The organism is Streptomyces sp. IBSNAI002, assembly GCF_052244475.1.
GTDB lineage: Bacteria > Actinomycetota > Actinomycetes > Streptomycetales > Streptomycetaceae > Streptomyces.
Genome location: NZ_JBQPXG010000002.1, coordinates 1686752 through 1742599, shown reverse-complemented (window position 1 = coordinate 1742599; position 55848 = coordinate 1686752). Strand labels below are relative to the sequence as shown.

54 protein-coding genes, 1 pseudogene and 1 riboswitch (2 of these 56 only partly in view) are annotated in these 55848 nt (G+C 73.0%); of the genes and pseudogenes, 34 read left to right on the top strand and 21 right to left on the bottom strand.

Going from position 1 to position 55848, the window contains the following annotated elements; genetic code table 11:
- A protein-coding gene (locus tag ACTVZO_RS08520) for an Lrp/AsnC family transcriptional regulator (protein ID WP_007262967.1) crosses the window boundary here: on the top strand, nt 1-318 show its 3' portion. Its footprint begins 138 nt before the window's first position; only the last 318 of its 456 coding nucleotides appear in the window; its start codon lies off the left edge, out of view; the stop codon is at nt 316-318.
- Here ACTVZO_RS08520 and ACTVZO_RS08515 read toward each other — a convergent pair.
- Nucleotides 296-607, bottom strand: a complete 312-nt coding sequence (locus ACTVZO_RS08515; protein WP_443297805.1) for a WhiB family transcriptional regulator — start codon at nt 605-607, stop codon at nt 296-298. The genes ACTVZO_RS08520 and ACTVZO_RS08515 overlap by 23 nt on opposite strands.
- 277 nt (nt 608-884) lie before the next feature.
- Between ACTVZO_RS08515 and ACTVZO_RS08510 the strand changes: the two genes are divergently transcribed.
- The 3 genes from ACTVZO_RS08510 to ACTVZO_RS08500 all read left to right on the top strand — a co-directional run bounded on the left by ACTVZO_RS08510 (nt 885) and on the right by ACTVZO_RS08500 (nt 4830).
- Nucleotides 885-1685, top strand: a complete 801-nt coding sequence (locus ACTVZO_RS08510; protein ID WP_443297804.1) for a carbon-nitrogen hydrolase family protein — start codon at nt 885-887, stop codon at nt 1683-1685.
- Nucleotides 1686-1735: 50 nt separating this feature from the next.
- On the top strand, nt 1736-3448 hold the full coding sequence (locus ACTVZO_RS08505; RefSeq protein ID WP_443297803.1) for a flavin monoamine oxidase family protein: 1713 nt from the start codon (nt 1736-1738) through the stop codon (nt 3446-3448).
- A gap of 188 nt (nt 3449-3636) precedes the next feature.
- Nucleotides 3637-4830 carry a GDSL-type esterase/lipase family protein gene (locus tag ACTVZO_RS08500; protein WP_443297802.1) on the top strand — a complete coding sequence of 398 codons (1194 nt, stop codon included), beginning with the start codon at nt 3637-3639 and terminating at the stop codon, nt 4828-4830.
- Here the strand turns inward: ACTVZO_RS08500 and ACTVZO_RS08495 are convergent.
- The 3 genes and pseudogenes from ACTVZO_RS08495 to ACTVZO_RS08485 form a co-directional block, all read right to left on the bottom strand.
- On the bottom strand, nt 4817-5470 hold the full coding sequence (locus ACTVZO_RS08495) for a DUF5995 family protein (RefSeq protein ID WP_443297801.1): 654 nt from the start codon (nt 5468-5470) through the stop codon (nt 4817-4819). The genes ACTVZO_RS08500 and ACTVZO_RS08495 overlap by 14 nt on opposite strands.
- A gap of 76 nt (nt 5471-5546) precedes the next feature.
- Nucleotides 5547-6942: pseudogene (locus ACTVZO_RS08490) on the bottom strand (uracil-xanthine permease family protein).
- An 84-nt stretch (nt 6943-7026) separates the two neighbouring features.
- Nucleotides 7027-8241, bottom strand: a complete 1215-nt coding sequence (locus tag ACTVZO_RS08485; RefSeq protein WP_443297800.1) for an MFS transporter — start codon at nt 8239-8241, stop codon at nt 7027-7029.
- 55 nt (nt 8242-8296) lie between these two features.
- Between ACTVZO_RS08485 and ACTVZO_RS08480 the strand changes: the two genes are divergently transcribed.
- Nucleotides 8297-9454 (top strand): ROK family transcriptional regulator, encoded by a 1158-nt coding sequence (locus tag ACTVZO_RS08480; protein ID WP_443297799.1) that lies wholly within the window; start codon nt 8297-8299, stop codon nt 9452-9454.
- A 101-nt stretch (nt 9455-9555) separates the two neighbouring features.
- Here ACTVZO_RS08480 and ACTVZO_RS08475 read toward each other — a convergent pair whose 3' ends face one another.
- Entirely contained in the window at nt 9556-11925 is a 2370-nt protein-coding gene (locus ACTVZO_RS08475; RefSeq protein ID WP_443297798.1) for a chitinase C-terminal domain-containing protein, read from the bottom strand.
- 313 nt (nt 11926-12238) lie between these two features.
- Nucleotides 12239-12369: riboswitch (FMN riboswitch) on the top strand.
- Between the two features lie 149 nt (nt 12370-12518).
- Between ACTVZO_RS08475 and ribD the strand changes: the two genes are divergently transcribed.
- The 10 genes from ribD to ACTVZO_RS08425 all read left to right on the top strand — a co-directional run bounded on the left by ribD (nt 12519) and on the right by ACTVZO_RS08425 (nt 21245).
- Nucleotides 12519-13664: a bifunctional diaminohydroxyphosphoribosylaminopyrimidine deaminase/5-amino-6-(5-phosphoribosylamino)uracil reductase RibD gene (ribD, locus tag ACTVZO_RS08470; protein ID WP_443297797.1), complete on the top strand. Its 1146-nt coding sequence runs from the start codon at nt 12519-12521 to the stop codon at nt 13662-13664.
- Between the two features lies 1 nt (nt 13665).
- Nucleotides 13666-14289: a riboflavin synthase gene (locus ACTVZO_RS08465; protein ID WP_443297796.1), complete on the top strand. Its 624-nt coding sequence runs from the start codon at nt 13666-13668 to the stop codon at nt 14287-14289.
- Nucleotides 14286-14939, top strand: coding sequence for a nicotinamide mononucleotide transporter family protein (locus tag ACTVZO_RS08460; protein WP_443297795.1), 654 nt, complete (start codon nt 14286-14288; stop codon nt 14937-14939). Before ACTVZO_RS08465 ends, ACTVZO_RS08460 begins: the two co-directional genes overlap by 4 nt.
- Entirely contained in the window at nt 14936-16237 is a 1302-nt protein-coding gene (locus ACTVZO_RS08455; protein WP_443297794.1) for a bifunctional 3,4-dihydroxy-2-butanone-4-phosphate synthase/GTP cyclohydrolase II, read from the top strand. The genes ACTVZO_RS08460 and ACTVZO_RS08455 overlap by 4 nt, the downstream gene beginning before the upstream one ends.
- Nucleotides 16238-16310: 73 nt before the next feature.
- Complete coding sequence (gene ribH, locus ACTVZO_RS08450) at nt 16311-16796, top strand: 6,7-dimethyl-8-ribityllumazine synthase (protein WP_443297793.1); 486 nt, start codon at nt 16311-16313, stop codon at nt 16794-16796.
- 35 nt (nt 16797-16831) lie between these two features.
- On the top strand, nt 16832-17110 hold the full coding sequence (locus tag ACTVZO_RS08445; protein WP_443297791.1) for a phosphoribosyl-ATP diphosphatase: 279 nt from the start codon (nt 16832-16834) through the stop codon (nt 17108-17110).
- 75 nt (nt 17111-17185) lie between these two features.
- Entirely contained in the window at nt 17186-18034 is an 849-nt protein-coding gene (gene hisG / locus ACTVZO_RS08440; RefSeq protein WP_443297790.1) for an ATP phosphoribosyltransferase, read from the top strand.
- Nucleotides 18035-18101: 67 nt separating this feature from the next.
- Complete coding sequence (locus ACTVZO_RS08435; RefSeq protein WP_443297789.1) at nt 18102-18566, top strand: PH domain-containing protein; 465 nt, start codon at nt 18102-18104, stop codon at nt 18564-18566.
- A gap of 202 nt (nt 18567-18768) precedes the next feature.
- Nucleotides 18769-20205 (top strand): hemolysin family protein, encoded by a 1437-nt coding sequence (locus tag ACTVZO_RS08430; protein ID WP_443297788.1) that lies wholly within the window; start codon nt 18769-18771, stop codon nt 20203-20205.
- On the top strand, nt 20202-21245 hold the full coding sequence (locus ACTVZO_RS08425; protein WP_443297787.1) for a hemolysin family protein: 1044 nt from the start codon (nt 20202-20204) through the stop codon (nt 21243-21245). Before ACTVZO_RS08430 ends, ACTVZO_RS08425 begins: the two co-directional genes overlap by 4 nt.
- A gap of 51 nt (nt 21246-21296) precedes the next feature.
- Here ACTVZO_RS08425 and ACTVZO_RS08420 read toward each other — a convergent pair whose 3' ends face one another.
- On the bottom strand, nt 21297-23210 hold the full coding sequence (locus ACTVZO_RS08420; RefSeq protein WP_443297786.1) for an AAA family ATPase: 1914 nt from the start codon (nt 23208-23210) through the stop codon (nt 21297-21299).
- 345 nt (nt 23211-23555) lie between these two features.
- Nucleotides 23556-24191, bottom strand: coding sequence for a uridine kinase family protein (locus ACTVZO_RS08415; RefSeq protein ID WP_443297785.1), 636 nt, complete (start codon nt 24189-24191; stop codon nt 23556-23558).
- Between the two features lie 109 nt (nt 24192-24300).
- Here ACTVZO_RS08415 and ACTVZO_RS08410 point away from each other — a divergent pair, with 109 nt between their 5' ends.
- The 7 genes from ACTVZO_RS08410 to ACTVZO_RS08380 all read left to right on the top strand — a co-directional run bounded on the left by ACTVZO_RS08410 (nt 24301) and on the right by ACTVZO_RS08380 (nt 29862).
- Complete coding sequence (locus ACTVZO_RS08410; RefSeq protein WP_443297784.1) at nt 24301-25659, top strand: peptidase C39 family protein; 1359 nt, start codon at nt 24301-24303, stop codon at nt 25657-25659.
- 86 nt (nt 25660-25745) lie between these two features.
- Nucleotides 25746-26177, top strand: a complete 432-nt coding sequence (locus ACTVZO_RS08405; RefSeq protein ID WP_443297783.1) for an SPW repeat protein — start codon at nt 25746-25748, stop codon at nt 26175-26177.
- Nucleotides 26178-26318: 141 nt separating this feature from the next.
- Nucleotides 26319-26471, top strand: coding sequence for an SCO1431 family membrane protein (locus tag ACTVZO_RS08400; RefSeq protein ID WP_443297782.1), 153 nt, complete (start codon nt 26319-26321; stop codon nt 26469-26471).
- Between the two features lie 195 nt (nt 26472-26666).
- A complete protein-coding gene (locus ACTVZO_RS08395; protein ID WP_443297781.1) occupies nt 26667-27056 on the top strand; it encodes a GntR family transcriptional regulator in 390 nt (129 codons plus the stop codon).
- Entirely contained in the window at nt 27053-27967 is a 915-nt protein-coding gene (locus ACTVZO_RS08390; protein ID WP_443297780.1) for an ABC transporter ATP-binding protein, read from the top strand. The genes ACTVZO_RS08395 and ACTVZO_RS08390 overlap by 4 nt, the downstream gene beginning before the upstream one ends.
- The gene (locus ACTVZO_RS08385) at nt 27964-29049 is read left to right on the top strand and encodes a transporter (RefSeq protein WP_443297779.1); all 1086 of its coding nucleotides are present in this window, start codon (nt 27964-27966) and stop codon (nt 29047-29049) included. The genes ACTVZO_RS08390 and ACTVZO_RS08385 overlap by 4 nt, the downstream gene beginning before the upstream one ends.
- Before the next feature lie 36 nt (nt 29050-29085).
- Complete coding sequence (locus tag ACTVZO_RS08380) at nt 29086-29862, top strand: class I SAM-dependent methyltransferase (RefSeq protein ID WP_443297778.1); 777 nt, start codon at nt 29086-29088, stop codon at nt 29860-29862.
- A 54-nt stretch (nt 29863-29916) separates the two neighbouring features.
- On the opposite strand, the gene ACTVZO_RS08375 is transcribed toward ACTVZO_RS08380, so the two are convergent.
- Genes ACTVZO_RS08375 through ACTVZO_RS08365 form a run of 3 tightly spaced genes read right to left on the bottom strand, consistent with a single transcriptional unit; the run spans nt 29917 to nt 31585 of the window.
- The gene (locus tag ACTVZO_RS08375; RefSeq protein WP_443297777.1) at nt 29917-30909 is read right to left on the bottom strand and encodes a DUF6114 domain-containing protein; all 993 of its coding nucleotides are present in this window, start codon (nt 30907-30909) and stop codon (nt 29917-29919) included.
- Nucleotides 30900-31196, bottom strand: a complete 297-nt coding sequence (locus ACTVZO_RS08370) for a DUF6230 family protein (RefSeq protein ID WP_443297776.1) — start codon at nt 31194-31196, stop codon at nt 30900-30902. Before ACTVZO_RS08370 ends, ACTVZO_RS08375 begins: the two co-directional genes overlap by 10 nt.
- The gene (locus ACTVZO_RS08365; protein WP_443297775.1) at nt 31181-31585 is read right to left on the bottom strand and encodes a DUF6230 family protein; all 405 of its coding nucleotides are present in this window, start codon (nt 31583-31585) and stop codon (nt 31181-31183) included. Before ACTVZO_RS08365 ends, ACTVZO_RS08370 begins: the two co-directional genes overlap by 16 nt.
- A gap of 98 nt (nt 31586-31683) precedes the next feature.
- On the opposite strand from ACTVZO_RS08365, the gene ACTVZO_RS08360 reads away from it, so the two are divergent.
- The 4 genes from ACTVZO_RS08360 (at nt 31684) to ACTVZO_RS08345 (ending at nt 37811) form a co-directional block, all read left to right on the top strand.
- Nucleotides 31684-32379, top strand: a complete 696-nt coding sequence (locus tag ACTVZO_RS08360; protein ID WP_443297774.1) for a TetR/AcrR family transcriptional regulator — start codon at nt 31684-31686, stop codon at nt 32377-32379.
- A 148-nt stretch (nt 32380-32527) separates the two neighbouring features.
- Entirely contained in the window at nt 32528-33703 is a 1176-nt protein-coding gene (locus ACTVZO_RS08355) for an acyl-CoA dehydrogenase family protein (RefSeq protein ID WP_443297773.1), read from the top strand.
- A 1738-nt stretch (nt 33704-35441) separates the two neighbouring features.
- On the top strand, nt 35442-36578 hold the full coding sequence (locus tag ACTVZO_RS08350) for a hypothetical protein (protein ID WP_443297772.1): 1137 nt from the start codon (nt 35442-35444) through the stop codon (nt 36576-36578).
- 141 nt (nt 36579-36719) lie between these two features.
- Entirely contained in the window at nt 36720-37811 is a 1092-nt protein-coding gene (locus tag ACTVZO_RS08345) for a phosphotransferase family protein (protein WP_443297771.1), read from the top strand.
- A 32-nt stretch (nt 37812-37843) separates the two neighbouring features.
- On the opposite strand, the gene ACTVZO_RS08340 is transcribed toward ACTVZO_RS08345, so the two are convergent.
- Complete coding sequence (locus ACTVZO_RS08340) at nt 37844-38311, bottom strand: hypothetical protein (RefSeq protein ID WP_443297770.1); 468 nt, start codon at nt 38309-38311, stop codon at nt 37844-37846.
- Nucleotides 38312-38528: 217 nt separating this feature from the next.
- On the opposite strand from ACTVZO_RS08340, the gene ACTVZO_RS08335 reads away from it, so the two are divergent.
- The 4 genes from ACTVZO_RS08335 (at nt 38529) to fxsA (ending at nt 42443) form a co-directional block, all read left to right on the top strand.
- Nucleotides 38529-38969 carry an Lrp/AsnC family transcriptional regulator gene (locus tag ACTVZO_RS08335; RefSeq protein ID WP_030011705.1) on the top strand — a complete coding sequence of 147 codons (441 nt, stop codon included), beginning with the start codon at nt 38529-38531 and terminating at the stop codon, nt 38967-38969.
- Nucleotides 38970-39017: 48 nt separating this feature from the next.
- A complete protein-coding gene (locus tag ACTVZO_RS08330; protein ID WP_443297769.1) occupies nt 39018-40646 on the top strand; it encodes an amidohydrolase in 1629 nt (542 codons plus the stop codon).
- A 330-nt stretch (nt 40647-40976) separates the two neighbouring features.
- Nucleotides 40977-41774: a polyprenol monophosphomannose synthase gene (locus ACTVZO_RS08325; protein ID WP_443297768.1), complete on the top strand. Its 798-nt coding sequence runs from the start codon at nt 40977-40979 to the stop codon at nt 41772-41774.
- 87 nt (nt 41775-41861) lie between these two features.
- Nucleotides 41862-42443 carry an FxsA family membrane protein gene (gene fxsA, locus ACTVZO_RS08320; RefSeq protein WP_443297767.1) on the top strand — a complete coding sequence of 194 codons (582 nt, stop codon included), beginning with the start codon at nt 41862-41864 and terminating at the stop codon, nt 42441-42443.
- Between the two features lie 126 nt (nt 42444-42569).
- Here fxsA and ACTVZO_RS08315 read toward each other — a convergent pair whose 3' ends face one another.
- From ACTVZO_RS08315 to ACTVZO_RS08305, 3 genes are all read right to left on the bottom strand, one after another.
- Nucleotides 42570-42944: an RNA polymerase-binding protein RbpA gene (locus ACTVZO_RS08315; RefSeq protein ID WP_007262928.1), complete on the bottom strand. Its 375-nt coding sequence runs from the start codon at nt 42942-42944 to the stop codon at nt 42570-42572.
- Nucleotides 42945-43257: 313 nt separating this feature from the next.
- A complete protein-coding gene (locus ACTVZO_RS08310) occupies nt 43258-44640 on the bottom strand; it encodes an MFS transporter (RefSeq protein ID WP_443297766.1) in 1383 nt (460 codons plus the stop codon).
- 67 nt (nt 44641-44707) lie between these two features.
- On the bottom strand, nt 44708-45478 hold the full coding sequence (locus ACTVZO_RS08305; protein WP_443297765.1) for a glycerophosphodiester phosphodiesterase: 771 nt from the start codon (nt 45476-45478) through the stop codon (nt 44708-44710).
- Between the two features lie 192 nt (nt 45479-45670).
- Between ACTVZO_RS08305 and ACTVZO_RS08300 the strand changes: the two genes are divergently transcribed.
- Complete coding sequence (locus ACTVZO_RS08300) at nt 45671-47173, top strand: SCO1417 family MocR-like transcription factor (protein ID WP_443297764.1); 1503 nt, start codon at nt 45671-45673, stop codon at nt 47171-47173.
- A gap of 58 nt (nt 47174-47231) precedes the next feature.
- On the opposite strand, the gene ACTVZO_RS08295 is transcribed toward ACTVZO_RS08300, so the two are convergent.
- Nucleotides 47232-48836 carry a hypothetical protein gene (locus ACTVZO_RS08295; protein ID WP_443297763.1) on the bottom strand — a complete coding sequence of 535 codons (1605 nt, stop codon included), beginning with the start codon at nt 48834-48836 and terminating at the stop codon, nt 47232-47234.
- Between the two features lie 70 nt (nt 48837-48906).
- On the bottom strand, nt 48907-49101 hold the full coding sequence (locus tag ACTVZO_RS08290; protein WP_030031218.1) for a hypothetical protein: 195 nt from the start codon (nt 49099-49101) through the stop codon (nt 48907-48909).
- A 317-nt stretch (nt 49102-49418) separates the two neighbouring features.
- On the opposite strand from ACTVZO_RS08290, the gene ACTVZO_RS08285 reads away from it, so the two are divergent.
- On the top strand, nt 49419-49841 hold the full coding sequence (locus ACTVZO_RS08285; RefSeq protein ID WP_443297762.1) for an ankyrin repeat domain-containing protein: 423 nt from the start codon (nt 49419-49421) through the stop codon (nt 49839-49841).
- Nucleotides 49842-50184: 343 nt separating this feature from the next.
- On the top strand, nt 50185-51582 hold the full coding sequence (locus tag ACTVZO_RS08280; protein WP_443297761.1) for a HEAT repeat domain-containing protein: 1398 nt from the start codon (nt 50185-50187) through the stop codon (nt 51580-51582).
- Between the two features lie 94 nt (nt 51583-51676).
- On the opposite strand, the gene ACTVZO_RS08275 is transcribed toward ACTVZO_RS08280, so the two are convergent.
- The 5 genes from ACTVZO_RS08275 to ACTVZO_RS08255 form a co-directional block, all read right to left on the bottom strand.
- Nucleotides 51677-52357 carry a hypothetical protein gene (locus ACTVZO_RS08275; RefSeq protein WP_443297760.1) on the bottom strand — a complete coding sequence of 227 codons (681 nt, stop codon included), beginning with the start codon at nt 52355-52357 and terminating at the stop codon, nt 51677-51679.
- Nucleotides 52354-52926: an RNA polymerase sigma factor gene (locus ACTVZO_RS08270; RefSeq protein ID WP_443297759.1), complete on the bottom strand. Its 573-nt coding sequence runs from the start codon at nt 52924-52926 to the stop codon at nt 52354-52356. The genes ACTVZO_RS08275 and ACTVZO_RS08270 overlap by 4 nt, the downstream gene beginning before the upstream one ends.
- A gap of 73 nt (nt 52927-52999) precedes the next feature.
- Nucleotides 53000-53866 carry a biotin-dependent carboxyltransferase family protein gene (locus ACTVZO_RS08265; protein ID WP_443297758.1) on the bottom strand — a complete coding sequence of 289 codons (867 nt, stop codon included), beginning with the start codon at nt 53864-53866 and terminating at the stop codon, nt 53000-53002.
- Nucleotides 53863-54480 carry a 5-oxoprolinase subunit B family protein gene (locus tag ACTVZO_RS08260; protein ID WP_443297757.1) on the bottom strand — a complete coding sequence of 206 codons (618 nt, stop codon included), beginning with the start codon at nt 54478-54480 and terminating at the stop codon, nt 53863-53865. The genes ACTVZO_RS08265 and ACTVZO_RS08260 overlap by 4 nt, the downstream gene beginning before the upstream one ends.
- A complete protein-coding gene (locus ACTVZO_RS08255; RefSeq protein ID WP_443303088.1) occupies nt 54477-55250 on the bottom strand; it encodes a LamB/YcsF family protein in 774 nt (257 codons plus the stop codon). Before ACTVZO_RS08255 ends, ACTVZO_RS08260 begins: the two co-directional genes overlap by 4 nt.
- A 107-nt stretch (nt 55251-55357) precedes the next feature.
- On the opposite strand from ACTVZO_RS08255, the gene ACTVZO_RS08250 reads away from it, so the two are divergent.
- Nucleotides 55358-55848: the 5' end (the start) of a hypothetical protein gene (locus ACTVZO_RS08250; protein WP_443297756.1), read on the top strand. Its footprint extends 1015 nt past the window's final position; the window shows 491 of its 1506 coding nt (coding positions 1-491); it begins with the start codon at nt 55358-55360; its stop codon lies off the right edge, out of view.

Genomic DNA, 55848 nt, shown 5'->3' with positions numbered 1-55848 from the left:
GGGGCCATCACCGGCTTCACCGTCCGCGTGGACCCCGCCGCGATGGGCTGGGAGACCGAGGGCTTCATCGAGATCTACTGCCGCCACAACACCTCGCCGGACGACATCCGGCGAGGTCTGGAGCGGTACCCCGAGGTGGTGTCCGCGTCGACCGTCACCGGCGACGCGGACGCCCTCGTCCAGGTCTTCGCCTCCGACATGCGCCACTTCGAGCGGGTCCTGGAGCGCATCGCGGGCGAGCCCTTCGTGGAGCGCACCAAGTCCGTCCTGGTGCTCTCCCCGCTGCTGCGCCGCTTCACCTCCGGCGCGCCCGCGTAGAGCCGGCGCCGGCGAGCTCCCGGCCGCGCAGCGAACGGCGCTCCTCCTCCGTCAGGCCGCCCCAGACCCCGAACGGCTCACGGGTCCGCAGCGCGTGGTCCAGGCAGGCGGCGCGCACCGGGCACACCGCGCAGACCCGCTTCGCGGCCGCGTCCCGCTCCTCGCGGTCCTCGCCGCGCTCACCGGCGGGATGGAAGAACCGGGCCGATCCCAGGTCCCGGCAGGCGGCCCCGGTCTGCCACTCCCAGAAGTGGTGGGTGGCCCCGGGCAGGCGGTCGACGTCCGTCATGGCAGTTCCTTTCCGTGGGTTGTCCCCGCGTCTGACCGCTGCACGTCCACCGAAACCCCGCGCCGCCCCGCCGGCCCCCGGCGCCACCCCGCGGCCCCGACGATCTCCGTATCCCTGCCGGTCACCGCCGATTCACACCCCCGCGCAACGAATCTCCGCAGGCGCGTCGGAACGCGCAACGAATCGATGCGCGGAGCGCAACGGTCACGGCTTGTCCCGGTCGAACGCACGAACGTACCGTTTTACGACCCCACCCCTCCTGCCACAGAGGTAGTCCATGCCCCCGCTGCGCACCGCCCTCCTCCAGAGCTCCGGACGTCTCGGCGACACCGCCGGGAACCTCAAGGCGCTCGACGAGGCCGCGGCGCGCGCCGCACAGGGCGGGGCCGGGCTCCTCGTGACCTCGGAGATGTTCCTCACGGGCTACGCCCTGGAGATCGAGGACATCGCCGCGCTCGCCGAACCGGCCGACGGCCCGTCCGCCGCCGCCATCGGCGAGATCGCCCGCCGCCACGGGGTCGCCGTCCTGTACGGCTACCCCGAGCGCGGCGGCGAGGCCGTGTTCAACGCCGCGCAGCTCATCGGCCCCGACGGGACCCCGCTCGCGAACTACCGCAAGACGCACCTCTTCGGCTGCTTCGAGCAGGACGCCTTCACCCCCGGCGACACCCCCGTCGTCCAGGCGGACCTCGGCGGCCTCCGCGTCGGCATCATGATCTGCTACGACGTGGAGTTCCCCGAGAACGTCCGCGCCCACGCGCTCGCCGGTACCGACCTCCTCCTGGTGCCGACCGCGCAGATGCACCCCTTCCAGTTCGTCGCCGAACAGCTCGTCCCCGTACGGGCCTTCGAGAACCAGATGTACATCGCGTACGTCAACCGCACCGGCCCGGAGGGCGAGTTCGAGTTCGTCGGACTCAGCTGCCTGGCGAGCCCCGACGGGGTCACCCGGACCCGGGCCGGACGCGGCGAGGAGCTGGTGTTCGGCGAGGCCGACCCCGAGCTGCTGAGCGCGTCCCGCACGAACAACCCGTACCTGCGAGACCGCCGCCCCGGGCTCTACGCCTCCCTCGTCTAAGCCCTCCGCTCCTCCGCTTCCCCAGCCCTGCCGCAAGGAGACGTACCCCCATGACGTCCACGGTGCCCACCACCGCCGTCCCGCACAGCGACGGACAGCCGCCGATCACCATGTTCGGCCCGGACTTCCCGTACGCGTACGACGACTTCCTCGCCCACCCGGCGGGGCTGGGCCAGATACCCGCGACCGAGCACGGCACCGAGGTCGCCGTCATCGGCGGCGGGCTGTCCGGCATCATCTCGGCCTACGAGCTGATGAAGATGGGCCTCAAGCCCGTCGTCTACGAGGCCGACCAGATCGGCGGACGGCTGCGGACCGTGGGCTTCGAGGGCGCGGGCACCGAGGAGCTGACCGCGGAGATGGGCGCGATGCGCTTCCCGCCGTCCTCCACGGCGCTCCAGCACTACATCGACCTCGTCGGCCTGGTCACCGAGCCCTTCCCGAACCCGCTCGCCGAGGCGACCCCCTCGACGGTCGTCGACCTCAAGGGCGAGAGCCACTACGCCGAGACCATCGCCGACCTCCCGCAGGTCTACCGCGACGTCGCCGACGCGTGGAACGCCTGTCTGGACGAGGGCGCCGACTTCTCGGACATGAACACCGCGATGCGCGAGCGCGACGTCCCGCGGATCCGGGAGATCTGGGCGAAGCTCGTCGAGAAGCTCGACGACGAGACCTTCTACGGCTTCCTCTGCAAGTCCGAGGCCTTCCAGTCCTTCCGCAAGCGCGAGATCTTCGGCCAGGTCGGCTTCGGCACGGGCGGCTGGGACACCGACTTCCCGAACTCCATCCTGGAGATCCTGCGCGTCGTCTACACCGAGGCCGACGACCACCACCGCGGCATCGTGGGCGGCTCCCAGCAGCTCCCGGTGCGCCTGTGGGAGCGCGAGCCCCAGAAGATCATCCACTGGGCGCAGGGCACCTCGCTGTCCTCCCTGCACGAGGGCACCCCGCGCCCGGCGGTGACCCGTCTGCACCGCACGGCGGGCAACCGCATCACGGTGACCGACGCGTCCGGGGACATCCGCACGTACCGTGCCGCGATCTTCACCGCCCAGTCCTGGATGCTCCTGTCCAAGATCGAGTGCGACGACACGCTGTTCCCGATCGACCACTGGACGGCGATCGAGCGCACCCACTACATGGAGTCGTCGAAGCTGTTCGTTCCCGTCGACCGGCCGTTCTGGCTCGACAAGGCCGTCGACGACGCAGGGAACCCGACGGGCCGCGACGTCATGTCGATGACCCTGACCGACCGGATGACCCGCGGCACCTACCTGCTGGACAACGGCCCGGACAAGCCCGCCGTCATCTGCCTCTCGTACACCTGGTGCGACGACAGCCTCAAGTGGCTGCCGCTGTCCGCGAACGAGCGGATGGAGGTCATGCTGAAGTCCCTCGGCGAGATCTACCCCAACGTCGACATCCGCCGCCACGTCATCGGCAACCCGGTCACCGTCTCCTGGGAGAACGAGCCCTACTTCATGGGCGCGTTCAAGGCCAACCTGCCGGGCCACTACCGCTACCAGCGCCGCCTGTTCACGCACTTCATGCAGGACCGCCTCCCCGAGGACAAGCGCGGCATCTTCCTCGCGGGCGACGACATCTCCTGGACGGCCGGCTGGGCCGAGGGCGCCGTCCAGACCGCCCTGAACGCGGTCTGGGGCGTCATGCACCACCTCGGCGGCTCCACGGACGCCACCAACCCGGGCCCGGGCGACGTCTACGAGGACATCGCCCCGGTCGAACTCCCGGAGGACTGACCTCCCCTCCCGGACTCCGTGGGCGTCACCCCCGCCCCGGACCCCGTGACCACGGGCCGCCCCCGCGCACACATCGCGGCGGCGGCCCGTACTCATGCCCGGCCCGGCTGGGTCCGGTCCCGGGCCGTACGCGCACCCGGCGGAAAAGCGAGTGGCGGGGGCGGGCCCCGGCCGGGCAGGGTGGGGTTATGGATGCCCAGTACAACCAAACCGGCCCCGCCCCGTGGATCACCACCCCCGTCGAGGCTCACCTGCTGCGCGGCGCCCTCGACGTGGAGCGCACCGTGCACGGCGTGCTCCCGCACCGGCTGCCCGCCCGCGCGCGCGAGCAGTTCCGCGACGCGAACCTCGCCGCGATCGAGGCCCAGCCCTCCGGCGTGCGCCTCGCCTTCCGGACCGGGGCCACCGCCGTCGAGCTGGACGCGCTCCCCACCAAGGCGGGCTACGAGGGATTCCCGGCCCGCCCGGACGGCGTGTACGAGCTGCTCGTCGACGGCCGGCCGGCCGGCCGCGGCAGCGTGGCGGGCGGCAACCTCCGCATCGTCGACATGGCCGCGGGCACCGAGGTCCTGCGCCCCGGCCGGCCCGGCACCGTCCGGTTCACCGGGCTCCCCGCCGGGATGAAGGACGTCGAGATCTGGCTGCCCCATTCCGAGGTCACCGAGCTCATCGCGCTGCGCACCGACGCCCCGGTCGAGGCCCTCCCGGACCGCGGCCGCAGGGTCTGGCTGCACCACGGCAGCTCCATCAGCCACGGCTCCTTCGCCGCCGCCCCGACCGGTACCTGGCCGGCGCTCGCGGCCGCCCTGGGCGAGGTCGAGCTGGTCAATCTGGGCTTCGGCGGCAACGCCGTGCTGGACCCGTTCACCGCGCGGGCCATCCGCGACACCCCGGCCGACCTGATCAGCCTCAAGATCGGCATCAACCTGGTCAACCACGACGTGATGCGCCTGCGCGCCTTCGTCCCGGCCGTGCACGGATTCCTCGACACCGTCCGCGAGGGCCACCCCACCACCCCGCTGCTGGTCGTCTCTCCCGTCCTGTGCCCCATCCACGAGGACACCCCGGGCCCCACCGGGCCGGACTTCGAAGGAGGGGAGCTGCTCTGGAAGGCCATGGGCGATCCCGCGGACCGCGCCGCCGGGCGGCTGACGCTCGGCGTCATCCGCGAGGAGCTCGCCCGCATCACCGCGCAGCGTGCGGCCGAGGACCCGAACCTGTACCACCTCGACGGCCGCGCCCTCTACGGCGAGGCGGACTTCGCCGAACTGCCCCTGCCCGACCGGCTCCACCCGGACCCGGCCGGCCACCGCCGCATCGGCGAGCGCTTCGCGGAGCTGGTCTTCGGCGGGAGCGGCCCGTTCGCTGTCACACGCGGCTGAGCCGGCCCGGGGTCAGCAGGCAGCGGCCGACCAGACCGACGCCCGCGTCGAGGGATTCGCGGAACTCCTCGGCCAGTTCGGGGGAGCGGCGCAGGGTCCACAGCAGCCGCGCCGACGCCCAGGCGCCGGCGCGGGCGCGCTCCAGGCTCCACGAGCCGACCAGGTGGGTCAGCGGGTCGGCGATCTCCAGGAGGTCCGGGCCCGGCATCAGGTCCTCGCGGATGTGCTCTTCGAGGGCGACCAGCGTGTCGCCGACCCGGTCGAAGTCGGCCTCCAGGGCGCCCGGTTCGCAGTCCAGGGCCCGGCACGTGGAGACCACCGCCACCGCCAGGTCGTGGCCGATGTGCGCGTTGATCCCGGCCAGCGCGTGCTGGAGCGGGCGGATCCCGGGATGGCGGCGGTACTGGAACAGCGGGCGCCAGCAGGCCGGGGCCCGGTCGGCGTCCACCGCCGCCAGATACCGCTCCGCGAACCGCACGCTGAGGGTCTGCGCCCGCCGAGGCGCCGGGAACCCGCCGTGTTCGATCCGCCGGTGCAGGGTCTCCGTCACCGTCAGGTAGACCCGGTTGAAGACGGCGACACCGTCCTGCGTCGGGAGCCGCTCGTCCAGGGCGCGCATCCGCGCCAGCACCGCTTCCATGTCAGGCAGGGTCGCAGGCACCGCCGCGGTTGCGGGGAACTTGGCCGTACGCTTCGCCGGTTCGGGCGAAACCCCGTCAACGTGGCGTGTCCCTGCCGTCCTGATCATCGTAGGCGGAGGTGCCCGCGTCGAGCAGGGGCTGCTGCTGCTTCAGGTGCGCCGGGGCGAAGTACCGCAGCGCGTGGTAGCCCGTGATCACCACGATCGTGCCGAGCGCGGTGCCGCCGAGCTCGAAGCTGTCTGTGATCTGCAGGGTGACCCCGCCGACGCCGATGATGATGCCCGCCGCGGCCGGCACGAGGTTCAGCGGATTGCGCAGGTCCACCCGGCCGTTGATCCAGATCTGGGCGCCGAGCAGGCCGATCATGCCGTACAGGATGACGGTGATGCCGCCCAGCACCCCGCCCGGGATCGCGGCGACGACCGCGCCGAACTTCGGGCACAGGCCGAAGAGCAGCGCGAATCCCGCCGCGGCCCAGTACGCGGCGGTGGAGTAGACCCGGGTGGCCGCCATGACCCCGATGTTCTCGGAGTAGGTGGTGTTCGGCGGGCCGCCGACCGCCGTGGACAGCATGGACGCGGCGCCGTCGGCGGCGATGGCGGTGCCGAGCTTGTCGTCCAGCGGGTCGCCGGTCATCTCGCCGACGGCCTTGATGTGCCCGGCGTTCTCGGCGATCAGCGCGATCACCACGGGCAGGGCGATGAGGATGGCCGACCACTCGAAGGCCGGCGCGTGGAAGGTCGGCAGCCCGATCCAGTCGGCCTCGCCGACGCCGGACAGGTCCAGGCGCCAGTGGTCCACGGCCCCGGGCCCGCCCACCGTGGAGTGGATCTTGCCGAAGACCCGGTCCAGGACCCAGGAGAGCCCGTACCCGAAGACCAGCCCCAGGAAGATCGCGATCCGCGACCAGAAGCCGCGCAGGCAGACCACGGCCATCCCCGTGAACACCATCGTCAGCAGGGCGGTCCACTGGTCCTGCGGCCAGTACACCGAGGCCGTCACCGGGGCCAGGTTGAAGCCGATGAGCATCACGACCGCGCCCGTCACCACCGGCGGCATCGCCGCGTGGATGATGCGCGCCCCGAAGCGCTGCACGGCGAGACCGGACAGGAACAGCGCCACGCCGACGACGAACACGGCGCCCGTCACGACCGCGCTGTCCCCACCTGAGGCCCGGATCGCCGCGGCCACGCCGACGAACGAGAGGGAACAGCCCAGGTACGAGGGGACCCGGCCCGCGCGTCGCCAGGAGGAAGATCGCCGTCGCGACGCCGGACATCATGATGGCGAGGTTCGGGTCCAGGCCCATCAGGACCGGAGCGACGAAACTCGCGCCGAACATCGCCACGACGTGCTGGGCGCCGAGCCCCGCGGTCCGCGGCCACGACAGCCGCTCGTCCGGCCGCACCACCGCGCCGGGGGCGGGAGTCCGCCCGTCGCCGTGCAGGGTCCAGCGCACGCCGAGGCCCATGTTCCACCACTTCCGTTCCGCCACTGTTCGAGCACCAAGGCCGCTGGGGCCTGCTCTTCTCGATCAGGCCGGGCCCCCGATATGTTACGGGCGGATACCGGCGGTTTCGTCCCGATTGGCCTCGGAGGCCCCGGGAGCGGCCGGCTTCTGCCGCAGTACGGCGGCCCCCACCACCAGCGCGAACGCCAGCAGGGTGACCAGCCCGAAGGAGACCACGAGCGAGGTCGCGTCCGCTACCGCACCGATCGCCGACGGGGCGATCAGCCCCGACGTGTAGGTGATCGTCGCGACGCCCGCGATCGCCTGGGCCGGGGCGGGCCCGCTGCGCGCCGCGGCCGCGAAGGCCAGCGGGACCACCACGGCGATGCCCAGCCCGATCAGCCCGAACCCGGCCAGCGCCGCCACGGGCTCGCGCACCGAGACCACGACCAGCCCGCCGGCGGTGGCCAGTACGCCGCCCGCCCGGACGGTCCGCACCGCCCCGAACCGGTCCACCACCCGGTCCCCGGCCAGCCGGGCGACGGCCATCGTGAGCGCGAAGGCGGTGGTCGAGGCCGCCGCCAGACCGGCGTTCGTGTGCAGGACGTCCCGCAGGTAGACCGCGGACCAGTCCAGGCTCGCCCCCTCGGCGAACACCGCGCAGAAACCGATGCCGCCGATGAGCAGCGCGGACCTCGGAGGCAGCGCGAAGTGCGGCGGAGCCGCCTCCTCCTGGCCGCTCCTGAGGTCCAGCACCCCCTGTGCGGCGATCAGCCCGGCCGCGGTGAGGACCAGCGCGGCGACCAGGTGGTGCAACCGGGCGTCGGCCCCGGTGTGCGCGGCGACCGTACCGGCGGCCGAGCCGAGCAGCGCGCCCACGCTCCACATGCCGTGCAGCGAGGACATGACCGAGCGGCCCAGCCGGTTCTCCGTCTCCACGCCGAGCGCGTTCATCGCCACGTCCGACATGCCGGCGGTGGCCCCGTAGACGAGGAGCGCGAAGCAGAGCGCGGGCAGGTTCGGGGCCAGGCTCGGCAGGATCAGGGAGAGGGTCCACAGCGCCAGCAGCCCCCGCAGCGCGGTACGCGCGCCGAAGCGGTGGTTGATCCGCCCCGCCAGCGGCATCGCGAGCGCGGCGCCCAGGGCGGGGAAGGCGAGGGCCAGGCCCAGGGTGCCGGCGCTGAGCTGGACGTGCTCCTGGATCCAGGGGATGCGGGTGGCGAAGGAGCCGGTCACGGCGCCGTGGGCGCAGAAGACGGCGGCGATCGCGAAACGGGCATGGCGCAGCCGCGCCGGGCTGAGGTCGGTTTCCCCGGTCATGGGAGTTAAACTATCAGGGACCCTGCCTGATAGTTAACGGCCGTGACTGCCTAGGATGGGCGCCGTGACCCCTGCCCCCACCTCGACGCCGGTTCCGTCCCCCGCCTCACCGAGCACGGCGCGCGCCATCAACGACCGCCTCGCCCTGCAACTCCTCCAGGAGGCAGGGCCGCTGACGGCCGGCCAGCTCAAGGCCAGGACCGGCCTGTCCCGCCCCTCGGTCGCCGACCTCGTCGACCGGCTCACCGAAGCCGGGCTGATCGAGGTCGTCGGGGAATCCGGCGAACAGCGCCGCGGCCCCAACGCCAAGCTCTACGGGATCGTCGCCCGGCGCGCCCACCTGGCCGCACTCGACGTACGCACCGACAGCGTCACCGCCGTCGTCACCGACCTCCTCGGCCACCCGCTGGCCGAGGCCGCCCTGCCCGTCGGCGCCCCGCAGGACGCGGTCGCGGCCCTGCTGCGCACCGCCCGCGAGGCCGGGGCCGACGAGCTGCACACCGTCGTCGTCGGAGCCCCCGGCCTGGTCGGCCCCGCCACCGGCGAACTCCGCGACACCCAGGGCCTGCCGGCCTGGCACCGGGACCTGGTGGCGGCCCTCCAGCGGACCCTGCCCGCCGCGGTGGCCGTCGAGAACGAGACCAACCTGGCGGCCCTCGCCGAGCAACGCCTGGGCGTCGCCCGCGACGTGGACTCCTTCGTCCTCCTGTGGCTCGGCGCGGGGGTCGGCGCGGCCGTGGTCCTGGACGGGCGGCTGCGCCGGGGCGCCTCCGGCGGGGCCGGCGAGATCGGCTTCCTGCCCGTGCCCGGCACCGGCGCCCTGCCCTCGGCCACCGACTGCGGCGGCGGCTTCCACGCCCTGGCGGGCCTCGAGGCCGTGACGGCGCTGGCCCGGGCACACGGCTTCGCCGGGCCCGCGGAGGAGGCCGTGGCAGGGGCCGCCGGGGACGCCTTCCTCGAAGCCCTGGCCGGGCGGCTGGCCCTGGGCGCGGCGGCGGTCACCGCCGTCCTCGACCCCGGCTGCGTGGTCCTGGCGGGCGAACTGGGCCGGGCGGGCGGCCCGGCCCTGGCCGCCCGGGTCGCCCGCCGGCTGGCGGCGCTGACCCCCGTGCCCACCGAGGTCCGCGCCACCACCCTGGGCGGCCCGGCGGTCCTCGCGGGGGCCAGGCTCGCGGCGCGCGAGGCGGCCCAGGAGGTCCTGTTCGGCGGCTAGGGGCCGCGAACGCGCATGTCACGCGTCACGTGCGAGGACCCGGTGGCCGCCGGGCCACCGGGTCCTCACGTCTTCGGTTCACCCCTCGGGGGCCGGGGTGGTCAGCAGGCGCCCTGGTCCTTCCAGACGCCCCATTCGCCGGTGCTGCCCGGCTCTTCGTTCTGCGTCCACCACTGGGCCTTCCAGGTGCGGCCCTTGTGCGAGACGAGGCTGCCACCGGTGTAGACCTGGCCCGCCACGTACGCCGGACCGGTGCAGGCACCACCCGTGGGCGGCGGCGTGGTGGGCGGGGTCGTGGGCGGGGTCGTGGTCGGCGGCGGGGAGGTGGGCGGGGTGGTCGGCGGCGTGGTGGAGCCGGGCTGGACCACCGTGACGCCGCGCGCCAGGTCGCCGGCGAGCGCGTACGTCGTGCCCGAGACGTTCACCGTCCAGTTGGAGGGCGTGGAGACCGGCAGGTAGTAGTTGAACGACAGGTCCACCGAGGCGCCCGGGGCCAGCGTCTGCCAGGCCGGGAGCTTCAGGGAGACCCGGTGGAAGTCGCCCTTCAGGCCGCCCACGTTGCTGCCCGTGTGGTCGCTGCGGATCACCTTGGTGCCGAAGCCGGACTGGTCGGAGGCGTTGCTCGGGGCCGCGGTCGCGTAGTCGAACTGGAACTCGGTGCCGCCCGGCAGGGTGGCGTTGGTGTTGTTGGTGATCTTGAGCTTCGGGGTGATCGGGTAGTTGGAGTCGCCGAGCTTGAACTCGTTGAACTCCGTCTTGATGTCCACGGCCTGCGCCGGCAGCGCGGTGTTCGACTTCTTCGCGCCGTACGGGGCCGCCGCCTTGAACTTGTCGTACATCAGCGAGGTGAGCGTGTCGCCCATCTCGTACTGGCCCTTGGCGGCGTTCCAGGCGTAGTCGCCGGCCATCTCCCAGACCATGGTGCCGCCGATGCCGCGGTCGACCACGTAGTCCGCCTTGGCCGCCACCGACTGCTCGTCCTCGGTGGACAGGAACACCTTCTTCTGCGCGTTCCACAGCCACGGCGCGACCAGAGTCGCGTCGTACTTGCGGGCGTAGGTGCCGGTCAGCGTCGTGTTCGCGGGGAAGCCGTACTTGGTGACGTAGTCGCCGACGATCCCCTTCTCCAGGTTCTTCGCGTGCCACATCGGGTTGGAACCGGCGGGCGACTCGGCGCCGTTGGTGTCCTTGTCGTGCCACAGGTTGTCGATGCCGACGGCGCCGTCACCGCACTTGGTCAGGCCCGCACCGGCCGGGCAGGTGGTCGCGGGGGCCTTGCCCCACAGGCCGTCCGTACCGCCCTGCACGTTCTTGTGGCCGCGGGTGTAGTAGGGCAGGCCGATGTTGATGCGGCCGGCCGGCATGGAGCCGCGGAAGTAGTGGTACGCCCAGTCGGTGTTGAGGTAGCCGATGTTCCCGTACTGGGAGCTGCCGTAGACGTTCGCGGCGGCCAGTTCGGCGTCCTTGCCGTCGTCGAAGAGCGAGGCGTTCGGCCCGACGAACTCGTTCCAGGCCCCGTGCAGGTCGTAGGACATGATGTTGACGTAGTCCAGATACTTCTGCATCTGGAAGGTCTCCATGCCGCGCAGCAGGTAGCCGGAGGAGGGCGCGGCGACGGTGAGCAGGTAGTGCTTCCCGTCGGCGGCGCCGGCCCGGTCGAGCTTCTCGCGCAGGCTCTTCATCAGGGCGTCGTAGCCCTGGACGAGTCCGGCGCGGCGGGCGTTGGACAGCTGCCAGTCCAGCGGGTTGCCCGCGTCCTTCATGGTCGTCGGGTACTCGTAGTCGATGTCGACGCCGTTGAACCCGTACTTGCGGATGAACTCGACCGAGGAGTTCGCGAAGGTGTCGATGCCCGCCTGGTTGACCGATCCGTCGGCGTTGGTGGCCATCGAGTAGAAGCCGCCCGAGGCGACCCGGTTGCCGTCGTCCCCGAAGTAGCCGCCGGTCTCGGCCCAGCCGCCGACGGAGATCAGGGTCTTGACGTCCGGGTACTGCTTCTTGAATTTGGTGAGCTGGTTGAAGTGGCCCTTGTAGGGGAGGGCCGGGTCCATCTCGGCGCCCGCGACCCCCGGCCAGGTCATCCCGGTGGCGGCGTTGTTCGCGTTGTCCGCGCCGACGGAGATCTTGTTGTCGGCGCCCACGTGGGCGAAGGCGTAGTTCAGGTGGGTGACCTTGGACCACGGAATGTTGTTGGCCAGGTACGCCGGCTCGCCGTTCTTGCCGGTGCGCCAGCCGGTGAAGTAGCCGATGACCCGGCGCTGGTGGTCGGCGCCCATCTTCTCGCGGCCATCGGAGTCGTACACCGAGCAGTAGGGGACGTCGACGCCGGCCGTCTTGTACAGGCCGTCGGGCCGACAGCTCTCGTTGTCGGCGGCGTGCGAGACGCCCGTCGAGAGTCCGGCGACCAGCAGGCCGGCGATCGCGGCGCCGGATGCCAGCAGCATCGCTCTCGTACGTGTGGGGGACAGCATCGTGCCTCCTGGGGAGGGGAGGAAGGCGGGACTGGGCAGGGCACAACATGCGAAAACGTGAAGCGTGTTGGCCCGCGACGTGCGCACATCTGACGGGCTGCTCCCGGGGAAGATGAAGGGAACGTTAAGAGGACTAGACCACCCCGTCAATAGGTCTGGACCAACCCTGCGTTCACTTGTCCAGGTCCGCCCCGCGGCCGCCCGTACGCCCCTCCCGTGTGAGCCAGGCCACATCCACATGTGAGCCAGGCCACACGTCCTCACTCGCATGGCCGCCGATCACCCGTGGCAAACTGGCTGGAGTACCAGTAAGCAGCGCACTCCGGGGTCGGTGTAATTCCGAACCGGCGGTTATAGTCCGCGACCCGTCCGCAGCCAGCGGCCGGTTGACCAGGTGAGATTCCTGGACCGACGGTGAAAGTCCGGATGGGAGGCAGTGCGCGGCGGGCCAGTGACCGGTACGCCGCCGTCGGCGGTTCCTCGCCACATCCCTGTGGATGTGGCGCAGCGGACCGTTTTCCGGCCTCGGCGTCCCCGTGTGCGCTGTACCGCTTCATCTGTCGTATCCCGACAGGCCCCGGAGTCCGTGCCCCATGAGGCAGGAGGACCCGGTGGCGACACACGCCGAGCACGCAGCACCCGACGCGGACACCCGCGCCATGCGCCGAGCCGTCGAACTCGCCGCCCGCGGCCTCGGCTCCACCAGCCCCAACCCCGTCGTCGGCTGCGTCATCACCGACGCGTCGGGCACCGTCGTCGGCGAAGGCTGGCACGAGCGGGCCGGCGGCCCGCACGCCGAGGTCCACGCCCTGCGCGCGGCCGGCGACGCGGCCCGCGGCGGCACCGCCTACGTCACCCTGGAGCCCTGCAACCACACCGGCCGCACCGGTCCCTGCGCCCGCGCCCTCGTCGAGGCCGGGATCACCCGCGTGCTCCACGCCGTCTCCGACCCGGACCCGCAGGCCCGCGGCGGCGCCGACACCCTGCGCGCGGCCGGGATCACCGTGCGGGCCGGACTGCTCGCGGACGAGGCCGAGGCGGGCAACGCCGCCTGGCTGACCTCCGTGCGGCTGGGACGCCCGTACGTCCTGTGGAAGTACGCCGCCACCCTCGACGGCCGCATCGCCGCGGCCGACGGCACCAGCCGCTGGATCAGCTCCCCGGAGTCCCGCGCCGACGTCCACCGGCTGCGCGCCGAGTCCGACGCCGTCGTCGTCGGCTCCGGCACCCTGCGCGCCGACGACCCGCACCTCGCCGTCCGCGGCATCGAAGGGGCCGTCCAGCCCCTGCGCGTCGTCCTCGACACCCGCGCCACCGTCCGGCCCGGCGCCCGCGTCCTGGACGGGGCCGCACCCACCCTGATCGCCGTCGCCGAGGACGCCGATACCCGCCACCTCACGGACGTGGAGCTGACCCGGCTCCCCGCCGGCAAGGACGGCATCCGCGTGGACGCCCTCCTCGGCGAGCTGCACCGGCGCGGGGTCCGCTCCGTCCTCCTCGAAGGCGGCCCGACCCTGGCCGGCGCCTTCGTCGCCGCGGGCGCCGTCGACAAGGTCGTCGGCTACCTCGCCCCGGTCCTCCTCGGCGCCGGCCCCGCCGCCCTCGCCGACGCCGGCATCGGCACCCTCACCGACGCGCTCCGGCTCCGGATCACCGAGACCGTCCGCATCGGCACCGACATCCGCATCACCGCCGTCCCCACGGCGTCCGCCGTCCCCACAGCCCTCAAGGAGCGCTGAAGTGTTCACCGGAATCGTCGAAGAACTGGGCGAGGTCGCCGCGGTCGAGCCGCTCGAGGAAGCCTCCCGCTTCCGCCTGCGCGGCCCCCTCGTCACCGAAGACGCCAAGCACGGTGACTCCATCGCCGTCAACGGCGTCTGCCTGACCGTCGTGGAGACCGCCGACGGCGAGTTCACCGCCGACGTCATGCAGGAGACCCTCAACCGCTCCAGCCTCGGCGCCCTGGCCGCGGGCTCCCGCGTCAACCTGGAACGCCCGATGGCACTCGGCGGGCGCCTCGGCGGCCACCTCGTCCAGGGCCACGTGGACGGCACCGGCGAGATCCTCTCCCGCACCCCCTCGGAGCACTGGGAGATCGTCAAGGTCGCCCTCCCGCACCACCTCTCCCGCTACGTCGTCGAGAAGGGCTCCATCACCGTCGACGGCGTCAGCCTCACCGTGGTCGAGGCCGCCGCCGACTGGTTCACCATCAGCCTCATCCCGACCACCCTCGCGCTGACCACCCTGGGCATCAAGCAGCCCGGCGACCCGGTCAACCTCGAGGTCGACGTCCTCGCCAAGTACGTCGAGCGCCTGCTCGCCGCCGGAGTGAACCCGCTGCACACCACGGGAGACGCACAGTGAGCGCCCTGACCTGGCTCAACGCCGAGGCCTTCACCGTCTTCGGCCAGAAGGTCATCTGGTCCGACATGATCGGCAACCTGATGGGCCTCGCCGCCCTCGCCCTCGGCTGGCGGCGCTCCATATGGACCTGGCCCGCCCAGCTCCTCTCCGGCCTGATCCTCATCGCCGCCTACGCCTCCGCCCACCTCGCCGGCGGCGTCGGCAAGCAGCTGCTCGTCATCGGCGTGGCCGTATGGGGCTGGCGCGCCTGGCAGCGCGGCCGCCAGCAGGCCCAGGACGGCTCCATCGCCGTACGCACCGCCACCTGGAAGGAGCGCGGACTGCTCCTCGCCGGCGCGGCGCTGGGCACCCTCGCCGTCGGCAGCCTCTTCTCGGCCTTCCCGCAGCTGTCCTGGAGCCCGTGGGCCGACGCCTACATCTTCGTGGGCACCATCGTCGCGATGGTCGCCCAGGCCCGCGGCCTCGTCGAGTTCTGGTTCGCCTGGCTCCTCGTCGACCTGGTCGGCGTCCCCCTCGCCTTCAACAACGGCCTGGCCTTCTCCGGCCTCGTCTACGTCGTGTACTTCGCCCTCGTGCTGTGGGGCGCCTACGACTGGTACCAGCGCTCCCGCACCACCCCCGCACCGGCCCTGGAAGGAGCAACGGCATGACCAGCCTCAAGCCCGTGCCCGCCGTCCCCGAGAGCTTCGACGAGCCCTTCCGCCTCGACCCCGTCGAGCAGGCCATCCGCGACATCGCCGCGGGCCGCCCGATCGTCGTCGTCGACGACGAGGACCGGGAGAACGAGGGCGACCTCGTCATCGCCGCCGAGAAGGCCACCCCCGAGATCATCGCCTTCATGATGAGCGAGTGCCGCGGCCTGATCTGCGCCCCCATGGAGGGCCCCGAGCTGGACCGGCTCCAGCTCCCCCAGATGGTCCAGAACAACACCGAGTCGATGCAGACCGCCTTCACCGTCTCCGTCGACGCGAGCGCCGCCCACGGCGTCAGCACCGGCATCTCCGCCGCCGACCGCGCCACCACCCTGCGGCTCCTCGCCGACGGCGCCTCCGAACCCGGCGACTTCGTCCGCCCCGGCCACATCTTCCCGCTGCGCGCCAAGCCCGGCGGTGTCCTGGTCCGCAACGGCCACACCGAGGCCGCCGTCGACCTCGCCCGCCTCGCGGGCCTGCGCCCGGCCGGCGCCATCGTGGAGATCGCCGGTGAGGACGGCGTCATGCTGCGCCTGCCCGAACTGATCCCCTTCGCCCGCAAGCACGGCCTGACGATCATCTCGATCGAGGACCTGATCGCCTACCGCCGCTCCGCCGAGCCCACCGTGCGCCGCGAGGCCGAGGTCAGCCTGCCGACCGCCTTCGGCGCGTTCACCGCGTACGGCTTCCGCTCCATCGTCGACGGGGTCGAGCACGTCGCCCTCGTCCACGGCGAGATCGGCGACGGCGCCGACGTCCTGGTCCGGATGCACTCCGAATGCCTGACCGGCGACATCTTCGCCTCCCAGCGCTGCGACTGCGGCCCCCAGCTGCACGCCTCCATGGAGCGCATCCAGGCCGAGGGCCGCGGGATCGTCGTCTACCTGCGCGGCCACGAGGGCCGCGGCATCGGACTGCTGTCCAAGCTGCGCGCGTACGAACTCCAGGAGCGCGGCCGCGACACCCTCGACGCCAACCTGGAACTGGGCCTGCCCGCCGACGCCCGCGACTACGGGGCCGGCGCCCAGATCCTCGCCGACCTCGGCGTGCGCAGCGTCCGGCTGCTGACCAACAACCCGGACAAGGCCGCCGCCCTCGTGCGCCACGGCATCGACGTCTCGGGCCGGGAGGCCATGCCGGTGGAGGCGGGCGAGCACAATCTGCGGTACCTGCGCACCAAGCGGGACCGGATGGGCCACGACCTCCCCTGGCTGGACGGGGCCGTGTCCGCGTCCTCCACCTGCGCCAACCAGTAACACCGGCAACCCAGACACCACCCGCACCACCCACACACCACCACCCGAACACGAACCACCGAGGAGCAGAGCTGTGAGCGGCAAGGGCGCACCCGAACTGAGCGTGAAGAACTGCGGAGACCTCCGAGTCGCCGTCATCGCGGCCCAGTGGCACGAGAAGGTCATGGACGGACTGGTCGACGGCGCCCTGCGGGCCCTGCACGAACTGGGCATCGACGAGCCGACCCTGCTCCGCGTCCCCGGCAGCTTCGAGCTCCCGGTCGTGGCGAAGGTACTCGCCGGTCGCGGCTACGATGCCATCGTCGCCCTCGGAGTGGTCATCCGCGGCGGCACCCCGCACTTCGACTACGTCTGCCAGGGCGTCACCCAGGGCCTGGTGCAGGTGTCGATCGACACCGGAGTCCCCGTCGGCTTCGGCGTCCTGACCTGTGACAACGACGAGCAGGCGCTGGACCGCGCCGGGCTCGAGGGGTCGAACGAGGACAAGGGGCACGAAGCGGCCACCGCCGCCGTCTCCACCGCCATGACCCTGCGGACCGTCAGCGAACCCTGGCGCTGAGTGGCGTGGGGGAACCCCGTATTCTGAGGACCATCATGGCGAACGAATCCTCCAAGACCTTCGAAGAGCTCTTCAGCGAGCTCCAGGCCAAGGCAACCGGCGACCCCAGCACCTCGCGCACCGCCGAACTCGTCGGCAAGGGCGTCCATGCCATCGGCAAGAAGGTCGTCGAGGAGGCCGCCGAAGTCTGGATGGCCGCCGAGTACGAGGGCAAGGAAGCCGCCGCCGAGGAGATCTCCCAGCTGCTCTACCACGTCCAGGTGATGATGGTGGCGCGCGGGATCTCCCTCGACGACGTCTACGCCCACCTCTGACCCCCGGCACGAACACACCGTCCGCCCGCATCACCGTCCGTGTATCCGCGTACCCCACGCACAGAAGGAAGCCCCATGCTGCGCATCGCCGTCCCCAACAAGGGTTCACTCTCCGGACCGGCGTCGGCGATGCTCCATGAGGCCGGATACCGGATGCGCAAGGAGTCCAAGGAGCTCGTGGTCGTCGACCCCGAGAACGAGGTGGAGTTCTTCTACCTCCGCCCCAAGGACATCGCGATCTACGTCTCCTCGGGCCGCCTCGACATCGGCATCACCGGCCGCGACCTCCTCCTCGACTCCGGCGCCAGCGCCGAGGAGATCCTGGCGCTGAACTTCGGCCGCTCCACCTTCCGCTACGCCACCACCCCCGGCACCGCGAAGGGCCCCGAGGACTTCCAGGGGATGACCATCGCGACCTCGTACGAGGGAATCGTGGCCAAGCACCTCGCCGAGAAGGGCATCGACGCCTCCGTCGTCCACCTCGACGGCGCGGTCGAGACCGCCATCCAGCTCGGCGTCGCCCAGATCATCGCGGACGTCGTCGAGACCGGCACCAGCCTGCGCAACGCCGGCCTCGAAGTCATCGGCGAGCCGATCCTCACCTCCGAGGCCATCGTCATCCGCGGCAGCCAGACCGACGCCGACGACCCGCGCGCCCAGCAGTTCCTGCGCCGCCTCCAGGGCGTCCTGGTGGCCCGCAGCTACGTGATGATGGACTACGACTGCCGCGCCGAGCACCTGGAGCGCGCCGTCGCCCTCACCCCGGGCCTGGAGTCGCCGACCGTCTCCCCGCTGCACAACGAGGGCTGGGTCGCGGTCCGTGCCATGGTCCCGGCCAAGGAGGCCCAGCGGATCATGGACGACCTGTACGAGCTCGGCGCGCGCGCGATCCTCACCACCTCGATCCACGCCTGCCGTCTCTGAACCACCCCCTGCGGAACCTCCCGCGGAACCCCTCGCAGAACCTCTCGCAGAACCGAGCGCACCCACCATGACCGAGCCCGCCGCCCAGCCCGTACCGCCCGCACTGCCGGTCACCTTCCGGCCGACCCGCACCCGGGCCGTCCTGCTGAGCGTCGGGCTCGCCATGTTCGCCACCATCACGGCGATCGCCCTCCTGCTGGAGACCCTCACCGCGGGGGAGCGGATCAGCTTCGTCTTCATCGCGGTCCTGCTGACCTCCGTCCTCCTCCTGCTCAGCCGCCCCAAGGTGGTCGCCGACGAGGCCGGGGTCACCGTCGTGAACCTCACCAACACCCGCCGCCTGGAGTGGGCGCAGATCCTGCGCGTCAACCTCCGCCCGGGCGACCCCTGGGTCTTCCTCGACCTCAGCGACGGCACCAGCCTGCCCGCCCTCGGCATCCAGCCCGGCGTCGCCCGCGCCCAGGCCATCGGCGACGCCCGCGCCCTGCGCGCCCTCGCCGAGAGCCGGGGCACCGGAGCAAAGGACCACTGAGCCCGCCGACCCTCGTGGCCGCGTACCGTTGCGGCCGCGATCTCAATGACTACCCTGGTGGCGGGGCGCAGCAGTGCGCCCTCCCGCCTGCCCCGGGACCCCCGGGGCCCGTGGGGACCCTGCGACTTGAGGAGTGACTCCCTCCAGCAATGGACGGATCGTCCGGTAATACCCGCGCCGCCCTCCCCACGGAGGCGGCGGCATGACCATCCCGCTACTCCTGCTCGGCGCGGCTTTCGTCCTGATCCTCGCCAACGGTTTCTTCGTGGCAGCCGAATTCGGGCTCGTCACCGTGGAGAAGCCCGAGGCCGAGCGCGCCGCAGCCGAGGGTGACCGCCGTGCCCGCACGGTGGTCAAGGCCCTGAGGGAGCTGTCCTTCCAGCTCTCCGGCACCCAGCTCGGCATCACCATCACCTCCCTCGTGGTCGGCATGCTCGCCGAACCCGCCCTGGCCGCCCTGCTGGCCGGGCCGCTCACCGCGACCGGCCTCTCCGGGGGCGCCGCCTCCGGCGTCGCCGTGGTCATCGGCATGCTGCTCGCCTCCGCCGTCCAGATGGTCGTCGGCGAGCTCGTCCCGAAGAACTGGGCGGTCTCGCGGCCGCTCCAGGTCGCCCGCTTCGTGGCCGGCCCCCAGCACGCCTTCTCCCGCGTCTTCCGGCCGGTCATCGCCGGCCTCAACGCCGTCGCCAACCGGCTCGTACGGGCGCTCGGCGTGGAGCCGACCGAGGAGATGGCCTCTGCCCGCACCCCCGGCGAACTGGTTTCCCTGGTCCGCCATTCGGCCCAGGCCGGCGCCCTCGAACAGGACACCGCAGACCTCTTCGTACGGACCCTGTCGCTGGGCGAGCTCACGGCCCAGCACGTCATGACCCCCCGGGTGAAGGTCAGCGCCCTCATGCACTCGGCCACCGCGGCCGACGTGCTCAACCTGACCCGCGCCACCGGCCTGTCCCGCTTCCCCGTCTACAGCGAACGCATCGACGAGATCACCGGCGTGGTCCACCTCAAGGACGCCCTCGCCGTGCCCGAGCCGGAGCGCGGACGCACCACCGTGGGCCGGATCAGCGTCGCCCCGCTGCTGGTGCCCGGCTCCCTGCCGGTGCAGCCGCTGCTGGAGCGGCTGCGCAGCGAACAGCCGATGGCCGTGGTCGTCGACGAGTACGGCGGCACGGCCGGGGTGGTCACCCTGGAGGACATCGTGGAGGAACTCGTCGGCGAGGTCCGCGACGAGCACGACCTCGCCGAGGACTCGGGACCCGAGCTGGCCGCCGTACCCGCGGAGGACGGCCGTCCCTCCTGGGAGGCCGACGGCAGCTGCCGCGTGCAGACCCTGCGCCGGATAGGCCTGGAGGTCCCCGAGGGCCCGTACGAGACCGTCGCCGGCCTCGTCGCGGACCTCCTCGGCCGGATCCCCGCCCCCGGGGACCGCGCGGAGCTTCCCGGCTGGCGGCTCTCCGTCCGCCAGGTCGGCCGCAACCGGGCCGAGCGGGTCCGGCTGGTCCGGCTCGCGGCGGTGCCCGCGGCGGCCTCGTACGGGACGGCTCCCACGGCCGTGCGCGGTGCGCCCGGCCACGGCGGCCACGCCGCCCCCGGCGACCCGGCCCCGCTGCCGGCCGAGCTGGAGGGCGCTGCCCGATGAACGCCCTCCAACTCCTGTTCGCCCTCCTCCTCGTCCTCGCCAACGGCTTCTTCGTCGGCGCCGAGTTCGCCCTCGTCTCCGTACGGCGCAGCCAGATCGAGCCGCTCGCGGCGACCTCCAAACGGGCCCGCCAGGTGCTCCACGGCCTGGAGAACCTGCCCCGCATGATGGCCGCCGCGCAGTTCGGCATCACCGTCTGCTCGCTCACCCTCGGCGCGGTCGCCGAACCCACCGTGGCCCGGCTGCTGGAGCCCGTCTTCCACGCCGTCCACGTACCGCAGGGCCTGATCCACCCCCTCGGCTACGCCGTCGCGCTCGCCGCCGTGATCTTCCTGCACCTGGTCATCGGCGAGATGCTCCCCAAGAACCTCGCCATGGCCGCCCCGGAGAAGACCGCCCTGTGGTTCAGCCCCGGCCTGGTCGCCTTCGCCCGGGTGTGCGGGCCGGTCACCACCGCGCTCGGCGCCTGCGCCGCGCTCGTCCTGAAGGCCTTCAAGGTCGAACCCAAGGACGAGGTCGAGGCCGTCTACACCTCCGCCCAGCTCGGCCGCCTCCTCAAGGACTCCCGGCAGGCCGGACTCCTGGAGCCGGTCGAGCAGGAGCGGCTGGAGGACGCCCTGGAACTGGGCAGCCGCGCCGTCACCGACGTCCTCCTCGACCGGGACCGCCTGGTCACGGTCGGCCCCGACGTGACCCCGCGCCAGATCGAGCAGCTGACCGTGCGCACCGGCTACTCCCGGTTCCCCGTCCGTGCGGCCAGCGGCGCCTTCATGGGCTACCTGCACGTCAAGGACGTACTCGACCTGGAGGACCGGGAACGGGCCGTGCCCCAGCGGGTCTGGCGCCGGATGACCACCCTGTCGGCCACGCTTCCGCTGGACGACGCCCTCAGCGTCATGCGGCGCGACGCCACCCACCTGGCGCAGGTCGCCGACCCGGCCAGCCGGGTGCTGGGCCTGGTCGCCCTCGAGGACGTCCTGGAAATGCTGGTCGGCGAGGTCCGCGACCCCTCACACCGGTCGTACGTGCGGGGCGCGTAGCCCTGCCCGTGCTTCGCCCGGACCCGGGTCCGGGCGAAGCACCGGCGGCGCTCACAGCGGCGGCGGCTCCGGCCGCTCCTGCGGGCCGCGGCCCGACAGGACCTCCCCGTACGCCTGCATCAGATCGGGCAGCCGCAGCGTGGCGAGGTCGTCCCGCGACGGGTCGCCCGCGAAACCCGCCAGCCGCAGGTCCCGGTACGCGCAGCTCTTCTCGTACAGCGTCCGCAGGAACCGCCCGTTCCCGAGCTCGTCGATCCAGCCCTGCTCCACCACGTGCCCGCTGATGCTGCGCAGCTCCTCCAGCGCCTCCTCGTCCCACCGGTCCCCGTTCGCGTCCGCCAGCACCCCGCCGATCGCGGTCAGCTCCAGCGGCCGGTAGCTGGGGAAGTCCACCCGGGACGTGAACCGCGAGGACAGCCCCGGATTGGCCGACAGCAGCCGGTCCATCCCGGCCGGATAGCCCGCCAGGATCACCACCAGGTGGTCCCTGTTGTCCTCGGCCCGCTTCAGCAGCACCTGGAGGGCCTCGTCGCCGTACGCGTCGCCCTTGCTGTAACCCGAGTTGGACAGCGAATACGCCTCGTCCACGAACAGCACCCCGCCGATCGCGGAATCGATCAGCTCGTTCGCCTTCACGGCGGTCTGCCCGAGGAACTCGCCCACCAGGTCCGCCCGTTGCGCCTCCACCAGATGGTCACCGCCCAACAGCCCCAGCGCGTAGAACACCCGCCCCAGGATCCGGGCCACCGTCGTCTTGCCCGTACCCGACGGCCCCGAGAAGACGAAGTGCCGCTTCGGCGGCTGCACCGGCAGCCCCTGCCCGGCCCGCAGCCGCGCCATGTGCAGCTGCGCCGACAGCGCCTTCACCTGCCGCTTGACCGGCTCCAGCCCCACCATCCGCTCCAGCTCGGCCAGCGCCTCCGCCAGCCCCTCCGGATCCGCGGGCCCCGCCGGCAGCCCCGCGAAGGCGCCCTGCGGCGGCACGGACACCTTGCGCCGCACGCCCTCCGCCCGGCCCGCGGGCGGCGGCGCCGCCCCCAGCGGATCGGCCTCCGCCTGGCCGTCCGCGGCGATGTCCTGGACGGGCCCGCCCCCGCCCAGCGCCACCGCCGCGAAGCCCCCGCCGGCCGGCTGCGGACCGTGCCCGCCGTAGCTCCCGAACCCGGAGTACCCCGCCATCCCGGCCATGCCGTCGGTGTCGTCGCCGTCCTCGATCGCCGTCAGCCGGGCCGCCGTGTCCATGAACGCCGGATCCACCCGGTGCACCGCCCGGTACAGCGGCAGCGCCGCCGCGCTGCGCCCGGTGCCCTCGTGGGCCCGCGCCAGCCAGTACCGCAGCTCCTTGCGCTGCGGCTGCTCGCTGCGGCACCGCATCAGCGCCGCCGACAGGATCGGCTCCGCCTGCCCGTACATCTCCAGCCGTACCCGCGCCATCCCGCCGAACAGCCCCGCCTCGATGCCCAGCAGCGGATCGTCCACCAGCGGCTCGGTGTGCCGCACCAGCTGCTCCCAGTCCTTGACCAGGTAGGCCCGGCAGGCGTGCAGGAACCGCACCTGCGGATCGGCGTCGACCGGTGGCAGGGCGGCGAGCGCCTGGTCCAGCTCGGGCACGTGGCGGCCGTCCAGCCAGTGCGAGGCGTGGGCCAACAGCAGGTCCCGTCGGCTCTCCAGCACCGGCTGCACCCACCAGCCCAGCCAGTACCAGGAGTTCAGAGTCCGCCGGTGCCGGGTCCGCTGTTCCCCGAAGCGGTCGCGGTGCGCGTACATGCGCAATAACGCGTCGGTGGTGTCGACCCGCAGCGCGTGCAGACCCAGCCAGGCGTCGGCCATCGTGGGATCGAGCCGCACGGCCGCCCGGAACTCCTCCTCGGCCTGCGGATAGGCGCCCATCGTGCAGGCGTCGACCCCGCGCAGCCAGGCGAGTTCGGCCGGGGCGTGCGTGCTGCCCGGCGTGCCGAAATCCATCACGTCCCCCACAAGCCTGCCCCCGTGGTGCGCGGCAACCCCCGCTTCGAGTGCGCGAGTTGCCCTTGCGCCGATGAAATCAGGGCTGCATCGTACCTGCGGTTTCGCACCTTACGTAGGGTGCGAGGAGCCGGGTTGGGGGGCGTGTCCCGGGACCACCCGGTGACTCAGGGTGAAGGTCCGGGGTGGCCGGAGGCAGGACGAAGCCCCCGATCACGGGGGAACGATCGGGGGCTTCGTGTGTGCGGAGGCCGGTAAGAGCCCCGCATTGAGAACGTAAGGCCGGTGCGTGCCCCGGGTCAAGCAGGTCGGTGGAGCCCCGGCGAAGCGGAACTCCGCGAGGCCTCAGGCCCGGGGGAGTCCGTCACCCTCGGTGACGGAAGCGGGGGTTCGGGCGGTCGCATCCGCCCCGGAAGACCACTCGTATCCCGTACCACTCTGGCGCACCAGAGTGTCCGCGAAGGGGCGCGAAGGGTCGTCCGAGAAGTGCGCGAGCTCCGCGCGCTCCCATCCGTCCCAGAAATCGGAAAGTTCACGCCCGTCCCGGTTTCGCCCCCGCCCCCAGGACCGCGCGCGCGGCATCTCCATCCACAGCAGCCGCGCCAGATGCGGGCGCAGCGCCCGCCGCCCGGCCCCCACCCCCTCGACGAGCAGCACCGGCGCCGGCTCCAGCACCCGCTCCGGCCCGAAGCGGCGCTCCACCCAGTCGTACGGGTGCCAGTGCGCGGGCCGGCCGGCGCCCAGCGGCTCCAGCACCTGCGCCCGCAGCCGCTCCTGCCAGCCGAAGAGCTCCTCGTGGGTGGCCACCTCGTCCAGGTGCAGCACCGGAGCCCCGCCCAGGGCCTGCGCCAGCCGCCCGGCGAAGGTGCTCTTCCCGGAGCCGGCGTGCCCGTCGATCCCGACCAGACGTACCGGGCCGAGTGACGGGGACAGCGCGCAGAGCTCGCGCGCGAGGGATTCGAGTGACGTACGTGGCTCCACCCGACCAGCGTAGACAGGGCCGACACGGCGCGCGGCTTCGGCCCGCGACCGCCGGGAACTGGAAGGGTGAAGCCACCCAAGCACCGACCCACCCTGGGGGAACCCCGCGATGACCGCACCCACACCGCGCAGGGCCGTACTCGTGGCGGCGCTCGCGGTCGCCACCGCCGCCACGGCCGCCACCGTCTCCGGCGGCGGCGCCTCCGCGTCCGCCGCCTCCGCCCCCCGTCCGGGCCGCACCGTCGACAACCGGTTCTGGTTCTCGTACGCCCACTGGCTGGCCGGGACGCACCGGGGCACCGCCGCCGTCGCCGGCACCCGCCCGGGCCTGGAGATCGGCACCCCGGCCGGCCGGACCGAGTACGCCGACCCGCACACCGGCAGGAAGGGCGTCTGGGAGTACGCCGTCTGGACCTCCCCCGTCCACCGCCCGGCCGTCCCCGCCACGGAGGCCGTCGCCTCCTGGAACGCCCGCACCCCCGCGGGCACCTGGATCCAGACCGAACTGCGGGCGACCTACGACGACGGAACCGCCACCCCCTGGTACGTCATGGGCCGTTGGGCCTCAGGGGAGGGCGACATCCGCCGCACCTCCGTGGACGGCCAGACCGACGGCCGGTCCACCGTCTGGACCGACACCCTGGCCGTCGACGCCCCGGCCGGCGGCCCGCGCCTCACCGACTGGCAGCTGCGCCTCACGCTGTACCGCAGGCCCGGAGCCGACCGGGGGCCCACCGTATGGCTGGCCGGCGCGATGGTCTCCGACGTCCCCGACCGGTTCACCGTCCCCGCCTCCGTGCCCTCCGGACGGGCCCACGAGCTGAAGGTCCCGCGCTACTCCCAGGAGGTCCACAAGGGGCGCTACCCCCAGTACGACAACGGGGGAGAGGCCTGGTGCAGCCCCACCTCCTCCCAGATGGTCATCGAGTTCTGGGGCCACCGGACCGCCGCCGCCTCCACGTCCTGGGTCGATCCGCGCTACTCCGACCCGCAGGTCTGCCACGCGGCCCGCTCCACCTACGACGCCGCCTACAAGGGCTGCGGCAACTGGCCCTTCAACGCCGCGTACGCCGCCACCTACCCCGGGCTCGCCGGGGTCGTCACCCGCCTCGGCTCCCTCGCCGACCTGGAGACCCTGGTGCGGGCCGGGATCCCGGCCATCACCTCCCAGTCCTTCCGCGCCGAGGAGCTCACCGGCGCCGGCTACGGCACCGCGGGCCACCTGATGACCGTCACCGGCTTCACCGAAGCCGGGGACGTCGTCGTCAACGACCCGCACGCGCCCGACAACCCGTCCGTGCGCCGCGTCTACCGGCGCCGCGAGTTCGAGAACGTGTGGCTGCGCACCAAGCGCCGCAACGCGGCGGGCAAGACCGTCTCGGGCGCCGGAGGGGTCTGCTACCTCTACGCTCCGGCCCTGCCGGACCCGGCCCGGACCGCGGCCCTGAGGGCGGTCGGGGTCCTGTGAATCCCGCCTTTGACCTGACGGGTGGATAGGCGGAACATTATGGGGTAAATGGCACATAAAGGCTTCTCAAGGAGAGGCGGCCAGCCATGACCACCCAGTCAAGCATCGAGCACCACCCTGACCTCGCCGAGATGCGCACGCGCTTCGAGCGGGTGACCAGCACTCCCGCAGCCCAAGCCGTGGAGGCATTGTCGCTGGTCACCGGCCTGTACCTGGCGGCATCCCCGTGGATCGCCGGGTTCAGCACCCTCACCCCGCTGGCCATCAACAACCTGATCGCCGGCCTGGCGTTCTGCCTGTGCATGGGCGGTCTGGGCACTGCCTACGAGCGCACCCACGCCATGGCGTGGACCGCGGTCGCGCTCGGTGCATGGACGATCATCGCCCCGTGGGTCATCGCAGGCGAGATGGACACGACCCGCTCGGTCGTCAGCAACGTCATCACCGGAGCCGTCGCCCTGTGCCTCGGCCTCGCGATGGCGGCGATGGCCGGCCGCAACCGGGAGACCCGCATCTGACCGGCTCTCCGGAGGGGCAGCGCGCGCCGGGCCCCGGCCGCACCGGCACATCCGGGCGGCCGCGGCCCGGCGGCGTGACGCGCGCCATAGGTGACCATCGTCTCTACCGCGAAGGCCGCGAACGCTGGCACATTGGACACCATGACAGCCAACAGCGCCGCAGCCGAAGCCCCCGCCCGCACCCTCGTCCGCACCGGCGGGCCCAAGGAGGACTCCTCCTGGCTGGAGCACGTCCTCGGCTGGACGCTCGTCGTGGTGGTGGCCATGTTCGTCACCCAGGTCGGCTGGCTGTAACCCTCCTCGCGGCAGCAGCCGCACCAGCCGCAGTCCCCGCAGCACCCGCCCGGCCGCAGTCCCCGCAGTACCCCGCGCGCCCGTCACGTTCCTCGTGACGGGCGTTTTCGCGTCTCCGGGCGGCGGGCCTGTTTGACGGCAGTGGATCATGCCTGCACTATTCCACTAATCAGATAGTGGAATGAGGTGAAGGGCATGGAATTCCGGGTCGACCGGCGCAGCGGCGTCGCCACCTACCTACAGCTCGTCACCCAGGTCAAACAGGCGCTGCGACTCGGCGTACTCGAGCCCGGCGACCGGCTGCCCACGGCCCGGGAGGTGGTCGAGGCCACCGCGATCAACCCGAACACCGTGCTCAAGGCGTACCGGGAACTGGAACGCGAGGGCCTCGTCGAACCGCGCCCCGGCGCGGGCACCTTCGTACGGCGCTCCCTCTCCCGACCCGAGGCGGCAGCCGACTCCCCGCTGCGCCTCGAACTGGCGGCCTGGATGACCCGGGCGCGCGATGCGGGCCTGGACCGCGAGGACATCACGGCGCTGATCACGGCCACCGTGGACGCAACCTTCAGAGAGGACACCACGTGAGCGACCCGACCGTCGCCACCGCACTGCGGGCCACACGGCTCGGCAGGGCGTTCCGCGGCCGCAGCGCCCTGCGCGGCTGCGACATCGAGCTGCCCGCCGGACGCGTCACCGCACTCGTCGGCCCCAACGGAGCCGGCAAGAGCACCCTGCTCCAGCTCGCCGCCGGCCTCCTCGGCCCCACCACCGGGCGGATCCGGGTCTTCGGACACGCCCCCGGCTCCCGCGAAGCCCGGGCGCGCACGGCCTTCCTGGCCCAGGAGAAGCCGTTCCACCCGAGGTTCACCGTCGCGGACACCCTGCGGCTGGGCCGCGAGCTCAACCGCGGCTGGGACCAGGCCCTCGCCGAACGCCTCGTACGGGCCGGAGGCATCCCCCTCACCGCCCGCGTCGGCTCGCTCTCCGGCGGAAACCGGACCCGCGTGGCCCTCGCGCTCGCGGTGGGCAAACGCGCCGAACTCCTGCTCCTCGACGAGCCCCTGGCCGATCTCGACCCGGTCGCCCGGCACGAGGTCACGGCCCTGCTCATGACCGAGGCGGCCGAGCGCGACGTCACCATCGTCATGTCCTCGCACGTCCTGTCCGAGCTCGAGGACGTCTGCGACCACGTCCTGCTCCTCAAAGACGGCGCCGTACGCCTCGCCGGCGACGCCCAGGAACTCCGCACGGCGCACACCCGGCTCACCGGCCGCGCCGACCCCATCGAAACCGACGGCCTGCCCCACGGCTTCGACCGGACCACCGTCGTCCACGCCGCCACCGCCGGACGCCAGGTCACGGCCCTCGTCCGTGGCCCGGCCGCCGCGGCCGCCACGGACGAGGACCGCTGGATCTGCGAAACCCCCTCCCTGGAGGACCTGTTGCTCGCCCACCTGCGCGCCCCGCGCGCCGACCGTACGGAGGCAGCCGCATGAGGGGCGTCCTGTGGCTGGCCTGGCGCCAGCAGCGAGCCATGATCATCACCGGCGCCGTGCTGCTCGCGGCCGTCACGGCCTGGGCCGCGTACCTGCGCTCCGAGCTCATGGAGCTGATCGACGAGTACGGCTTCGTCCCCTGCAAGGGCTGGAACGGCGGCTGCGAGAGCCTCGGCAGCTTCCTGGTCCTCGACGCCAGCACCGAGCCGATCAGAGCCCTCGGCACCCTCGGACTCGCCCTCCCCGCCCTCATCGGAGTGTTCTGGGGCGCCCCGCTGCTGGGCCGCGAACTGGAGAGCGGCACCTACAAACTGGCACTCACCCAGGGTGTCAGCGGACACCGCTGGTTCGCCGCCCGCTTCGGCCTCGCCGCGGTCTTCGCCGTGCTCGCCTCGGGCCTCGTCGCCGCGCTCGTCGCCTGGTGGTGGGCGCCCGTGTCCAACACCCTGGACGGGCTCTACTGGTACGACGCGTACATATACAACGCGACCGGCCCCGCCTCCGTCGCCTGCGCCCTGTTCGGCCTCGCGGCCGGCACCGCGGTCGGCCTGCTCGTCCGCCGCACGCTGCCCGCCATGGCCGTGACCTTCGCCGCGATCGGCACGGCCGGCCTGCTCGCCCGGCTCCTGCGGACCGGCTGGACCGCTCCCGAGACCCGGATCACCCCGGGCATGACCCCGAAGAAGAGGGTCGGCAGCGCCTGGTCCACGGGCGAGTTCGGCTACCTCACGCCCGACGGGCGCCAGCACGACATCAACACCCCCGTCTGCCAGACCTCCGGCGAGGAGCTCAGGCAGTGCATGGCCGAGCACGGCTTCGTCGCCCGCTACCACAAGGTCTATCCCAGCAGCGAGTTCTGGACCTTCCAGTGGATCGACACCGCGCTCTACCTCGGCCTCGCCGCCGTCCTGGTGGCCCTGGTCCTGTACGTCCTGCGCCGCCCCGCCGCCATGGCCCGCGCCGCCGCCACCACGGCGGGCGGCGCGACCACCACGACTACCGCCGCGACCACGAGCGCAACCGCGACCGCGACCGCGACCGCGACCGCGACCACGACGACCGGAACGACCGCCGGCGTCTGAACCCCCGTCACACCACCCACCCACAGGGGAACCCCCATGGCCACGAAGAAGAACCTTCAAGCCGACCGCGCCAGCGTCACCCACAAGGTCCGCTACGCGCTGAGCAACCCGACCCGCATCGCCCCCTACGTCCGCCGCGCAGCCCGGGACGCCTGGCTGCGCCACAAGCACCCCGACCACGTGGCGTACTACCGGGCCGTCATGGCCTCCGACACCGGCCGCAACCCCGAGGCCGCCGTCGGCAGCCAGACCCACGACCGCTGGCTGGCCCTGGGCAAGATGCAGTTCGACTACCTGAAGGAACACGGCCTCGCGCCCGCCCACCGCATGCTCGACATCGGCTGCGGCAACCTGCGGGCCGGCTGGCGCTTCATCGAGCACCTCGACGCCGGCCACTACTACGGCATCGACATCTCGCCCGACATCCTCATCTCCGCGAAGGAGACGCTGACCAGACAGCGTCTGCAGGAGAAGCTGCCGCACCTGACCATCACCCGGGACCTCACGCTGGACTTCCTGCCCGACCGCCACTTCGACGTGGTGCACGCCCACAGCGTCTTCTCCCACTCCCCGATCAACATCATCGACGAGTGCCTGGCGCACGTGGAGCGCGTACTGGCCCCGGGCGGCTGGTTCGACTTCACCTTCGACCGCACCGAGGGCGCCGAGCACCAGGTCCTGCGCGAGGACTTCTACTACCGCACCGAGACCTTGGTGGACCTCGCCGCCGGACACGGCCTCAAGGCCCGCTTCATGGACGACTGGGAGCGGCTCGGGCACGGCCAGTCCAAGATCCGCGTCACGGTGGGCTGACCCGCACCGAGGGGCGGCGCGCCCTCCGGGACCACGGGGGCCCGCCGGGTGGGATCAGGAGGCCTCCAGGCGCAGCCCCTCCGTGACGATCACATCGGAGGTGACGAGCGCCTGCTCGGCCGTGACCCGGGTCATGAACACGAACGGAGGGATCACCGGGGGAGCGGGCAGGCCGTCCGGGCTGAAGGTCACGCACAGCAGCCCCTCGATGCAGCCGCTGAACCTCGTCAGGTACAAGGTGACATCGCCCCGCAGGTCCAGGGAGGCGGCGGCGAGCCCGTACTCCTCCCGCCCGTCGCGCGTGCGCAGCCGGTAGTCGCGCAGTGAGGCCGCGTGCATCCTGAGCACCAGCACCTTGAGCGGCCCGTCCGCCGTCGGCACGTGCGTGACCCCCGCGAACGCGAAGCCCTGGGGTGCGAACAGCGAGGTGGTGACGGTCGGGGGAGTCCGCGCGGCCATCGGCGGCCCCGCCCCGGGCCCGGCCTGGGCCCGGCCCGTCAGGGGCCCGCCGGCCACCAGTGCCGCCATCAGCACCACGGGCAGTACGGCGGCCCGCACCCGCGGACCGGCCCCGTCCGGCCTCGTGACGTACGGCCCCTCGCCGTCCGCCCCGTCGTCCCCCTCGCCCGCCTGCCCGTCCCCGCCGGACAGCGGGGTCCAGGCGAAGGCCAGCGCGCTCCCGGCGATGCCGAGCAGCATCCCGACCAGGAACCCGCCGAGGTTGGTCGCCACGAAGGAGAGCACCGACAGCAGCAGGGCGTGCAGGGAGACGTACGCCCGGGCCTGCGGCAGGAACCACAGGAACAGCCCCGCCAGCACCAGCGCGACGCCGATCCCGATGGCGGCGATCCCGCCGAGGCCCAGGCTCACCAGCACGGTCAGCGGGGAGAGCGGGACCAGCAGCAGCTCGGTCCCGCCCAGCACCAGCAGCAGCCCGCCCCAGAACGGCCGCGTCCGGCGCCAGGCACGCAGCCGGCGCCGGTGCTCCGGCAGCGGGAGCCGCCGCTCGAGCCATCCGCCGCGGAGGCCGGGCAGCCCTAGAAGCACTTCGCGCCGTCCAGGCTGACGCTCAGCCTCAGGCCCTTGAGCCGGAAGTCGCCGCCGGTCGCGGACCAGGCGCGGGACCGCACTCCCACCACCTCGATGTTCCCGGCCTGGAGCCCGAACTTGCCCGGCTCGCCCTTGACCCCTTCCACCTGGTCCAGGGTCGAGGCGTCCCGGCCGATCTGCGCCGTGCCGAAGGTGGCGTCGCCCTGGAGGTCCTCGCCGTCGATCACCAGGCTGCTCGCCGTGACCTCCCCGGCCGGGCCCCCGGCCGTCAGCTTGAACACCACCGTGCCGAGCGGGGCTGTACCTCGGCGGCCTGGCAGATGTCGGCGAGCGTGGCCTCGCCGATGCCCAGGAGCGCGACGGGGTGCCCCTTGCCGTCGACGGAACGGTCCGTCTGCACGAAGGAGGCCAGGCCCTTGCTGCTCAGCCGGGAGGAGGAGACCTGGAAACTCGTGCCCGAGACCGCGAACGAGGCGGCGAGCGCGCCCTGCGCCATGACCACGGCCAGCGCGCCGACGACGCCGAGCGCGGGGACGGCGACGAGGGCCGCCTTCCTCCAGCGAACCCGGCCCTCAGGGGGCCTTCCCGTCCGCGTACCGGTGCCCTTGTCCTTGTCGCTTCCCTTGTCGCTTCCCTTGTCGCTGTGATCACGATCGCGGTTGCGATGGCCCATGAGGGTGCCTCCCGTACGTCGTCCGGTGCGCAGGGGAAGTGCTGCCAGGGGCTGCCATACTTCAGCCATCCGGTGGCAGTTCGAGGCTAGGGCCGAATTTGAATAATAGTCAACAGCGGGGCACGACCGGGCGTTCGCAGGTCCGCAGGGCCGAACTCATAGCGACCGGGCGGAAGTTGTTCGCCGACACCTCGTACGACGCCCTGTCCATGGACGACATCGCCAAACAGGCCGGCGTGGCCAAGGGGCTGATCTACTACTACTTCAAGAGCAAGCGCGGCTATTACCTCGCCATCGTCGAGGACTCCGTCGCCGAGCTCGTCGCCCGCGCCGGCGGCGACACCGGCCTCCCGGCCGCCGAACGGGTCCGGCGCACCATCGACGGCTACCTGCACTACGCCGAGCACCACCGGGCCGCCTACCGCACCATCGTCACCGGCGGCGTCGGCTCCGACGCCGAGGTGCTGGCCATCCGCGACGCCGTCCGCGAGGAACTCGTCGCCACCATCGCCGAAGGCGCGTACGGGCACCGCACCGTCCCGCCCGTCGCCCGGCTCGCACTCGTGGGCTGGCTCTCCTGCGTCGAGGGGATCACCCTGGAATGGACCGGCGCCCTCGGCGCGGGCGCGGCCGGCCAGCCCGACCGGGCCCTGCTCGGGGCGCTCCTGGTGCGACAGCTGCGCACCACTCTGGACGTGATCGAGGAATTCGTCCCGGAGTGCCCTGCTCCGCCCCTCCCGGGGGAAGCCCCCGGCCAGCGGGATGATCTTGCACCGGTGACGGGAAGCCCCTGATCGGGCATACTCAACCCGCCGCAGCCGCTGAACAGCACCTTCCGTGATCCGGGAGGGCAACATCGGCTGTGAGAGCACAAGATCCGGCGGCGCGTCCCACAGCCTCACGCGTCGCCGCCGTGCCCCGACCAGGGAGGAGAGCGCCGCCATGACAGACCGCGCCCCGCAGACGGTGGACCGTCAGCTGCCCACCGAGGAGTCCCGGGACCTCCTCGCCCTCGTACGCGAGATCGCCCAGCGCGAGATCCGCCCCCGGGCCGCCGAGGAGGAGGACGCCGGGAGCTTCCCGCGCGAGGTGTTCACCCTGCTCTCCGAGGCGGGCCTGCTGGGCCTCCCCTACGCCGGAGAGTTCGGCGGCGGCGAGCAGCCGTACGAGGTCTACCTCCAGGTCCTGGAGGAGCTGGCCGCGGCCCGCCTGACCGTCGGCCTCGGCGTCAGCGTGCACTCCCTCGCCTGCCACGGCCTGGCCGGCTACGGCACCAAGGAGCAGCAGACCGCCCACCTGCCCGCGATGCTCGGCGGCGGGCTGCTCGGCGCGTACTGCCTCTCCGAGCCGGCCTCGGGCTCCGACGCCGCCTCGCTGACCACCAAGGCGGTGCGCGAGGACGGCGGAGACTGGATCATCACCGGCACCAAGGCGTGGATCACCCACGGCGGAGTCGCCGACTTCTACACCGTCCTGGCCCGCACCGGCGTCGAGGGACCCAAGGGCATCACCGCCTTCCTGGTTCCCGGTGACGCGGAGGGCCTGACCGCGGCCGTGCCCGAGAAGAAGATGGGCATGAAGGGCTCGCCCACCGCCCAGCTGCACTTCGACGGCGTACGGGTGCCCGACGCCCGCCGCATCGGCGAGGAGGGCCAGGGCTTCACCATCGCCCTGGCGGCACTGGACGCCGGACGCCTGGGCATCGCCGCGTGCGCCATCGGCGTCGCCCAGGCCGCGCTGGACGAGGCCGTGACGTACGCGCTGGACCGCAAGCAGTTCGGGCACCCGATCGCGGACTTCCAGGGGCTGCGCTTCATGCTGGCCGACATGGCCACGAAGATCGAGGCGGGCCGCGCGCTCTACCTCGCGGCGGCGCGGCTGCGGGACGCCGGCAAGCCGTTCTCGCGGCAGGCGGCCATGGCGAAGCTGTTCTGCACGGACGCGGCGATGGCGGTCACCACGGACGCGGTCCAGGTCCTCGGCGGCTACGGCTACACCGCGGACTTCCCGGTCGAACGGCTCATGCGTGAGGCGAAGGTGCTCCAGATCGTCGAGGGCACGAACCAGATCCAGCGCATGGTGATCGCCCGCCACCTCGCGGGGCCGGAGACGCGCTAGGGGCCAGGGCCAGGGGCGGGGCGGAGGGTCAGCTCCCGAAGAGCGGGCCGTTCGGCCAGATGGGAGAGGCGGTGATCCGGGACCACTCCGGGTCGCGCCGCCCCGGCACGGTCCGTCCGTCCTCGCTCCAGCGGGCGACCAGCGCACTGTAGATGGGAGGGTCGGGAAACCGCTGCCGGGCCCCAGATCCCTGCTGAACCGATTCTTCGTAACCGGGCGCCACCTGCCGCCGTCGGCGACCCGTCCGTGGCGTGGAAGTCTCAACCGTGGTCATGCCGGGGCAACGCGACAATCCACCGACGGGTAACCGCTTCCCCGGCCCGGGGATCCGTTCGAGGGGTACCCGGGGGGTTGGGCTTCGGGTACTGCGGGGGCTGATTCCGACTGATGCCGATCAGGGAGGGTTTGGGGGGTTCCCGCCCGTCCCACTGTCTCTCCGGGTCGGGCCGTCCTGTCAAGGGCGCTCCCTTCGGTCGCGTCGCTGCGCGATGGCCTGCGGCCACCCTTGACAGGCCGTCCCGCCCCGGAAAGACAAGGACCGGCGGGAACCCCCCAAAAGAACGGTCCACCAGTTCCCTATGCCTGCCTGTGGACATCAGGGACCGACACCTGACCACCGCGGACCGGCAGGATCCGCGCCCGGGCCGGCCAGGGAAGCGATCCGGGCCGGGGGCCGCCCAACCCACACCAAACAGCGCCCACAAGCCCATCCGGAGCCCCCAGCCGCACCAGATCGCTACGCGCTCCTCATCTCTCAGCGTCCGACGGCCGTCCGGGGCTGGTAATAGGCCGCCCGCGATCGCTACACAGCTGAGGTGACCTGGCGGCGATCAGTCCGGCATCGGCTGCTCAGGAGCCGCCACAGGTGGCGAGTTGGGGACCGAGGTGCGCTGCGGAAACGGATCAGCGGCCGACGAAGGGCATCTGCGGGCCGCCATCGGCACCTGCGGGCGAGACGAAGGCACGACAAGCGGCCTGCCGGACGCTGACAGCCGACCATCGGGCATCCCACTCCGCCAACTGATCCATTCCACCCCTCGGCTCCACATGGGGGCCCCACCCGCTGTCGCGTGACGGGAACGTCCGGAGCGATCGCGGGCGGCTTGTGTCCAGCCCCGGACGGCCGTCGGACGCTGAGAGATGAGGAGCGCGTAGCGATCTGGTGCGGCTGGGGGCTCCGGATGGGCTTGTGGGCGCTGTTTGGTGCGGGTTGGGCGGCCCCCGGCCCCGGATCGCTTCCGTGCCCGGCCCGGGCGCGGATCCTGCCGGTCCCCGGGCACTGAGGCGTCGGTCCCTGATGTCCACAGGCAGGCATAGGGAACTGGTGGACCGTTCCTTTGGGGGGTTCCCGCCGGTCCTTGTCTTTCCGGGGCGGGACGGCCTGTCAAGGGTGGCCGCAGGCCATCGCGCAGCGACGCGACCGAAGGGAGCGCCCTTGACAGGACGGCCCGACCCGGAGAGACAGTCGGACGGGCGGGAAACCCCCAAACCCTCCCTGATCGGTATCAGTCGGAATCAGGCCCCACAGCACCCGGAGCCCCCGCCCCGCCCTCCCGTCCAACCTCGCGGCCAACGGCCAACCGTGCCGCCCTGTCAGGTTGTGCCACAAGTCTGGCCGTGAATCGGGATTCTGACGTACCGTCATATTTGCTCAAGCCGCACCCCCGCCGTACCCCGCCCTGCCCTCCCCACCCCACCCACCCCACCCTCCCCGCCCACCCGCCCCCGGAGGTCCTCCATGCCCGCTGATCGGCCCGTCGCCCTCGACGAGTACCCCATCCACCAGGCACCGCTGTCGATGAAGCACCTCGTCAGCGGTGACCGCAACGCTTACGACCGGTGCATCTTCCACGTCTTCGACCACGCCGGCCGTGCCGTCCTGATCCTCGGGCTCGGGGTCTATCCCAACGCCGGGGTCATCGACGCCTACGCCACCCTCCGGGTGGGCGACGAACTCCTCGCCGTCCGTGCTTCCGACGCCCTCACCGACGACCGGATGAACCTCTCCGTCGGGCCGTTGTCCGTCACCGTCGACGTGCCGCTCCGGCAGCTGACCCTGCGCTGCGCCGCCGACCCGGACGACCCGGACGGGCTCTCGTACGACATCACCTGGACCGCCGAGTTCCCCGCCGTCTGGGAGCCCCACCACGTTCAGCGGCGCGGCGACCGTCTCATGCTGGAAGGCCGCCGGTTCGTCCAGGCCGGCAACGTCTCCGGCACCATCCGCGCCAAGGGCGAGGAGTTCGCCCTCACGCCGGGGGAGTGGACCGGGACCCGTGACCGCAGTTGGGGCGTGCGCCCCATCCCCGGGGAGGACGGCGGCCGGGCCGCCGAGGAGCACCGCCCCGAGGGCTTCCACTGGCTCTGGATCCCCGTCCGCTTCGAGGACCGGTTCCTCATGGTCATCGCCCAGGAGGACGCCGACGGACACCGCACCCTGAGCGAGGCCCTCCAGGTCTTCCCGGAGGGCAGCGGCCGCCACGACGTACAACTCGGCTGGCCGCACACCGAGATCCGCTACCGGCCCGGCACCCGCCACCCCGAGGGCGCGGTGGTCCACCTCACCGACCCCGCCGGCCGCAAGCCCATCGAACTCGGCGTCGAGATACTCAGCTCCTCCCCGCTCGCCGTCGGCGCCGGCTACCCGCCCGCCGCCGACTGGCAGCACGGCACCTGGCAGGGCCGGGGCTGGACCGACCGCCGCGTCTACGACCTCTCCGACCCCACCGCCCACCCCATGGCCGCGTTCGGGGTCACCGACCACTCGGCCCGCTTCACCCTCGACGGACAGGTCGGCCACGGCATCTTCGAGCACGGCAGCTTCGGCCGCCACGACCCGAGCGGCTTCGCCGACTACTCCTCCGTCGCGCCGTAAGCCGGGCAGCCGGGCGGCCGGGCAGCCGGCCGGACCGAACCGGCCGAGCCGTCCCCTCCCGCCCGGACCAGCCACCCCCGTCGGATCAGCGCCCCCGTCGGACCAGCCATCCCCGTCGACCCGCAGGAAAGGGGCTCACCCATGGCCACCGCACCACGTCCGCGCACCTCCACCCGGGAACCCGAGGAGCTCGGCCGGCGGCTCGCCGCCTGGCTGGACACCAGGCTTCCCGGTGCGAAGGTCACCAATGTCTCCGTCCCCGGGTCCAACGGCATGTCCAGCGAGACCCTGCTCTTCGACATAGACCACCCCGACACCCCGCTGCGCGCCTGCGCGTTGAGACTCGCCGCCGATCCCGCCGCCTACACCGTCTTCCCGACCTACGACATGCCGCGCCAGCACCGCGTGATGAGCCTGGTCGCCGAGCACACGGACCTGCCCGTCCCGCGCGTCCAGTGGCTGGAGGAGGACCCGGGGCCGCTCGGGGCGCCGTTCTTCGTGATGGCCCGTGCCGAAGGGCGGGTCCCGCCCGACGTCATGCCCTACACCTACGAGGGCAACTGGCTGCACGCCGCCACCGACGCCGAGCGCGCGGAGCTCCAGGAGGCGAGCGTCTCCCTGCTGGCCCGACTGCACGACCAGTTCCCGGGCAAGGAGGCCGAGTTCCTGCTCCCCGAGGGTACGGGCAGTCCGCTGCGCCGGCACGTGGACGCCCAACGCGCCTACTACTCCTGGGTGGTGGGCGGACTCGCCCCGTCACCCCTCATCGAGCGGGCGTTCGCCCGCCTGGAGGAGCTGTGGCCGCGGGACGAGGGCCCGGCGGTCCTCAACTGGGGCGACGCCCGCATCGGCAACGTCATCTACGACGGTTTCGCGCCCGTGGCCGTCCTGGACTGGGAGATGGCGGCGTACGCCCCCCGCGAGGTGGACCTCGGCTGGACCGTCTACCTCCACCGGTTCTTCCAGGACCTCACCGTCGGCTTCGGCCAGCCCGGCCTGCCGGACTTCCTGCGCCGGGACGACCTGGAGCGCCGCTACGCCGAACTCACCGGGCACACCCCGCGCGACATGGAGTTCCACACGCTCTACGCGGCGCTGCGGCACGGGATCGTGATGCTGCGCATCGCCTACCGGCAGGCGCACTTCGGGGAGGTCGAGATCCCCGCGGATCCGGACAGCCTGATCCTGCACCACGCCAGTCTGGCCGCCATGGTGCAGGGGACGTACTGGTAGGGGCCGACGGGCGGACCCGGCGCGACGCCGGGTCAGGCCGCCTGGGCGTGCTGACCGCGGGTCTGCGGGAGCAGCGGGCTCAGCATGCGCACCGGACGCGAGCCCGGACCGCCGACGTGCGAGAAGGGCTGCGTCCGCCAGTCGAGCCCCTGCGGCAGGCTCAGCATGACCACGGGCTCCAGCTCCGGCTCCGGCGCCGCGGCCGGCTGGATCACGCCGACGGTGGGCAGTGCGTCGCTCACGGGCCGCCCGGTGCCCGCGCACACCGTGAGCCCGAAGGGGTTCCACGGGGTCAGGCAGAGGGCGTGCTCCGGCAGGAGCTCCTCGTCGGCGACGAGGGCGATCGACTGGCCGCAGTCGGGGCACACCGCGTGGTGGATGTCGAAGCCCTCGTAGTCGTCGAGGTATTCGCCGTCGTCCGCGTACTCGGATTCCTCTCCCGGGTCGAGAGGTGCCAGGGGCTCCGGTTCGGTGCGACCGGCGCGCTTGGTGTTCAGCATGGATGTACTCCCCCTTGGGTGGGCCGGGCGGGCTGGTTCTTCGGCCTCGGCCACAGCAAGCACTTCCCGTCGCGCGGCACGAGTAACCACAACAGCCCGCCGTACGCCCGCATACTCTTGTGGCCTTGGTCACATGCCCGGCGCAGATGCCTCCAGTGGGCGGACAGCACTGTGCCTGGAGAGGCCTTGGGCCTTAGGTTGAGCGGCTATGAGCGCAATGGAGGAGCTGGACCGCCAGATCGTGGATCTGCTCGTGCGGGACGGGCGGATGAGCTACACGGATCTGGGCAAGGCCACGGGACTGTCCACGTCGGCCGTCCATCAGCGAGTACGCCGGCTGGAGCAGCGCGGTGTGATCCGCGGTTACGCGGCCGTGGTGGACCCCGAGGCCGTCGGGCTGCCGCTGACGGCCTTCATCTCGGTCAAGCCGTTCGACCCGAGCGCCCCGGACGACATCGCCGACCGGCTGGCCGGGGTCCCCGAGATCGAGGCCTGCCACAGCGTCGCGGGTGACGAGAACTACATCCTCAAGGTCCGCGTCGCGACCCCCCTGGAGCTGGAAGACCTCCTGGGCCGCCTGCGCGCCCTGGCGCACGTCTCGACGCGCACGACGGTGGTCCTGTCCACCCCCTACGAGGCCCGGCCGCCCCGCGTGTAGGGGACCCGGCGGTCGGGCGGGGCCGGGCGACGCGCGAGACTGGTCGGCATGACTGACCGCACCGCCCACTCCGCCGACGCCGCCGGAGCACCGACCAGGACCGTTCTCCTCCGCGGCGGCGAGGTACACAGCCCCGCGGACCCCTTCGCCACGGCGATGGTGGTCGAGCGCGGTCACATCGCCTGGGTCGGCTCCGAGGGCGCGGCCGACGCCTTCGCACAGGGCGTCGACGAGGTCGTCGACCTCGGCGGGGCGCTCGTGACGCCCGCCTTCACCGACGCCCACGTGCACACCACCTCCGCCGGCCTCGCGCTCACCGGGCTGGACCTCTCGGCCGCTCCTTCCCTCTCCGCCGCGCTGGACCTCGTACGCGCGTACGCCTCGAGCCGTCCCGCGGACCGGGTGCTGCTCGGGCACGGCTGGGACGCCGCCCGCTGGCCCGAGCGGCGCGCGCCGCGCCGCACCGAGCTCGACGCGGCCGCCGGGGGCCGCCCGCTCTACCTCAGCCGCATCGACGTGCACTCCGCGGTGGTCACCACCGCGCTGCTGGACCTCGTCCCCGGCGTGACGCCCGACGGCGACGAGCCGCTGACCCGCGACGCCCACCACGCGGTGCGCGCTGCCGCGCTGGCGGCCGTGACCCCCGCCCAGCGGGCCGAGGCGCAGCGGGCGGCCCTGGACCGGGCTGCCTCGCTCGGCATCGGTTCGGTGCACGAGTGCGGCGGGCCGGGCATCTCCTCCGCCGAGGACTTCACGGCCTTGCTGGCGCTGGCGGCGGAGCGTCCGGGGCCGCGCGTGTTCGGCTACTGGGCGGACACCGACCTCGACCGGGCCCGGGAGCTCGGTGCGGTCGGGGCGGCCGGTGACCTGTTCGTCGACGGCGCCCTCGGCTCGCACACCGCGTGCCTGCACGCCCCGTACGCCGACGCACCGCACACCGGCACCGGGTACCTGGACGCGCGGGCGGTCGCGGAGCACGTCGCCGCGTGTACCGAGGCGGGCCTCCAGGCCGGGTTCCACGCGATCGGGGACGCGGCGGTCAGCGCCGTCGTGGAGGGTGTCCGGGCCGCCGCGCAGAAGGTCGGCCCGGCCCGTGTCCGGGCCGCCCGGCACCGGGTCGAGCACGCCGAGATGATGACCCCCGAGACCATCGCCGCCTTCGCGGAGCTGGGCCTGACCGCGTCCGTGCAGCCCGCCTTCGACGCGGCCTGGGGCGGTGAGGACGGCATGTACGCGGACCGGCTCGGGGCCGGGCGCGCCCGCACCCTGAATCCGTTCGCGGCCCTGCTCAAGGCCGGTGTCCCGCTGGCCTTCGGCTCGGACGCGCCGGTCACCCCGCTCGACCCGTGGGGTACGGTCCGGGCGGCCGCGTTCCACCGGACGCCCGAGCACCGGATCTCCGTGCGGGCGGCCTTCACCGCCCACACACGGGGCGGCTGGCGGGCGCTGGGCCGCGACGACGCGGGGGTCCTGGTCCCCGGCGCCCCGGCCGACTATGCCGTCTGGCAGACCGAGGAGCTGGTCGTGCAGGCCCCCGACGACCGGGTCGCCCGCTGGTCCACGGACCCCCGTTCCGGCACGCCCGGACTGCCCGATCTGACCCCCGGTGCCGGGCTGCCGGTGTGCCTGTCGACGGTGGTCGGCGGGCGGGAGGTATTCGTACGCCCACAGGGGTGATCCGGCGGGCCTCGGTTCGGTGCGGGCGCCCGGACCCGGATAGGTTCGGCCGGGTCCACCCACAGGACGTCCGTGCCGGACGGATCCGTCTGCTCAGCGCGCCCGCGCCTCGGGGGCGAGGGAAGGTTTCGCCGGTGGGGGCACTCCCAGCGGCAGTTGGGGGAGGGTGGCCCCAGTTCGGGGCCCGGCGGTCCAGTAGACAACGGTCACGGCGGCCCGCAGCCAGCGGGAGTCCGACCGGCCCGAAGGACCGCGGGCCCCGATCACTGTTCTAAAGTCATTGACTGCGACCAGACCTACAGGACGTGCACGAGCACAAAAGGGGACTCAGTGAGCGACGGCGGACAGCGGACCTACGGACCGCTCGGTACGGCCTTGGTGATCATTCCGACCTACAACGAGGCGGAGAACATCGGGCTGATCGTCGGCCGCGTCCGCGCGGCGGTGCCCGAGGCCCACATCCTGGTCGCCGACGACAACAGCCCGGACGGCACCGGCAAGATCGCCGACGAGCTGGCGGCCGGTGACGACCACGTGCACGTCCTGCACCGCAAGGGCAAGGAGGGGCTCGGCGCCGCCTACCTGGCCGGTTTCGTCTGGGCCCTGGACGCCGGCTACGGGGTGGTCGTCGAGATGGACGCCGACGGCTCCCACCAGCCGGAGGAGCTGCCGCGCCTGCTCACCGCGCTGGCCGGTGCGGACCTGGTGCTGGGATCCCGCTGGGTGCCGGGCGGCCGCGTCGTCAACTGGCCCAAGAGCCGCGAGATCCTCTCGCGCGGCGGTTCGACGTATTCCCGGCTGATGCTGGACGTCCCGATCCGCGACGTGACCGGCGGCTACCGCGCCTTCCGCCGCGAGACCCTGGAGGGCCTGGGGCTGGACGAGGTGGCCTCGGCGGGCTACTGCTTCCAGGTCGACCTGGCCCGCAGGGCCGTGCAGAAGGGTTTCCGCGTCGTGGAGGTGCCCATCACCTTCGTCGAGCGCGAGTTCGGCGACAGCAAGATGAGCAAGGACATCGTGGTGGAGGCCCTGTGGCGGGTCACCCAGTGGGGACTCAAGACCCAGGCGGCCAAGCTGTTCCCGGGCAGGGCCGCACAGGCCGGACCCAGGGACGCGGGCAAGGCCTGAGCGGCCGGGCGGGACCCCGCCCCCTAAGGGACGTCCGGTACCTCCGGCTGAGGCCGCTTTTACGCGGGCCCGGGCACACTGGTTGGTATGACGACCGGCGTTCCCACTTCTACGGCCCCCCGGCCGCGGCGCTCACCCGCCCGTACGTTCCTTCCCCTGGCGGTCGCCGCCTGGCTGATCCTGGAGATCTGGCTGCTCGGCCTGGTCGCGGGCGCGGCCGGCGGGCTGACCGTGGCCGCGCTGCTCGCGGGCGGGATGGTCCTGGGTGTGGTGGTCATCAAGCGCGCGGGGCGCCGCGCCTTCAAGAACCTGACCGACACCTTCCAGCAGGCCCAGCAGGGGGTGGCTCCCACCCCGCAGCAGCCCGGCCAGGGCAATGGCCTGACCATGCTGGCGGGCCTGCTCCTGATCATGCCCGGCCTGCTGTCCGACGTGGCGGGCCTGTTCCTGCTGCTGCCTCCCGTCCGCGCGCTGATCGGCCGCCGCGCGGCCCGTTCGCTGGAGCGGAAGATGGCCTCGGCGCCCGCCGGCACCTTCGGTGACGCCTTTCAGCAGGCCCGCATCCACCACCCCGACGGCAAGGTCGTCCAGGGTGAGGTCATCCGCGAGGACCGGCCGGAGCAGCACCCGGGGCCGGACACGGGCTACCGCCCGCCGCTCGCCCCGTAGGCGGGGGAGCCGCGGGACAGCCGACCGCGAGAGCCGAGACGCGCGAGACCCGAGACGGGCAAGAGCCGAGGGGCCCCGCCACACACTGTGTGGCGGGGCCCCTCGGCTCTTGCTTTCGTCCGGCTGTCAGGCGGACTTGCGGCTGTCCCGCGGATGCACGGCAATGTTCATGGCGCCGGAACGGAGGACCGCCAGCCTTTCGGCCAGCACTTCCTCCAGCTCCTCGCGGGTGCGCCGCTCCATGAGCATGTCCCAGTGCGTTCGCGCAGGCTTGCCCTTCTTCTCTTCGGGCCCGTCCCCGTCCACCAGGAGTGCCATGGCGCCGCACGCCTTGCACTCCCACTCCGGCGGAATTTCTGCCTCAACCGAGAACGGCATCTCAAATCGATGTCCGTTCTGGCATGCGTACTCCACCGCCTGGCGCGGGGCCAGATCGATGCCGCGGTCCGTCTCGTAGCTGGTAACCACGAGGCGCGTACCGCGGAGAGCTCGCTCACTCATGAATCGTGCCTCCCGGGCTTGTCGCCCACAGGACAGGTGTCGCTGTCGTCGTCATCCGGTCAACGTCCGGTCGGCGGTATAGATTCCCGCTCCGGGTCATGCGTCGCCCGTCGTGCCGCCCCTTGTTGTACCCACCAATGCCCGTTTTGTCACATCTGGCAGCAGATGTCACCCAACGTCTACACTTCTTAAGCGCGCAGTAACGGTCCGCCTGGCAGGCCAAAGGCGTACACTACCGGCCCTTGGCTTCAACGTCTAAATCCGTTCGGAATTCGTTCGTGAATACGGACCGTGCGCACGTGCGGATCCGCTCTCAGAGCCGCTCCGGTACAGGATTGCCTGCCGCCTCCACCGCGCGCCGCACCGGCACTCTGGCCAGCAGCACGAATCCCAGTGCGAAGAAGACCACCAGCGAGATGATCGCGTCCCGGTAGCTGCCCGTGACCTGGTATGTGAGGCCGAACACAAGGGGCCCCACCCAGCTCAGGCCCCGGTCGCTCATCTCGTACGCCGAGAAGTACTCGGCCTCCTTGCCCGCGGGCACCAGGTGCGAGAACAGCGAGCGCGACAGCGCCTGGCTGCCGCCCAGCACCAGCCCGATCATCGCGGCGAGCGCGAAGAACCACACCGGGGTCCGGGCCGGCAGGAAGTATCCGACCGCCAGCGTCACCGCCCACGCGGCCAGCGAGCCGAGGATCGTCCGCTTGGCGCCGTACACCCGGGCCAGCCGGCCCATCCCCAGCGCCCCCGCCACCGCCAGGACCTGCACCAGCAGCACCGCCCCGATCAGCGTGGACTGCTCCAGCTTCAGCTCCTCCGAGCCGTAGATCGAGGCCTGCGAGATCACCGTCTGCACGCCGTCGTTGTAGATCAGGTACGCCAGCAGGAACGACAGGGTCAGCGGATAGCGCCGCATGTCCTTCAGCGTGGCCACGAGCTGCTTCCAGCCGCTGAGGGCCGGGCCCGCCCCCGCCTCGCGCACCACGGCCCGGTCCCGCAGCCTGCGCAGCGGGATCAGTGCGAAGGCCCCCCACCACAGGCCCGCCGAGGCCAGGCAGATCCGTACCGCCTCGCTCTCGGACAGGCCGAAGGAGTCGTGGCCCATGTAGAGGACCAGGTTCACCACGAGCATCAGGGAACCCGCCGTGTAGCCGAAGGCCCAGCCCCGCGAGGACACCGAGTCCCGCTCGTCCGGCGTGGAGATCTGCGGCAGGTAGGCGTTGTACAGCACCATCGACACCGACAGCGAGGCGTTCGCCACGACCAGCAACAGCCCGCCCAGCAGGTAGCGCTCGCCGCCCAGGAAGTACATGCCCGCCGTGGCCGCGGCGCCCGTGTACGCGGCCACCGCCAGCAGCGGCTTCTTCCGGCCGGACCGGTCCGCGACGGCGCCCGCCAGGGGCATCAGCAGTACGGCCAGGATCACCGAGGCCGAGACCGAGTAGGCGAAGAAGGAACCGGCCCGCACCGGGATGCCCAGCGGGTGCACGAAGCCCTCGGCGTCCGCGGCGGCCTTGGCCACCGAGGTCAGGTACGGCCCGAGGAACACCGTGAGCACGCTCGCCGAGTACACGGAGACGGCGAAGTCGTAGAAGTACCAGCCCCGCTGCTCGCGCTTGCGCGCGGCCGTCGCCACCGCGTCCCGTCTGCCGTCCTCGGCCCCCGGTTCCACTTCGTCCGAAGTCTGCGCACTCATCGGTGCCCCCTCGCTGGTCCCCGTACCGCGCGGCCCCCCGGATCCCGCGCGGGCGGCCGCGCCCCCGTCAGGCCCAGGCCCCGCGCCGGTCCAGCACCGCGCGCAAGATGTCGATCCGGTCGGTCATGATGCCATCGACTCCCAGGTCGAGGAGAGTCTCCATGCGTTCCGGTTCGTTCACGGTCCACACGTGTACCTGCAGGCCCCGCGCGTGCGCGGTCCGCACGAAGCGCCGGTCGACCACGCGGATGCCCGCCTGGGTCTCCGGAACCTGGGCCGCCACCGCCCCCACGCGCAGCGCCGCGGGGATCGCGTACGAGCGCAGCCGCAGGCCGACCACGCCGCGCACGCCGTACGAGGTCGCCAGCCGGGGTCCGGCGATCTTCTGCGCCCGGGCCACCCGGCTCTCGGAGAAGGAGCCCACGCAGACCCGGTCCCAGATGCCCGCCCGGGCGATCAGGTTCACCAGCGGGTGCAGCGCGGACTCGGCCTTGACGTCGATGTTCCAGCGGGCGTCCGGGAACTCCTCGAGCAGGTCCTCGAAGAGCGCCAGTGGCTCGGTGCCGCCCACCCGCGCCTCGCGGATCCGCTTCCACGGCAGCTCGGAGATCCGGCCCTGACCGTCGGTGACCCGGTCCAGGGTGGAGTCGTGGAACGCGACGAGCTTCCCGTCGAGCGTGGCGTGCACATCGGTCTCGAAGTACCGGTAGCCCGCGTCGGCGGCCCGCCGGAAGGCGGCGGCGGTGTTCTCCAGCCCGTCCGCGGCCCCTCCCCGGTGCGCGAAGGGGATCGGGGCCGGGTGGTCCAGATACGGATGGCGAAGGCGTACGTGCGTCACGGCCGCAGTATCCCCCGAGCCGAGGGGTGCTGGTGATCCGCGAGGTGAACACGGGGCGAGAACGACCGGGCCGAGCAGACCCACTGGTGCAGGTGGACCGGGGCGTGACAGTCTGTTCCCGCAGACTGCAATCCAATCCAGGCCTCCGGCGCGCCCTGTCGAGGCCAATTCGATGAAGGTGGACCGGACGCAATGGCCGAATGGACCTCGGCGGTCGGTGCCGCGCAGCTCGCCCGTCTGATCAGCTCCCAGCAGGAACGCCCCGCCGCGCCGGGCGCCCGCAAGCTACCCGCCTACCGCACCCTCGCCGACGGGATCCGCCTCCTCGTCCTCGAGGGACGCGTCCCGGTGGCAGCCCGGCTCCCCGCCGAGCGCGAGCTGGCCGCCGCCCTCTCCCTCAGCCGCACCACCGTCGCCGCCGCGTACGAGGCCCTGCGCGGCGAGGGGTTCCTGGAGTCCCGCCGCGGCGCCGGCAGCTGGACCTCCGTACCGGCCGGGAACCCGCTGCCCGCCCGCGGCCTGGAACCGCTGCCGCCGGAGTCCCTCGGCTCCATGATCGACCTCGGCTGCGCCGCCCTGCCGGCCCCCGAGCCCTGGCTCACCAAGGCGGTCCAGGGCGCGCTGGAGGAGCTGCCCCCGTACGCCCACACCCACGGGGACTACCCGGCGGGCCTGCCCGCGCTGCGCCGGATGCTCGCCGACCGCTACACCGAGGCGGGCATCCCCACCATGCCCGAGCAGATCATGGTGACCACCGGCGCGATGGGCGCGATCGACGCCATCTGCAGCCTGTTCGCGGGCCGCGGCGAGCGGATCGCCGTCGAGTCCCCCTCGTACGCCAACATCCTTCAGCTGATGCGCGCCGCGGGCGTCCGGCTGGTCCCCGTCGCGATGGCCGACGGGCTGTCCGGCTGGGACATGGACGTCTGGCGGCAGGTTCTGCGCGACTCCGCCCCCCGCCTCGCCTACGTCGTGGCCGACTTCCACAACCCGACCGGAGCCCTGGCCTCCGAGGAGCAGCGCCGGGCCATGGTCGAGGCCGCCCGGTCCGCGGGCACCGTCCTGGTCGTCGACGAGACCATGCTGGAGCTCCGTCTCGACCCGGAGCTGGAGATGCCCCGCCCGGTCTGCTCCTTCGACCCGGCCGGCAGCACGGTGATCACCGTGGGCTCCGCCAGCAAGGCCTTCTGGGCGGGCATGCGGATCGGCTGGGTCCGCGCGGCCCCCGACGTGATCCGCAGCCTGGTCGCCGCCCGCGCCTACGCCGACCTGGGCACGCCGGTCCTGGAGCAGCTCGCGGTGAACTGGCTCATGCGGACGGGCGGCTGGCAGGAGGCCGTCGGCATCCGCCGGGAGCAGGCCCGGGAGAACCGGGACGCGTTGGTCGCGGCCGTGCGGCGGCAGCTGCCGGACTGGGACTTCCAGGTCCCGCAGGGCGGTCTCACCCTGTGGGCCCGCGCGGGCGGCCTCTCCGGATCCCGCCTGGCGGAGGTCGGCGAACGGGTCGGCGTACGGGTCCCCTCGGGCCCCCGCTTCGGGGTGGACGGAGCCTTCGAAGGCTATGTGCGACTGCCGTTCACGGTGGGCGGCCCCGTGGCGGAGGAAGCCGCCGCCCGCCTGGCCGCGGCCGCGGCCCTGGTGGGCACGGGCGCCGGAGGCAGCGGCGCGGAACCCCCGCGCACGTTCGTGGCCTGACCGGGCGGGTGCGAAGCCCCCGCCCGCTCCCGGCCCCGCCCGCCCGTGGACACCCCGCCTACGGAGTCTCGGCCGCGACCTCCGCCGAATCGATTCCTGCCCCCTGCACGGGAGGCTGGGTCTGACTCCGCCCCCCGGCCCCGCTCCCGGCAGGCGCGAGCCGGTCCGGCAGCAGCGCCATCACCGACTGCCGGGCCCCCGGATGCGCCCCGTCGTCGTACGGGTCCGGCGTGGCCGGCACCTGGAGCCGGTGGACGGGACCCGAACCGAGCCGGGCGTACCCCCGCCCGGGCGGCACCTGGCCCGGCGGGGTCGTGTGCGGCGGCAGCCCCAGCACGTCCGCGACCTGCTGGATCGCGGCGGGCCCGAGGACGACCCGGGCGCGGGTGTGCTGCCAGACGGCGTCGTGCAGCAGCTCCAGGTGGTCGAACTGCTCGGTCACCGCCACGGTGACGTGCGCGGCCCGTCCGTGCCGCAGCGGCACCTGGAGCTGGGCGAGCGGATCGGGCCCGCCCTCGGCGGCGGCCAGGTGGGCCAGCACGCTGGGCCGGTCCAGCAGGATCCACAGGGGGCGCCGGGTGTCCTCGGGCGCGGGCCGGCCGGCCTCGCGGGCCCGGTGGGCGGCGATGAGGCGCCGCTCGGTCTCCTTCGCGGCCCACTCCAGGGTGGCCAGCGCCCCGACCGGCCCGCATTCCACGGCGATCACGCCGCTGCGGCCGGCCAGGCAGGAGTACTCGCCGCTGCCGCCGCCCTCGACGATCAGTACGTCGCCGCCGTGCCGCAGCGCCTGCAGGGCGATGGAGCGCAGCAGGGTGGAGGTGCCGCTGCCGGGCTGGCCGACGGCCAGCAGGTGGGGCTCGGTGGCGCGGGGGCCGGTGCGCCAGATGACCGGGGGCACGTCCCGGGGCTCGTCGCCCTCCAGGACGGGCAGGGTCCGCTGGACGCTGCCGGCGTCGGTGAAACCGAGGACGGTCTCGCCGGGGGAGGTCACGAACGGCTGGGCGGCGATGCCCGTCGGCAGCGCCGCCAGCACGCTCAGGTCGAGCTGGTTGCCCTCCTCGTCCCATTCGAAGAGATACTCCCGTCCGCGCCCGGACTTGGCGTGCAGCAGTGCCTCGATCCGGGCCCGCGAGGTGGCCTCGCCATCGGTGAAGTAGGCCGGGTAGCGGATGTGGAGCCGGGTGACGCGGCCCGCCTCGTCGAATTCGTAGCCGCTGAAGGCCTTGTCCCACTCCCCGCCGTGGGCGAAGAGCGGACTGGGGTCCTCCGGGGTGGAGAAGTACGGCACGAGTGCTTCGTAGAGGGAACCGAGGCGTTCGGTCTCGGTATCGCTGGGCCCGGTCTTCACCGGGGTGCGGTCGCGTCCCTGCCAGGCCGCCGCCGCCATGAGGGTGATCAGGGCGAGGAGCGGGCCGTAGGGGACGAGTGCGACCACCAGGACGCAGGCGGCTCCCAGGAACAGCGCGGGACCACGCTTGTCCTTGGGGGTTCCGGACCATTTGCGCCGCCCGGCCGAGGCCAGGATGCGCAGGCCGCGTCCGATGGTGAGGAGCGGATGGAGGACGTCCGTGGCGCTGTCGGCGGCCGTGCGAGCGAGGTCGCGGCCCCGGGTCAGCGACGCGGTGCCGCTGGTGAGGATGCGGGGAAGTGGGCGCCGGGCCACGGGCGTCTCCTGGAGTTGTGGGTGTTCGGGTGCTTCGGGTGCGGCTGGGTGTCGCCGTGCCTGGGGCGGGCTAGAGCTTGATCCCGCCGAGCAGGCTCGCGAGGCTCGCCGTGCTCGCGGTGATGCTCGGAGCGATGGCGGAGCCGGCGAGGAAGAAGCCGAACAGCGAGCAGACGAACGCGTGGGTCAGCTTCATCCCGTCCTTCTTGAAGAAGAGGAAGCAGATGATGCCGAGCAGGACGACGCCTGAGATGGACAGGACCATGAGAGGTTCTCCTGGTGGGTGGGGACAGTCACCATCAGTTCTTCCAGGCTCACAGCAAGTATCAATGCGACAAAAGGTGCATATGGGTGAATCCGGGAGTTTTTCACTGGACCGGGTCACTCCGACTGGCGCGTCCGGTGCGAAGGGGGGCGAGGGTGATCATTGCCTCGGCGCGCGCCCCGACATGTGCAGGTCCGGGCGCTACTCTGACGATTCACCCGTACGGACGCAGTGCCGTGCACCCCCCAGCCCGCCCGGTCCGGGGGCGGTCCGCGGGGGCGGACCATGCCAGCAGCGAGTGAAAGGCGGTACGAAGGATGAGCGAGCACACCGACGGCGGCTCCGGTTCCCAGGACGTCCCCGACGAGGACGTCATCGAACTGGCCACCAAGATCTTCGACCTGGCCCGCCAGGGCGAGACCGCGACGCTCGCCGCGTACCTCGACGCCGGTGTCCCGGCGAACCTCACCAACGACCGCGGCGACACCCTCGTCATGCTGGCCGCCTACCACGGCCACGCGGACACGGTCACGGCCCTGCTGTCCCGCGGCGCCGAGGCCGACCGCGCCAACGACCGCGGCCAGACCCCGCTCGCCGGAGCCGTCTTCAAGGGCGAGGAGGCCGTCATCCGGGCCCTGCTCGCCGGAGGGGCCGATCCGGCCGCCGGAACCCCCTCCGCCGTGGACACGGCGCGCATGTTCGCCAAGGCCGACCTGCTGGAACTCTTCGGAGCCAACTAGTCCGCTTTTTTGCCCGGCGCAGGCCGCGCCAGGGCGGTGTCCGACCTCACAGGTTGGTCACGGCGGCCGTAAATGTGGTCGCGGCGCACAAACCGGCTGGGTCATCATGGCGTCGGATTCGATTCGCGAACATGACGGACGGGCAGGAGCGGGCTGGACACGACGGGTGTCCACACCCGGCGCCTGCCGCACCGGCCGCCGTGGCCGCGAAGCACCGACGAGAGTGAGAAGGCAATGGTCTACATCGAGCGGAACCTGACGGCGAACGTCCTCACATGCTGTTACGCGGCCCTGTGAATCCCGATTCCCGGTTGCGTCCCCAGCTTGATTTGAGGCCATTCCCATGTTCGAACCAGTCATAGCGCCGAGCGGCACGCTGCTCGGGCTGCTCCAGCGGGGCCGTGGCGACGGCACGCTGCACGCCCTCGCGGCGCCCAGGGCGGAGGCCCTGGAGGCCCTCGACCACTGTGTGGTCCGCGACCCGCGCCAGGACTGGCAGGTCGAGAACCGCTCCCTGTACTACGCCCGGCTGTACCTCGACCTCGACGGCCCCCTCGGCGCGATCGAGGCCCACCTCTTCGGCGCCGAGGACCTCCTCGACGAAGCCGACGAGCGGACGGGCCTCGCCCTGTCCGTCCTGGGCCACCTCGCCTCGTACGGCCGCGACGACGCGCTCATGCTGCTGCGCCGCTACGCCTCCTCCGGGGCGAACTGGGCCTGGGCCCTCGACGAGCTCGCCCTGCGCGACGACGACGAGGGGCTGCGCTCCCTGGCCGGGCCGGTCCTCGCCCGCTTCCCCGCCACGGCGGAGGGCGAGGCGCGGCTGGCCGCCGCCATCCGCGACGCGTACGAGCCCAGGCCCTGGTGCCTGTGGGAGGAGTCACCCCGGTACGGGGAGCGCCTCAGTGCCGCCCGCCGGCAGGGCTCCTTCGACCGCTGGCAGCGCCAGCTCACCCCCAGCGGCCCCCGGCCCGGCTGGGGAGTGCAGGCCGTCTTCGACTGGGCCGCCGACGGCCTGCGCCGCGGCACCCCGCTGCACGTGCCCGCCGCGCGCTGCCTCGCGGCCGTGGCCCAGCCCGAGGACCGGCCCGCCATCCTCGCCGCGGCGGCCGGCGCCTCGGGCGAGGCGGCCCGCGCCACCGCCCTGCACCACCTGGTCCTCGCCGAACCGGAGAACCCGGCCGTGCTGGACCTCATCGAAGCCGCCGCCGACGAGCCCGCCGTGGCCGCGTACGAGCGCATGTGCGGCCCCGGCGCCGTGGACCGGGCCCGCCGCTGGATCCACCGGCCCGACGCCCTCGGCGCGGCGGCCGGGGCCGTCCTGGCCGCCCGGGGCGGAGCCGAGGACGCCGGCCTGGTCCTGGGCGCCCTGCGCTCCACCGTCCGCGGGGCGGGCCCCGACACCCGGGCGCTCTACCCCCTGGTGGACGGCGCGGGCCGCCTCGCGATCGGCTGCGCGGCCCCCGTACTGCGGCACATCTACCGCGAGACGGCCTCGTCCCATCTGCGCGGCCGGGCCGCCCGGGCCCTGGCCAGCACCGACCCCTCCTTCGCGGCCGGCTTCGCCGTCGAATGCCTGTGGGACTGCGAGGAGACCACCCGCGAGGTGGCGGCCCGGCACGCCGAGACCGCCGACGCCCGCGTCGCCCCCCGCCTGCGGCGCCTGGCCGCGGACCCGGCGGAGGAAGAGGACGTCCAGTCCGCCGTCCGCAGCCGCATCGCCCCGGAGTCGGCCGTGTAGCCCCGCCGGCCCCGCACCGACGCACCTCGGCCCGGTCCCCCGACAGCAGGGGGCCGGGCCGGGTGCTGTCACGACGTGCGGCCGCGGAGCGCGATCAGGGCGACCTGGTGGGCGGTGCGCCGGGGGGCGGGCTCGGTATGTGGGTGGGGGGCCCCAGCCGCTGGGCCTCCAGGGCGGCCTCCGTGTTGTCGGCCGCGCAGAACGGGGCGTACGCGTTCGACAGGACTTCGAAGACGACTCCCTGCCTCCCGTCCCAGAACGGCGGATAGTACTTCCACGTGAGCGCGAGGGTGTGTCCCGGGGGGACCGCCTTGGGGTTGACCTTGAGGACGCGTCCGTCATCGGCGCGCGACACACCGGCCGCGGGATCCTCCTGCGGGACTTTGCCCCAGGCCCACGTCGCCCGCACGCACTCGCGTTCCGGCACCGGCTGGAACGCGACGGCCTCGACCCCCAGCTGCTTGAGCCGGGCGGCCAGGGCCGGGACCTGCTCCTTCCGGGGCAGATCGAACCGCAGCGACCCGTCCCGCTCCTTCGTGATCCTGGGCGCGTCCGTACCGGAAGGGCTCGGCGTGCCGGCGGGCAGCGAACCGGTGTGGGTGCTGCCCGGCAGGGTCATGACCGCGACCACGGCGGCCGTGGCGACGCCCACCGCGAGCGGGATGCCGTACTTGCGGGCGAACGGCCGTGCGGTGGCCGCGGGCGCCGCCTCCGGGAGGCGGGCCAGGAGCGCGGCCTTCAGCCGCTCCTCGAAACCGCTGGGCCGGGTGCTCATCGGGCTGCCTCCAACTGGCTCTTCGTCGCGGAGCCCGGAGCGCCCAGGGCGCGGCGGGCCCGGTGCAGGCGTACGCGGACGGTCGCCTGGGTGACGCCGAGGGCCTGGGCGGCCTCGGCCGGGGTGAGCTGGTCGAGGACGACCAGGTCGAGCGCGGCGCGCAGTGGCTCGGACAGGGCGGCGTGGCGCTCGGCCAGCTTGCGGAAGGCGCGCTGGGCGTCGATCCGTTCCTCCAGAGCCGCCACGTCCTCGTCGTCGAGCAGGCGCCGCCCACTGAGCCGCGCCAGGGCGCCGCTCTCGCGGGCCAGCCCGCGGGCGTGGCCCGACAGGACGTTGCGGGCTATCCCGAACAGCCAGGCGATCGGCGCTCCCCTGTTGGGCCGATAGCCGGAGGCCGAACCCATTGCGGCGAGGAAGATGTCCGCCGTCAGGTCCGCCGCCAGGTGCGGGTCGGCGGCCCGGCGGGTGACGAAGCCGAGCACGGCGTCGATGTGTTCCTCGTAGAACGCCCCGAACCCCTCGGGCGTGGTGAGATCCGGTGGCCCGGTCTCGTGTCGTGGGCTGAGCACCCGGTTCCCTCCCCTGAGCCGGGGACCCGGCCGGCCCCCTCACTCGTACTTGGCCGCAGCCCCGCCGAACGTTTCACCGGGCCGCCGCGAACCTCACCGCGACGCCCGGCCGGGCCTGCGCCGCCGCGTTCAGGGCGGGCCCCCGGGGAACCACGCCCACGACCGGATAGCCGCCCGTCACCGGGTGGTCGGCCAGGAACACCACCGGCAGGCCGTCCGGCGGGACCTGGACCGCGCCCAGGACCATGCCCTCGCTCGGCAGCTCGCCCTCCCGGGCCCGGACCAGCGGCGTCCCCGACTCCGTGCGCAGCCCGATCCGGTTGGACACCGGCGACACCCGGAACACCGAGCGCCACAGCCCGGCGAGGGAGGCCGGGGTGAACCAGTCGGCCCGCGGCCCGGGCCGGAGCGGGAGCAGCAGTTCCCGAGGCGCCCCGGGCAGGGGGCACACATCGCCCGGCGGGGCCGGCTCCGGCCCCGCCGGGCCCACCGGCAGCAGGGTCCCGGCCGACAGGACCGCAGGCCCCAGGCCCGACAACAGGTCCGTCGAGCGGCTGCCCAGCACCGGCGGGATGTCCAGGCCGCCGCGCACCGCGACGTAGCCGCGCAGGCCGGACTCGGCCCGGCCCACGTCCAGCTCCGCGCCGGCCGGCAGCCTGACCGCGGCTCCCCAGGCCACCGGACGGCCGTCCACCCGTACCGGGCAGGGCGCGCCCGTGACCGCCACGGTGACCGGGGCCAGGGCCCGCAGCCCCACCCCGTCGAGGGTCGTCTCCAGCGCCGCCGCGTCCGGCGGGTTGCCGAGCAGCCGGTTGGCCACCGCGTACGCGGCCGTGTCCAGCGCCCCCGAGTGCGGGACCCCCAGGTGGGCGTGGCCCGGCCGCCCCCGGTCCTGGACGGTGGTCAGCGCCCCCGGCCGCACCACCAGCAGCCCGGTCACCGGCCCGCCTCCGCGAACCGCACGCGGACGCCGGGCGCGAGCAGCGCGGCCGGCTCCCGTCCTGGGTCCCAGAGCGTCGCGTCGGTGGACCCGATCAGCTGCCAGCCGCCGGGGGAGGAGCGCGGGTACACCCCCGCGTACTCCCCGGCCAGGGCCAGCGAGCCGGCCGGGACGGAGGTGCGGGGCGTGGCCCGCCGGGGCAGGTGGAAGCGCTGGGGGAGCCCGGTCAGGTAGCCGAAGCCGGGTGCGAACCCGCAGAAGGCCACCCGGAAGACGGTCTCGCCGACGATGCCCGCGACGCCCTCCGGAGCCACCCCCCACAGCCCGGCGACCTCCGCCAGGTCCGGACCGTCGTACCGCACCGGGACGGTGACCAGCGGGCCCTGTGACCGGCTGAGCGGCGGCACCTCCCAGCGGGCGATCCGGGCGCCGAGCCCGGCCGGGTCCCGTACGCCGTCCAGCAGCACGGTCCGCGCGGCCGGCACGAGGTCCCGTACGGGGCCCAGCTCGCCCGCGTCCCGGCGGCGCAGCAGTTCGGCGTGGAGCGCGGCCACCTCGGCGGCCGAGCCCACCTCGACCAGGAGGGCCTCCGCGCCGACCACCAGGGTCCTCACGCGAAGGCCCCGACCCGGACCCCGGCCGCGCCCAGCGCCGCGCGGACCCGGCGTGCGAGGTCCGCCGCGCCCGGGGTGTCCCCGTGCAGGCACAGGGAACGGGCGGCGACCTGGACCGGGGAGCCGTCGGCCGCCGTCACCGACCCCTCGGCCGCCATCCGCACGGCCCGCGCCACGACGGCGTCCGGGTCGTGCACCACCGCCCCCGGTTCGGTGCGCGGCACCAGCGTCCCGGCGGGCGTGTAGGCGCGGTCGGCGAACGCCTCCGGTACGGCGGCCAGGCCGGCCGCCGCGGCCGCGTCGAGCAGCAGGGAGCCGGGGAGGCCGAGCACGGGCAGGGCGCCCCCGGCCGTCAGGACCCCCGCGACCACGGCGGCGGCCTGGTCGGCATCGTGCACCGTGCGGTTGTACAGCGCGCCGTGCGGTTTCACGTACGACACCCGGGAGCCGGCGGCCCGTGCGAAGACGTCCAGCGCCCCGATCTGGTAGGCCACCTCGTCCGCCAGCTCACCGGCCGGCACGTCCATGGCGCGGCGGCCGAAGCCCGCCAGATCGCGGTAGGAGACCTGCGCTCCGATCCGTACGCCCCGCGCGGCCGCCAGCTCGCAGACCCGGCGCATGATGGACGGGTCCCCGGCGTGGAAACCGCAGGCGACGTTGGCGCTCGTGACGACCGTGAGCAGGGCCTCGTCGTCCGTGAGCGTCCAGCGCCCGAAGCCCTCGCCGAGGTCGGCGTTGAGGTCGATCGCCGCCTCGGAGGGTGTGATCATGGAAGCCATGCGGTGAGCGTAGAGGACCGGGCTCGGGCGATCCGCGGACGATCCGGCCGAACCATGCCGTTTGGGATGTTGTCAGGGTCAGCGCCTAGTCTTTGTCCGTGACTCTCCCCGCCCCGGCGAAGACCCTTCCGTCCCCGGCGCCGGGCCCGGCCGCCGACGAGGGCCTGGCCCGGCGGCTGCGCGCGCTCGCCTGCACCGCCCCGCTGCACGACCTCGACGTACGCAAGGCCAATCTGGCGGGCGAGTACGGCGTCTACGCGATGGCGGAGGTCGCGCTGGCCGCGATCGACCTGGTCACCCTGAACATGGACTTCGACACGGGCGCCGACCACGAGCAGGTGGTGGCCAGGCTGCTCCCGCGGGTCGCCGCCCAGGCCCCGGCCCGGCCGGCCGCCGAGCACGAGCGGGTCGCCCGCTGGGTGCTGGAGAACCTGGTCAACGTCGGCAGCGTCGACCGCGGTTTCCGCGCGATCTACGGGACGTTCGGGCCGGACGGCGCCTACGTCCGGCGCGACTACGACTTCAAGCTGATCGAAGAGGTCCCGGGGTACGGCGGCGGGGTCTACCTGCGCACGACCGACGAGGCCGT

Bases quoted from the DNA above. Each gene is read 5' to 3' on its own strand.
- ACTVZO_RS08515 (WP_443297805.1), bottom strand. From the start codon at position 607: ATGACGGACGTCGACCGCCTGCCCGGGGCCACCCACCACTTCTGGGAG.
- ACTVZO_RS08510 (WP_443297804.1), top strand. From the start codon at position 885: ATGCCCCCGCTGCGCACCGCCCTCCTCCAGAGCTCCGGACGTCTCGGC.
- ACTVZO_RS08505 (WP_443297803.1), top strand. From the start codon at position 1,736: ATGACGTCCACGGTGCCCACCACCGCCGTCCCGCACAGCGACGGACAG.
- ACTVZO_RS08500 (WP_443297802.1), top strand. From the start codon at position 3,637: ATGGATGCCCAGTACAACCAAACCGGCCCCGCCCCGTGGATCACCACC.
- ACTVZO_RS08495 (WP_443297801.1), bottom strand. From the start codon at position 5,470: ATGGAAGCGGTGCTGGCGCGGATGCGCGCCCTGGACGAGCGGCTCCCG.
- ACTVZO_RS08485 (WP_443297800.1), bottom strand. From the start codon at position 8,241: ATGACCGGGGAAACCGACCTCAGCCCGGCGCGGCTGCGCCATGCCCGT.
- ACTVZO_RS08480 (WP_443297799.1), top strand. From the start codon at position 8,297: ATGGGCGCCGTGACCCCTGCCCCCACCTCGACGCCGGTTCCGTCCCCC.
- ACTVZO_RS08475 (WP_443297798.1), bottom strand. From the start codon at position 11,925: ATGCTGTCCCCCACACGTACGAGAGCGATGCTGCTGGCATCCGGCGCC.
- ribD (WP_443297797.1), top strand. From the start codon at position 12,519: ATGAGGCAGGAGGACCCGGTGGCGACACACGCCGAGCACGCAGCACCC.
- ACTVZO_RS08455 (WP_443297794.1), top strand. From the start codon at position 14,936: ATGACCAGCCTCAAGCCCGTGCCCGCCGTCCCCGAGAGCTTCGACGAG.
- ACTVZO_RS08445 (WP_443297791.1), top strand. From the start codon at position 16,832: ATGGCGAACGAATCCTCCAAGACCTTCGAAGAGCTCTTCAGCGAGCTC.
- hisG (WP_443297790.1), top strand. From the start codon at position 17,186: ATGCTGCGCATCGCCGTCCCCAACAAGGGTTCACTCTCCGGACCGGCG.
- ACTVZO_RS08435 (WP_443297789.1), top strand. From the start codon at position 18,102: ATGACCGAGCCCGCCGCCCAGCCCGTACCGCCCGCACTGCCGGTCACC.
- ACTVZO_RS08430 (WP_443297788.1), top strand. From the start codon at position 18,769: ATGACCATCCCGCTACTCCTGCTCGGCGCGGCTTTCGTCCTGATCCTC.
- ACTVZO_RS08425 (WP_443297787.1), top strand. From the start codon at position 20,202: ATGAACGCCCTCCAACTCCTGTTCGCCCTCCTCCTCGTCCTCGCCAAC.
- ACTVZO_RS08420 (WP_443297786.1), bottom strand. From the start codon at position 23,210: ATGGATTTCGGCACGCCGGGCAGCACGCACGCCCCGGCCGAACTCGCC.
- ACTVZO_RS08410 (WP_443297784.1), top strand. From the start codon at position 24,301: ATGACCGCACCCACACCGCGCAGGGCCGTACTCGTGGCGGCGCTCGCG.
- ACTVZO_RS08405 (WP_443297783.1), top strand. From the start codon at position 25,746: ATGACCACCCAGTCAAGCATCGAGCACCACCCTGACCTCGCCGAGATG.
- ACTVZO_RS08400 (WP_443297782.1), top strand. From the start codon at position 26,319: ATGACAGCCAACAGCGCCGCAGCCGAAGCCCCCGCCCGCACCCTCGTC.
- ACTVZO_RS08395 (WP_443297781.1), top strand. From the start codon at position 26,667: ATGGAATTCCGGGTCGACCGGCGCAGCGGCGTCGCCACCTACCTACAG.
- ACTVZO_RS08385 (WP_443297779.1), top strand. From the start codon at position 27,964: ATGAGGGGCGTCCTGTGGCTGGCCTGGCGCCAGCAGCGAGCCATGATC.
- ACTVZO_RS08380 (WP_443297778.1), top strand. From the start codon at position 29,086: ATGGCCACGAAGAAGAACCTTCAAGCCGACCGCGCCAGCGTCACCCAC.
- ACTVZO_RS08365 (WP_443297775.1), bottom strand. From the start codon at position 31,585: ATGGGCCATCGCAACCGCGATCGTGATCACAGCGACAAGGGAAGCGAC.
- ACTVZO_RS08355 (WP_443297773.1), top strand. From the start codon at position 32,528: ATGACAGACCGCGCCCCGCAGACGGTGGACCGTCAGCTGCCCACCGAG.
- ACTVZO_RS08350 (WP_443297772.1), top strand. From the start codon at position 35,442: ATGCCCGCTGATCGGCCCGTCGCCCTCGACGAGTACCCCATCCACCAG.
- ACTVZO_RS08345 (WP_443297771.1), top strand. From the start codon at position 36,720: ATGGCCACCGCACCACGTCCGCGCACCTCCACCCGGGAACCCGAGGAG.
- ACTVZO_RS08340 (WP_443297770.1), bottom strand. From the start codon at position 38,311: ATGCTGAACACCAAGCGCGCCGGTCGCACCGAACCGGAGCCCCTGGCA.
- ACTVZO_RS08335 (WP_030011705.1), top strand. From the start codon at position 38,529: ATGGAGGAGCTGGACCGCCAGATCGTGGATCTGCTCGTGCGGGACGGG.
- ACTVZO_RS08330 (WP_443297769.1), top strand. From the start codon at position 39,018: ATGACTGACCGCACCGCCCACTCCGCCGACGCCGCCGGAGCACCGACC.
- fxsA (WP_443297767.1), top strand. From the start codon at position 41,862: ATGACGACCGGCGTTCCCACTTCTACGGCCCCCCGGCCGCGGCGCTCA.
- ACTVZO_RS08315 (WP_007262928.1), bottom strand. From the start codon at position 42,944: ATGAGTGAGCGAGCTCTCCGCGGTACGCGCCTCGTGGTTACCAGCTAC.
- ACTVZO_RS08310 (WP_443297766.1), bottom strand. From the start codon at position 44,640: ATGAGTGCGCAGACTTCGGACGAAGTGGAACCGGGGGCCGAGGACGGC.
- ACTVZO_RS08300 (WP_443297764.1), top strand. From the start codon at position 45,671: ATGGCCGAATGGACCTCGGCGGTCGGTGCCGCGCAGCTCGCCCGTCTG.
- ACTVZO_RS08290 (WP_030031218.1), bottom strand. From the start codon at position 49,101: ATGGTCCTGTCCATCTCAGGCGTCGTCCTGCTCGGCATCATCTGCTTC.
- ACTVZO_RS08285 (WP_443297762.1), top strand. From the start codon at position 49,419: ATGAGCGAGCACACCGACGGCGGCTCCGGTTCCCAGGACGTCCCCGAC.
- ACTVZO_RS08280 (WP_443297761.1), top strand. From the start codon at position 50,185: ATGTTCGAACCAGTCATAGCGCCGAGCGGCACGCTGCTCGGGCTGCTC.
- ACTVZO_RS08275 (WP_443297760.1), bottom strand. From the start codon at position 52,357: ATGAGCACCCGGCCCAGCGGTTTCGAGGAGCGGCTGAAGGCCGCGCTC.
- ACTVZO_RS08255 (WP_443303088.1), bottom strand. From the start codon at position 55,250: ATGATCACACCCTCCGAGGCGGCGATCGACCTCAACGCCGACCTCGGC.